General features: G+C 40.9%; 83 protein-coding genes and 3 pseudogenes (1 of these 86 only partly in view). 70 read left to right on the top strand and 16 right to left on the bottom strand.

Annotated features, from left to right (window positions below; all coding sequences use genetic code 11):
* From spxR to radC, 4 genes are all read left to right on the top strand, one after another.
* A protein-coding gene (gene spxR, locus OC529_RS04575) for a CBS-HotDog domain-containing transcription factor SpxR (RefSeq protein ID WP_262081592.1) crosses the window boundary here: on the top strand, positions 1–683 show its 3' portion. The gene continues 595 nt to the left of window position 1, outside the view; the window shows 683 of its 1,278 coding nt (coding positions 596–1,278); its start codon lies off the left edge, out of view; its stop codon occupies positions 681–683.
* Positions 684–698: 15 nt separating this feature from the next.
* Entirely contained in the window at positions 699–1,559 is an 861-nt protein-coding gene (locus tag OC529_RS04570) for a methionyl aminopeptidase (protein ID WP_000631543.1), read from the top strand.
* A gap of 516 nt (positions 1,560–2,075) precedes the next feature.
* On the top strand, positions 2,076–4,367 hold the full coding sequence (gene pcrA, locus OC529_RS04565; protein ID WP_262081591.1) for a DNA helicase PcrA: 2,292 nt from the start codon (positions 2,076–2,078) through the stop codon (positions 4,365–4,367).
* 42 nt (positions 4,368–4,409) lie between these two features.
* On the top strand, positions 4,410–5,090 hold the full coding sequence (gene radC, locus OC529_RS04560; RefSeq protein WP_262081590.1) for a RadC family protein: 681 nt from the start codon (positions 4,410–4,412) through the stop codon (positions 5,088–5,090).
* Here the strand turns inward: radC and OC529_RS04555 are convergent.
* The 10 genes from OC529_RS04555 to OC529_RS04510 all read right to left on the bottom strand — a co-directional run bounded on the left by OC529_RS04555 (position 5,087) and on the right by OC529_RS04510 (position 13,187).
* Positions 5,087–5,776, bottom strand: a complete 690-nt coding sequence (locus OC529_RS04555; protein ID WP_000743337.1) for a gamma-glutamyl-gamma-aminobutyrate hydrolase family protein — start codon at positions 5,774–5,776, stop codon at positions 5,087–5,089. The two genes, radC and OC529_RS04555, sit on opposite strands and share 4 nt — an antisense overlap.
* A gap of 17 nt (positions 5,777–5,793) precedes the next feature.
* Entirely contained in the window at positions 5,794–6,435 is a 642-nt protein-coding gene (locus tag OC529_RS04550) for a redox-sensing transcriptional repressor Rex (protein ID WP_000653414.1), read from the bottom strand.
* Between the two features lie 82 nt (positions 6,436–6,517).
* Positions 6,518–6,733 (bottom strand): DUF4649 family protein, encoded by a 216-nt coding sequence (locus OC529_RS04545; protein WP_261052532.1) that lies wholly within the window; start codon positions 6,731–6,733, stop codon positions 6,518–6,520.
* Positions 6,734–6,740: 7 nt separating this feature from the next.
* Positions 6,741–7,088 (bottom strand): DUF1831 domain-containing protein, encoded by a 348-nt coding sequence (locus tag OC529_RS04540; protein ID WP_084890267.1) that lies wholly within the window; start codon positions 7,086–7,088, stop codon positions 6,741–6,743.
* A 4-nt stretch (positions 7,089–7,092) separates the two neighbouring features.
* Positions 7,093–8,208 (bottom strand): cysteine desulfurase family protein, encoded by a 1,116-nt coding sequence (locus OC529_RS04535; RefSeq protein WP_262081589.1) that lies wholly within the window; start codon positions 8,206–8,208, stop codon positions 7,093–7,095.
* A gap of 9 nt (positions 8,209–8,217) precedes the next feature.
* Positions 8,218–9,177, bottom strand: coding sequence for a ribose-phosphate diphosphokinase (locus tag OC529_RS04530; RefSeq protein ID WP_262081588.1), 960 nt, complete (start codon positions 9,175–9,177; stop codon positions 8,218–8,220).
* A gap of 112 nt (positions 9,178–9,289) precedes the next feature.
* On the bottom strand, positions 9,290–9,859 hold the full coding sequence (locus OC529_RS04525; protein WP_262081587.1) for a CYTH domain-containing protein: 570 nt from the start codon (positions 9,857–9,859) through the stop codon (positions 9,290–9,292).
* Between the two features lie 133 nt (positions 9,860–9,992).
* Complete coding sequence (locus tag OC529_RS04520; RefSeq protein ID WP_262081586.1) at positions 9,993–11,138, bottom strand: tyrosine-type recombinase/integrase; 1,146 nt, start codon at positions 11,136–11,138, stop codon at positions 9,993–9,995.
* Between the two features lie 164 nt (positions 11,139–11,302).
* The gene (locus OC529_RS04515; protein WP_050242927.1) at positions 11,303–12,253 is read right to left on the bottom strand and encodes an Abi family protein; all 951 of its coding nucleotides are present in this window, start codon (positions 12,251–12,253) and stop codon (positions 11,303–11,305) included.
* A 139-nt stretch (positions 12,254–12,392) separates the two neighbouring features.
* Complete coding sequence (locus OC529_RS04510) at positions 12,393–13,187, bottom strand: helix-turn-helix transcriptional regulator (RefSeq protein ID WP_262081585.1); 795 nt, start codon at positions 13,185–13,187, stop codon at positions 12,393–12,395.
* A 454-nt stretch (positions 13,188–13,641) separates the two neighbouring features.
* On the opposite strand from OC529_RS04510, the gene OC529_RS04505 reads away from it, so the two are divergent.
* A complete protein-coding gene (locus OC529_RS04505) occupies positions 13,642–13,872 on the top strand; it encodes a hypothetical protein (RefSeq protein WP_023938094.1) in 231 nt (76 codons plus the stop codon).
* A 137-nt stretch (positions 13,873–14,009) separates the two neighbouring features.
* Positions 14,010–14,195 (top strand): helix-turn-helix domain-containing protein, encoded by a 186-nt coding sequence (locus OC529_RS04500; protein ID WP_000274132.1) that lies wholly within the window; start codon positions 14,010–14,012, stop codon positions 14,193–14,195.
* 98 nt (positions 14,196–14,293) lie between these two features.
* Here OC529_RS04500 and OC529_RS04495 read toward each other — a convergent pair whose 3' ends face one another.
* Positions 14,294–14,638, bottom strand: coding sequence for a hypothetical protein (locus OC529_RS04495; RefSeq protein WP_262081584.1), 345 nt, complete (start codon positions 14,636–14,638; stop codon positions 14,294–14,296).
* A 143-nt stretch (positions 14,639–14,781) separates the two neighbouring features.
* Between OC529_RS04495 and OC529_RS04490 the strand changes: the two genes are divergently transcribed.
* From OC529_RS04490 to OC529_RS04470, 5 genes are all read left to right on the top strand, one after another.
* Positions 14,782–14,970 carry a helix-turn-helix domain-containing protein gene (locus tag OC529_RS04490; protein WP_262081583.1) on the top strand — a complete coding sequence of 63 codons (189 nt, stop codon included), beginning with the start codon at positions 14,782–14,784 and terminating at the stop codon, positions 14,968–14,970.
* Positions 14,967–15,842: a DUF3102 domain-containing protein gene (locus OC529_RS04485; RefSeq protein ID WP_262081582.1), complete on the top strand. Its 876-nt coding sequence runs from the start codon at positions 14,967–14,969 to the stop codon at positions 15,840–15,842. The genes OC529_RS04490 and OC529_RS04485 overlap by 4 nt, the downstream gene beginning before the upstream one ends.
* The gene (locus OC529_RS04480; RefSeq protein ID WP_262081581.1) at positions 15,839–16,249 is read left to right on the top strand and encodes an ORF6C domain-containing protein; all 411 of its coding nucleotides are present in this window, start codon (positions 15,839–15,841) and stop codon (positions 16,247–16,249) included. The genes OC529_RS04485 and OC529_RS04480 overlap by 4 nt, the downstream gene beginning before the upstream one ends.
* 29 nt (positions 16,250–16,278) lie before the next feature.
* The gene (locus tag OC529_RS04475) at positions 16,279–16,407 is read left to right on the top strand and encodes a hypothetical protein (RefSeq protein WP_262081580.1); all 129 of its coding nucleotides are present in this window, start codon (positions 16,279–16,281) and stop codon (positions 16,405–16,407) included.
* A 133-nt stretch (positions 16,408–16,540) separates the two neighbouring features.
* Positions 16,541–16,882, top strand: a complete 342-nt coding sequence (locus OC529_RS04470) for a helix-turn-helix domain-containing protein (RefSeq protein ID WP_262081579.1) — start codon at positions 16,541–16,543, stop codon at positions 16,880–16,882.
* Positions 16,883–17,079: 197 nt separating this feature from the next.
* On the opposite strand, the gene OC529_RS04465 is transcribed toward OC529_RS04470, so the two are convergent.
* Entirely contained in the window at positions 17,080–17,271 is a 192-nt protein-coding gene (locus OC529_RS04465) for a hypothetical protein (RefSeq protein ID WP_125458557.1), read from the bottom strand.
* A gap of 106 nt (positions 17,272–17,377) precedes the next feature.
* On the opposite strand from OC529_RS04465, the gene OC529_RS04460 reads away from it, so the two are divergent.
* The 23 genes and pseudogenes from OC529_RS04460 to OC529_RS04350 all read left to right on the top strand — a co-directional run bounded on the left by OC529_RS04460 (position 17,378) and on the right by OC529_RS04350 (position 25,688).
* Positions 17,378–17,521, top strand: coding sequence for a hypothetical protein (locus OC529_RS04460; RefSeq protein WP_173275407.1), 144 nt, complete (start codon positions 17,378–17,380; stop codon positions 17,519–17,521).
* A gap of 97 nt (positions 17,522–17,618) precedes the next feature.
* Complete coding sequence (locus OC529_RS04455) at positions 17,619–17,909, top strand: hypothetical protein (protein ID WP_261091258.1); 291 nt, start codon at positions 17,619–17,621, stop codon at positions 17,907–17,909.
* A 10-nt stretch (positions 17,910–17,919) separates the two neighbouring features.
* Positions 17,920–18,267 carry a hypothetical protein gene (locus OC529_RS04450; protein WP_262081578.1) on the top strand — a complete coding sequence of 116 codons (348 nt, stop codon included), beginning with the start codon at positions 17,920–17,922 and terminating at the stop codon, positions 18,265–18,267.
* Between the two features lie 163 nt (positions 18,268–18,430).
* Positions 18,431–18,610, top strand: a complete 180-nt coding sequence (locus tag OC529_RS04445) for a hypothetical protein (protein WP_262081577.1) — start codon at positions 18,431–18,433, stop codon at positions 18,608–18,610.
* 107 nt (positions 18,611–18,717) lie between these two features.
* Positions 18,718–19,407 carry an ERF family protein gene (locus OC529_RS04440; RefSeq protein ID WP_262081576.1) on the top strand — a complete coding sequence of 230 codons (690 nt, stop codon included), beginning with the start codon at positions 18,718–18,720 and terminating at the stop codon, positions 19,405–19,407.
* A 3-nt stretch (positions 19,408–19,410) separates the two neighbouring features.
* Entirely contained in the window at positions 19,411–20,400 is a 990-nt protein-coding gene (locus OC529_RS04435; protein ID WP_262081575.1) for a DUF1351 domain-containing protein, read from the top strand.
* Positions 20,401–20,562, top strand: a complete 162-nt coding sequence (locus OC529_RS04430; RefSeq protein WP_262081574.1) for a hypothetical protein — start codon at positions 20,401–20,403, stop codon at positions 20,560–20,562. It begins immediately after the preceding gene.
* A 57-nt stretch (positions 20,563–20,619) separates the two neighbouring features.
* Complete coding sequence (locus OC529_RS04425; protein ID WP_191239476.1) at positions 20,620–20,790, top strand: hypothetical protein; 171 nt, start codon at positions 20,620–20,622, stop codon at positions 20,788–20,790.
* Positions 20,787–20,939, top strand: coding sequence for a hypothetical protein (locus tag OC529_RS04420; protein ID WP_156012121.1), 153 nt, complete (start codon positions 20,787–20,789; stop codon positions 20,937–20,939). The genes OC529_RS04425 and OC529_RS04420 overlap by 4 nt, the downstream gene beginning before the upstream one ends.
* Positions 20,929–21,504: a single-stranded DNA-binding protein gene (gene ssb / locus OC529_RS04415; RefSeq protein ID WP_262081573.1), complete on the top strand. Its 576-nt coding sequence runs from the start codon at positions 20,929–20,931 to the stop codon at positions 21,502–21,504. Before OC529_RS04420 ends, ssb begins: the two co-directional genes overlap by 11 nt.
* Positions 21,505–21,527: 23 nt before the next feature.
* Positions 21,528–21,710, top strand: a pseudogene (locus OC529_RS04410) (helix-turn-helix domain-containing protein); the annotation flags it as partial.
* A 148-nt stretch (positions 21,711–21,858) separates the two neighbouring features.
* The gene (locus tag OC529_RS04405) at positions 21,859–22,284 is read left to right on the top strand and encodes a hypothetical protein (RefSeq protein ID WP_262081572.1); all 426 of its coding nucleotides are present in this window, start codon (positions 21,859–21,861) and stop codon (positions 22,282–22,284) included.
* 15 nt (positions 22,285–22,299) lie between these two features.
* On the top strand, positions 22,300–22,467 hold the full coding sequence (locus OC529_RS04400) for a hypothetical protein (protein ID WP_262081571.1): 168 nt from the start codon (positions 22,300–22,302) through the stop codon (positions 22,465–22,467).
* Positions 22,454–22,642: a hypothetical protein gene (locus OC529_RS04395; protein ID WP_262081570.1), complete on the top strand. Its 189-nt coding sequence runs from the start codon at positions 22,454–22,456 to the stop codon at positions 22,640–22,642. The genes OC529_RS04400 and OC529_RS04395 overlap by 14 nt, the downstream gene beginning before the upstream one ends.
* The gene (locus OC529_RS04390; protein WP_262081534.1) at positions 22,635–23,138 is read left to right on the top strand and encodes a DUF1642 domain-containing protein; all 504 of its coding nucleotides are present in this window, start codon (positions 22,635–22,637) and stop codon (positions 23,136–23,138) included. Before OC529_RS04395 ends, OC529_RS04390 begins: the two co-directional genes overlap by 8 nt.
* On the top strand, positions 23,138–23,395 hold the full coding sequence (locus OC529_RS04385; RefSeq protein ID WP_262081533.1) for a hypothetical protein: 258 nt from the start codon (positions 23,138–23,140) through the stop codon (positions 23,393–23,395). Before OC529_RS04390 ends, OC529_RS04385 begins: the two co-directional genes overlap by 1 nt.
* A 148-nt stretch (positions 23,396–23,543) precedes the next feature.
* Entirely contained in the window at positions 23,544–23,711 is a 168-nt protein-coding gene (locus tag OC529_RS04380) for a hypothetical protein (protein ID WP_262081532.1), read from the top strand.
* Positions 23,708–23,968, top strand: a complete 261-nt coding sequence (locus OC529_RS04375; protein ID WP_262081401.1) for a DUF1372 family protein — start codon at positions 23,708–23,710, stop codon at positions 23,966–23,968. The genes OC529_RS04380 and OC529_RS04375 overlap by 4 nt, the downstream gene beginning before the upstream one ends.
* Complete coding sequence (locus OC529_RS04370) at positions 23,965–24,387, top strand: hypothetical protein (protein WP_262081400.1); 423 nt, start codon at positions 23,965–23,967, stop codon at positions 24,385–24,387. The genes OC529_RS04375 and OC529_RS04370 overlap by 4 nt, the downstream gene beginning before the upstream one ends.
* A gap of 11 nt (positions 24,388–24,398) precedes the next feature.
* A complete protein-coding gene (locus OC529_RS04365) occupies positions 24,399–24,779 on the top strand; it encodes a YopX family protein (RefSeq protein ID WP_262081399.1) in 381 nt (126 codons plus the stop codon).
* Positions 24,772–24,951 (top strand): hypothetical protein, encoded by a 180-nt coding sequence (locus tag OC529_RS04360; protein WP_160109930.1) that lies wholly within the window; start codon positions 24,772–24,774, stop codon positions 24,949–24,951. The genes OC529_RS04365 and OC529_RS04360 overlap by 8 nt, the downstream gene beginning before the upstream one ends.
* Positions 24,902–25,462: an Lrp/AsnC family transcriptional regulator gene (locus tag OC529_RS04355; protein ID WP_175879924.1), complete on the top strand. Its 561-nt coding sequence runs from the start codon at positions 24,902–24,904 to the stop codon at positions 25,460–25,462. Before OC529_RS04360 ends, OC529_RS04355 begins: the two co-directional genes overlap by 50 nt.
* 1 nt (position 25,463) lies before the next feature.
* The gene (locus tag OC529_RS04350; protein WP_112445314.1) at positions 25,464–25,688 is read left to right on the top strand and encodes a DUF3310 domain-containing protein; all 225 of its coding nucleotides are present in this window, start codon (positions 25,464–25,466) and stop codon (positions 25,686–25,688) included.
* Positions 25,689–25,708: 20 nt separating this feature from the next.
* Here the strand turns inward: OC529_RS04350 and OC529_RS04345 are convergent, their stop codons facing one another.
* On the bottom strand, positions 25,709–26,062 hold the full coding sequence (locus tag OC529_RS04345; protein ID WP_112445311.1) for a type II toxin-antitoxin system PemK/MazF family toxin: 354 nt from the start codon (positions 26,060–26,062) through the stop codon (positions 25,709–25,711).
* Complete coding sequence (gene mazE, locus OC529_RS04340) at positions 26,046–26,261, bottom strand: type II toxin-antitoxin system PemI/MazE family antitoxin (RefSeq protein ID WP_049524334.1); 216 nt, start codon at positions 26,259–26,261, stop codon at positions 26,046–26,048. The genes OC529_RS04345 and mazE overlap by 17 nt, the downstream gene beginning before the upstream one ends.
* Positions 26,262–26,390: 129 nt before the next feature.
* Between mazE and OC529_RS04335 the strand changes: the two genes are divergently transcribed.
* The 36 genes and pseudogenes from OC529_RS04335 (at position 26,391) to OC529_RS04160 (ending at position 50,457) form a co-directional block, all read left to right on the top strand.
* The gene (locus OC529_RS04335; RefSeq protein WP_001165368.1) at positions 26,391–26,819 is read left to right on the top strand and encodes an ArpU family phage packaging/lysis transcriptional regulator; all 429 of its coding nucleotides are present in this window, start codon (positions 26,391–26,393) and stop codon (positions 26,817–26,819) included.
* Positions 26,820–27,349: 530 nt separating this feature from the next.
* Positions 27,350–27,844 (top strand): terminase small subunit, encoded by a 495-nt coding sequence (locus OC529_RS04330; protein ID WP_166736849.1) that lies wholly within the window; start codon positions 27,350–27,352, stop codon positions 27,842–27,844.
* Positions 27,831–29,048 carry a PBSX family phage terminase large subunit gene (locus OC529_RS04325; RefSeq protein WP_262081569.1) on the top strand — a complete coding sequence of 406 codons (1,218 nt, stop codon included), beginning with the start codon at positions 27,831–27,833 and terminating at the stop codon, positions 29,046–29,048. Before OC529_RS04330 ends, OC529_RS04325 begins: the two co-directional genes overlap by 14 nt.
* 11 nt (positions 29,049–29,059) lie before the next feature.
* Complete coding sequence (locus OC529_RS04320) at positions 29,060–30,529, top strand: phage portal protein (RefSeq protein ID WP_262081568.1); 1,470 nt, start codon at positions 29,060–29,062, stop codon at positions 30,527–30,529.
* The gene (locus tag OC529_RS04315) at positions 30,438–31,841 is read left to right on the top strand and encodes a minor capsid protein (RefSeq protein ID WP_262081567.1); all 1,404 of its coding nucleotides are present in this window, start codon (positions 30,438–30,440) and stop codon (positions 31,839–31,841) included. The genes OC529_RS04320 and OC529_RS04315 overlap by 92 nt, the downstream gene beginning before the upstream one ends.
* Positions 31,829–32,056: a hypothetical protein gene (locus tag OC529_RS04310; RefSeq protein ID WP_050242952.1), complete on the top strand. Its 228-nt coding sequence runs from the start codon at positions 31,829–31,831 to the stop codon at positions 32,054–32,056. The genes OC529_RS04315 and OC529_RS04310 overlap by 13 nt, the downstream gene beginning before the upstream one ends.
* 51 nt (positions 32,057–32,107) lie before the next feature.
* Positions 32,108–32,371: a hypothetical protein gene (locus OC529_RS04305; protein ID WP_262081566.1), complete on the top strand. Its 264-nt coding sequence runs from the start codon at positions 32,108–32,110 to the stop codon at positions 32,369–32,371.
* Between the two features lie 4 nt (positions 32,372–32,375).
* Positions 32,376–32,540 (top strand): hypothetical protein, encoded by a 165-nt coding sequence (locus OC529_RS04300; RefSeq protein ID WP_262081565.1) that lies wholly within the window; start codon positions 32,376–32,378, stop codon positions 32,538–32,540.
* A gap of 167 nt (positions 32,541–32,707) precedes the next feature.
* Entirely contained in the window at positions 32,708–33,292 is a 585-nt protein-coding gene (locus OC529_RS04295) for a DUF4355 domain-containing protein (RefSeq protein WP_001288021.1), read from the top strand.
* A 5-nt stretch (positions 33,293–33,297) separates the two neighbouring features.
* Complete coding sequence (locus OC529_RS04290) at positions 33,298–34,140, top strand: N4-gp56 family major capsid protein (protein ID WP_262081564.1); 843 nt, start codon at positions 33,298–33,300, stop codon at positions 34,138–34,140.
* 11 nt (positions 34,141–34,151) lie between these two features.
* Entirely contained in the window at positions 34,152–34,334 is a 183-nt protein-coding gene (locus tag OC529_RS04285) for a Rho termination factor N-terminal domain-containing protein (RefSeq protein ID WP_262081563.1), read from the top strand.
* A complete protein-coding gene (locus tag OC529_RS04280; protein WP_262081562.1) occupies positions 34,324–34,512 on the top strand; it encodes a hypothetical protein in 189 nt (62 codons plus the stop codon). The genes OC529_RS04285 and OC529_RS04280 overlap by 11 nt, the downstream gene beginning before the upstream one ends.
* A 1-nt stretch (position 34,513) precedes the next feature.
* Positions 34,514–34,825 (top strand): phage head-tail connector protein, encoded by a 312-nt coding sequence (locus OC529_RS04275; RefSeq protein ID WP_000021220.1) that lies wholly within the window; start codon positions 34,514–34,516, stop codon positions 34,823–34,825.
* Positions 34,806–35,144, top strand: coding sequence for a hypothetical protein (locus OC529_RS04270; protein WP_000478943.1), 339 nt, complete (start codon positions 34,806–34,808; stop codon positions 35,142–35,144). Before OC529_RS04275 ends, OC529_RS04270 begins: the two co-directional genes overlap by 20 nt.
* Positions 35,119–35,634: an HK97-gp10 family putative phage morphogenesis protein gene (locus OC529_RS04265; protein WP_262081561.1), complete on the top strand. Its 516-nt coding sequence runs from the start codon at positions 35,119–35,121 to the stop codon at positions 35,632–35,634. Before OC529_RS04270 ends, OC529_RS04265 begins: the two co-directional genes overlap by 26 nt.
* Positions 35,631–35,999, top strand: coding sequence for a hypothetical protein (locus OC529_RS04260; RefSeq protein WP_050242960.1), 369 nt, complete (start codon positions 35,631–35,633; stop codon positions 35,997–35,999). Before OC529_RS04265 ends, OC529_RS04260 begins: the two co-directional genes overlap by 4 nt.
* 2 nt (positions 36,000–36,001) lie before the next feature.
* Positions 36,002–36,415: a phage tail tube protein gene (locus tag OC529_RS04255; RefSeq protein ID WP_049515339.1), complete on the top strand. Its 414-nt coding sequence runs from the start codon at positions 36,002–36,004 to the stop codon at positions 36,413–36,415.
* A gap of 4 nt (positions 36,416–36,419) precedes the next feature.
* Complete coding sequence (locus tag OC529_RS04250) at positions 36,420–36,800, top strand: DUF6096 family protein (protein ID WP_071208933.1); 381 nt, start codon at positions 36,420–36,422, stop codon at positions 36,798–36,800.
* 38 nt (positions 36,801–36,838) lie between these two features.
* Entirely contained in the window at positions 36,839–37,189 is a 351-nt protein-coding gene (locus OC529_RS04245) for a hypothetical protein (RefSeq protein ID WP_164226349.1), read from the top strand.
* Positions 37,176–40,970: a hypothetical protein gene (locus OC529_RS04240; protein ID WP_262081560.1), complete on the top strand. Its 3,795-nt coding sequence runs from the start codon at positions 37,176–37,178 to the stop codon at positions 40,968–40,970. Before OC529_RS04245 ends, OC529_RS04240 begins: the two co-directional genes overlap by 14 nt.
* 8 nt (positions 40,971–40,978) lie before the next feature.
* A complete protein-coding gene (locus OC529_RS04235) occupies positions 40,979–41,329 on the top strand; it encodes a DUF6711 family protein (RefSeq protein WP_164226351.1) in 351 nt (116 codons plus the stop codon).
* Between the two features lie 4 nt (positions 41,330–41,333).
* Positions 41,334–43,145 (top strand): pblB, encoded by a 1,812-nt coding sequence (locus OC529_RS11740; protein WP_316043899.1) that lies wholly within the window; start codon positions 41,334–41,336, stop codon positions 43,143–43,145.
* A complete protein-coding gene (locus OC529_RS11735) occupies positions 43,142–43,942 on the top strand; it encodes a hypothetical protein (protein WP_316043898.1) in 801 nt (266 codons plus the stop codon). Before OC529_RS11740 ends, OC529_RS11735 begins: the two co-directional genes overlap by 4 nt.
* Positions 43,943–43,950: 8 nt before the next feature.
* A complete protein-coding gene (locus OC529_RS04220) occupies positions 43,951–44,352 on the top strand; it encodes a hypothetical protein (protein ID WP_262081559.1) in 402 nt (133 codons plus the stop codon).
* Positions 44,353–44,355: 3 nt separating this feature from the next.
* Positions 44,356–44,733, top strand: a pseudogene (locus OC529_RS04215) (gp58-like family protein); the annotation flags it as partial.
* Between the two features lie 138 nt (positions 44,734–44,871).
* Positions 44,872–45,807, top strand: a pseudogene (locus tag OC529_RS04210) (tail fiber domain-containing protein); the annotation flags it as partial.
* Positions 45,800–46,006: a hypothetical protein gene (locus tag OC529_RS04205; protein WP_262081558.1), complete on the top strand. Its 207-nt coding sequence runs from the start codon at positions 45,800–45,802 to the stop codon at positions 46,004–46,006. The pseudogene OC529_RS04210 and the gene OC529_RS04205, both read left to right, overlap by 8 nt.
* Positions 46,003–46,593 (top strand): hypothetical protein, encoded by a 591-nt coding sequence (locus OC529_RS04200; protein WP_262081557.1) that lies wholly within the window; start codon positions 46,003–46,005, stop codon positions 46,591–46,593. Before OC529_RS04205 ends, OC529_RS04200 begins: the two co-directional genes overlap by 4 nt.
* Entirely contained in the window at positions 46,586–46,738 is a 153-nt protein-coding gene (locus OC529_RS04195; RefSeq protein WP_173214043.1) for a hypothetical protein, read from the top strand. Before OC529_RS04200 ends, OC529_RS04195 begins: the two co-directional genes overlap by 8 nt.
* A gap of 10 nt (positions 46,739–46,748) precedes the next feature.
* Positions 46,749–47,186, top strand: coding sequence for a hypothetical protein (locus tag OC529_RS04190; RefSeq protein ID WP_262081556.1), 438 nt, complete (start codon positions 46,749–46,751; stop codon positions 47,184–47,186).
* Between the two features lie 13 nt (positions 47,187–47,199).
* Positions 47,200–47,676, top strand: coding sequence for a carboxypeptidase-like regulatory domain-containing protein (locus tag OC529_RS04185; protein ID WP_262081555.1), 477 nt, complete (start codon positions 47,200–47,202; stop codon positions 47,674–47,676).
* A 6-nt stretch (positions 47,677–47,682) separates the two neighbouring features.
* The gene (locus OC529_RS04180) at positions 47,683–48,003 is read left to right on the top strand and encodes a hypothetical protein (RefSeq protein ID WP_262081554.1); all 321 of its coding nucleotides are present in this window, start codon (positions 47,683–47,685) and stop codon (positions 48,001–48,003) included.
* Positions 48,004–48,008: 5 nt separating this feature from the next.
* On the top strand, positions 48,009–48,791 hold the full coding sequence (locus OC529_RS04175; RefSeq protein ID WP_262081553.1) for a hypothetical protein: 783 nt from the start codon (positions 48,009–48,011) through the stop codon (positions 48,789–48,791).
* 8 nt (positions 48,792–48,799) lie between these two features.
* Complete coding sequence (locus OC529_RS04170) at positions 48,800–49,156, top strand: hypothetical protein (protein ID WP_262081552.1); 357 nt, start codon at positions 48,800–48,802, stop codon at positions 49,154–49,156.
* Between the two features lie 15 nt (positions 49,157–49,171).
* Positions 49,172–49,507, top strand: coding sequence for a phage holin (locus tag OC529_RS04165; protein ID WP_262081551.1), 336 nt, complete (start codon positions 49,172–49,174; stop codon positions 49,505–49,507).
* Positions 49,507–50,457 (top strand): N-acetylmuramoyl-L-alanine amidase family protein, encoded by a 951-nt coding sequence (locus tag OC529_RS04160; RefSeq protein WP_262081550.1) that lies wholly within the window; start codon positions 49,507–49,509, stop codon positions 50,455–50,457. Before OC529_RS04165 ends, OC529_RS04160 begins: the two co-directional genes overlap by 1 nt.
* A gap of 311 nt (positions 50,458–50,768) precedes the next feature.
* Here the strand turns inward: OC529_RS04160 and OC529_RS04155 are convergent, their stop codons facing one another.
* On the bottom strand, positions 50,769–50,948 hold the full coding sequence (locus OC529_RS04155; RefSeq protein ID WP_023937752.1) for a hypothetical protein: 180 nt from the start codon (positions 50,946–50,948) through the stop codon (positions 50,769–50,771).
* 141 nt (positions 50,949–51,089) lie between these two features.
* Positions 51,090–51,239, bottom strand: coding sequence for a hypothetical protein (locus OC529_RS04150; protein ID WP_162489709.1), 150 nt, complete (start codon positions 51,237–51,239; stop codon positions 51,090–51,092).
* Positions 51,240–51,678: the final 439 nt, after the last annotated feature.

The following is a 51,678-nucleotide window of genomic DNA, read 5'->3' as shown; positions in this document are numbered from 1 at the left end:
ATGGTTTTCTGAGAGAGACCGACACAGTCAAAGATTATTTGGACTTGGTACGCAAGAATCGTAGCAGTCGTTTCCCTGTTATCAATCAACATCAGGTTGTTGTTGGCGTTGTAACCATGAGAGATGCTGGTGATAAGTCACCAAGTACCACAATCGACAAGGTCATGTCTCGTAATCTATTTTTAGTTGGATTATCGACAAATATTGCCAATGTGAGTCAACGGATGATTGCTGAAGACTTTGAAATGGTACCGGTTGTTCGGAATAATCAAACCTTGCTTGGAGTTGTGACACGACGAGATGTCATGGAAAAGATGAGCCGTTCCCAAGTTTCGGTTCTACCGACTTTTTCTGAGCAGATTGGACAAAAACTTTCTTATCACCATGATGAAGTCGTCATTACAGTGGAACCCTTTATGCTTGAGAAAAACGGTGTTTTAGCTAACGGTGTATTGGCAGAGATACTGACTCATATGACCCAAGATTTAGTTGTGAATAGTGGGCGCAATCTCATCATCGAGCAGATGCTAATCTACTTTTTGCAGGCTGTTCAGATAGATGATATACTGCGCATTCAAGCACGCATTATCCACCATACTAGACGATCAGCTATTATTGATTACGATATTTATCATGGTCATCAGATTGTTTCAAAAGCAAATGTGACTGTTAAAATTAATTAGAAACTAGGAGAAAAAATGATAACATTAAAATCAGCTCGTGAAATCGAAGCTATGGACAAGGCCGGTGATTTTTTAGCAAGTATTCATATCGGCTTACGTGATTTGATTAAGCCTGGCGTAGATATGTGGGAAGTTGAAGAATACGTCCGCCGTCGTTGTAAAGAAGAAAATTTCCTTCCGCTTCAGATTGGGGTTGACGGTGCCATGATGGACTATCCTTATGCTACCTGTTGCTCTCTTAATGATGAAGTGGCTCACGCTTTCCCTCGTCACTATATCTTGAAAGATGGTGATTTGCTCAAAGTTGATATGGTTTTGGGAGGTCCTATTGCCAAATCTGATTTGAATGTTTCGAAATTAAACTTCAACAATGTAGAGCAAATGAAAAAATACACCCAGAGCTATTCTGGTGGCCTGGCAGACTCTTGTTGGGCTTATGCTGTTGGTACACCGTCCGAAGAAGTGAAAAATCTGATGGATGTAACTAAAGAAGCCATGTATAAGGGGATTGAGCAAGCTGTTGTTGGGAACCGTATTGGTGATATTGGTGCGGCTATTCAAGAATACGCTGAAAGTCGTGGTTACGGTGTAGTGCGTGATTTGGTTGGTCATGGTGTTGGCCCAACCATGCACGAAGAACCAATGGTTCCGAACTATGGTATTGCAGGTCGAGGACTCCGTCTTCGTGAAGGAATGGTCTTGACTATTGAACCAATGATCAATACAGGTGACTGGGAAATTGATACAGATATGAAGACTGGTTGGGCCCATAAGACCATTGACGGTGGCCTATCTTGTCAATATGAACACCAATTTGTCATTACGAAAGATGGACCTGTTATCTTGACTAGCCAAGGTGAAGAAGGAACTTATTAATAAAAAGTGAAAAGACTACTGGAAGTTTATTTTGATAAAAATCCAGTAGATTTTTTCATAATAAAATGCATTGTATCAAGTTTTAAGCAGCTGATATGATGTGTTTTTCTGATTTTAAGATTTTTTCCAACTCTGTTTGTAACCACATCATAACAGAGGGTCTAGGATTCAGGGCTCTCCTCCTATATACTATTAGTAAAGCAAAACTAGGGGAGAATATTTTAGTGTCGCAATCTATTGTTTCTGTAGAGGTTCCACAATATTGTCGTTTTGATTCTAAAAAGAGAAATGGAATTCTGTTTAACGTTCGTATTGCCAATCTTAAATTTACCTTTTTTATATTGAAGTATTGAGCTAGTTTATGAAAAAATTGAGTGAAAGAGTCGAGTGTTTTAGAAATCTACAGTGTAGTATTCTAGTTTCAATCCACTATATTTTGCTACTCCCCATAAAGTTTCTATTTTCCCTGATTTCTGATATAATAGAAATATTGACTTCAAGAGTAAGGAAGAGAAGATGAACGCATTATTGAATGGAATGAATGACCGTCAGGCTGAGGCGGTGCAAACGACAGAAGGGCCCTTGTTAATCATGGCGGGGGCTGGTTCTGGGAAGACTCGAGTTTTGACCCACCGTATCGCTTATTTGATTGATGAAAAGCTGGTCAATCCTTGGAATATCTTGGCCATTACCTTTACCAACAAGGCTGCGCGTGAGATGAAAGAGCGTGCTTATAGCCTCAATCCAGCTACTCAGGACTGTCTGATTGCGACCTTCCACTCCATGTGTGTGCGTATTCTGCGTCGCGATGCGGACCATATTGGCTACAATCGTAATTTTACAATTGTCGATCCTGGTGAACAGCGAACTCTTATGAAACGCATTCTTAAGCAGTTAAACTGGGATCCGAAAAAATGGAATGAACGGAGTATCTTAGGAACCATTTCCAATGCTAAGAATGATCTGATTGATGATGTTGCCTATGCTGCCCAAGCTGGAGATATGTATACGCAAATCGTGGCCCAGTGTTATACAGCCTATCAGAAAGAACTGCGTCAGTCTGAGTCGGTTGACTTTGATGATTTGATTATGCTGACCTTGCGTCTCTTTGATCAAAATCCTGATGTCTTGACCTACTACCAGCAGAAATTTCAGTACATCCATGTTGATGAGTACCAAGATACCAACCATGCTCAGTACCAACTGGTCAAACTCTTGGCTTCCCGTTTTAAAAATATCTGTGTGGTTGGGGATGCGGACCAGTCTATTTACGGTTGGCGTGGTGCTGATATGCAGAATATCTTGGACTTCGAAAAGGATTATCCCCAAGCCAAGGTTGTTTTGTTGGAGGAGAATTATCGCTCAACTAAAACTATTCTCCAAGCGGCCAACGAGGTCATTAAAAACAATAAAAACCGCCGTCCTAAGAATCTCTGGACTCAAAATGCTGATGGGGAACAAATCGTTTACTATCGTGCTAATGATGAGCTAGATGAGGCTGTATTTGTGGCTAAAACTATTGATGAACTTAGTCGCAGTCAAAACTTCCTTCACAAGGATTTTGCAGTTCTCTATCGGACTAATGCGCAGTCCCGTACTATTGAGGAAGCTCTGCTCAAGTCAAATATCCCTTATACCATGGTTGGTGGAACCAAGTTCTACAGCCGTAAGGAAATCCGCGATATTATCGCTTACCTCAACCTCATTGCTAATTTGAGTGACAATATCAGTTTTGAGCGTATTATCAACGAACCGAAACGTGGAATTGGCCCTGGTACGGTCGAGAAAATTCGTGACTTTGCAAATTTGCAAAATATGTCTATGCTGGATGCTTCTGCTAATGTTATGTTGTCTGGTATCAAGGGTAAGGCAGCTCAGTCTATCTGGGATTTTGCAAATATGATGTTAGATTTACGAGAGCAGCTAGACCACTTAACTATTACAGAGTTGGTTGAGGCGGTTCTAGAAAGAACAGGTTACGTCGATATTCTAAATGCTCAAGCGACTTTAGAAAGCAAGGCTCGGGTTGAAAATATCGAAGAGTTTCTTTCTGTTACGAAGAACTTTGATGACACCTCTGATGGGACAGAAGAGGAAACTGGTCTGGATAAACTGAGTCGTTTCTTAAATGACTTGGCCTTGATTGCGGACACAGATTCAGGTAGTCAGGAGACATCAGAAGTGACCTTGATGACCCTGCATGCTGCCAAAGGTCTCGAGTTTCCAGTTGTCTTTTTGATTGGGATGGAAGAAAATGTCTTTCCACTTAGTCGTGCGGCTGAAGATCCGGATGAATTGGAAGAAGAGCGCCGTCTAGCCTATGTAGGTATCACGCGTGCAGAGAAAATTCTCTATCTGACCAATGCCAACTCGCGCCTGCTTTTCGGTCGTACCAACTACAACCGTCCGACTCGTTTTATTAATGAAATTAGTTCAGACTTGCTTGAGTATCAAGGATTGGCTCGTCCAGCAAATACAAGCTTTAAAGCATCATATAGTAGTGGTGGCCTTTCCTTCGGTCAAAGAATGAGTTTGGCTCAGGCTCTTCAAGACCGTAAACGCAGTGCAGCCCCAAAATCTATCCAGTCAAGCGGTCTTCCATTTGGTCAATTTACAGCTGGGGCAAAATCAGCGTCTAGTGAGTCAAATTGGTCCATTGGTGATATTGCCCTCCACAAGAAATGGGGAGAGGGAACTGTTCTGGAAGTTTCAGGTAGCGGTGCTACTCAGGAATTAAAAATCAATTTCCCAGAAGTAGGTTTGAAAAAACTTTTAGCTAGTGTGGCTCCAATTGAGAAAAAAATCTAATTTTTCATCCTTCTCACGAATAATAAAGTGAGGAGGATTTTTATGTACAGTATTTCATTCCAAGAAGATTCATTATTACCAAGAGAGAGACTGACCCAAGAAGGAGTAGAAGCGCTCAGTAATCAAGAGTTGCTAGCTATTTTACTTAGGACAGGAACACGTCAAGCCAGCGTTTTTGAAATTGCCCAGAAAGTCTTGAACAACCTTTCAAGCCTAACAGATTTGAAAAGAATGACCCTGCAGGAATTGCAGAGTCTGTCTGGTATCGGTCGTGTTAAGGCTATAGAGTTGCAAGCTATGATTGAACTGGGACATCGTATCCACAGGCATGAGACTATTGAGATGGAAAGTATTCTCAGTAGCCAAAAGTTGGCCAAGAAGATGCAGCAGGAGTTGGGACATAAAAAACAAGAGCACCTGGTGGCGCTCTATCTCAATACTCAAAATCAAATCATCCATCAACAGACCATTTTTATCGGCTCAGCTACTCGTAGTATTGCTGAACCACGTGAGATTCTTCACTATGCTATCAAGCATATGGCGACTTCTCTCATCTTGGTCCACAATCATCCTTCGGGAGCGGTAGCCCCTAGCCGAAATGATGATCATGTCACTAAACTTGTTAAAGAAGCCTGCGACCTGATGGGAATTGTCCTCTTGGACCATTTGATTGTCTCATATTCTAGTTACTTTAGTTACCGTGAAAAAACAGATTTAATCTAAAGTTCATTAACGACATAGTCAAAGAGGTTTTTATCTTTGGGACGATTTTCAAAAAGAAACTCTGGATGCCATTGGACACCGAGAAAGGCGACATCATCCGTACTCATAACAGCTTCTATAATACCATCCTTAGGATCATGAGCCGCAATCTTTAAATTTGGTGCTAAATCCTTGATGCTCTGGTGGTGGAAGGAGTTGATATGGGAGATTTCTCCATAGATTTCTCGAAGAACTGTATCAGGTTCTGTCACCAAGCGTTGGGTTGTGTACTCGGCGGAACAATCCTGCCAGTGATCTTCGATATCTTGGTACAAAGTTCCACCCATGGCAACGTTAAAGAGTTGAGTTCCACGGCAAACAGAAAAAATTGGCTTTTTCTGTTTAATCGCTTCCTTGATGAGGGCCAGTTCGAAGATATCTCTTTGAAGGTGGTAGTCATCGCTATCAATGGTTTTTGGTTCACCATAGAACTTAGGATCAACATTTTGCCCACCTGTCAAGATGAGCTTGTCAATCATACTGATATAGTGGCAGGCCATTTCTTGATCACCAATCGGTAGGATGATGGGAATCCCTCCAGCGTCTTTAACGCCTTCAACAAAGCCTTTTGCTGCGTAGCTCATCATGATGTCATCATCTGGATGAGTTTTTTCGTTTCCTGTAATCCCTATAACTGGTTTTTTCATAAAATGATTTTCGCTTTCTAATCCTCTTTTCGCATGAAATAGAGGAGGGTTTGGAGTTCACTTGTCAAATCGACATACTGAACGACCACATCTTTTGGTAAATGCAGATGGACTGGTGAAAAACTGAGAATTCCTTTCACGCCAGCATCCACCAAGAGATTAGCAACCTCTTGCGACTTGACGCTGGGAACGGTCAGGATAGCAGTTTTGACATCAGCATCCTTGATTTTATCCTTGATTTGAGAAATTCCGTAAATGGGAATCCCATCAGGAGTTTGGCTACCGACTTCAGGATGGTCATCCAGGTCAAAGGCCATGATAATCTTCATCTTGTTACGCTCATGAAAGCGGTAGTGGAGAAGGGCATGGCCCATATTTCCAATACCAACCAGCATGACATTGGTGATGGAGTTATCATTAAGCAAATCGGCAAAAAATGTCATTAGTTTTTTGACATCATAGCCAAAACCACGACGACCAAGTTCACCAAAATAGGAAAAATCACGACGTACGGTCGCTGAATCAATTCCAATGGCCTCTGCAATTTGCTTAGAGTTGGCACGTTCAATCTTTTCTGCATGAAATCTCTTAAAAATTCGATAGTATAGGGAGAGTCTTTTCGCTGTAGCTTTTGGAATAGCAGACTGTTTATCTTTCACAAAATCACAACCTTTCTATTCTTCTATTTTATAGAAACATTGTGAAAAAATCAACAAAAACAAGAAAAAACTAAGAAAAATCTTAGTTTTGATGTAAAAAATCTGCATGTGATAGAAAACGGTAGAGGTCTCCGATCAGACCCTGGTAAACTTCCTGGCCCTTAAAGGTCAAAGAAGTCACATAAAGTGTATCTGGTAGGGTCACACATCCTGACAGAGCCAGCATGAGTGCCTCATAATCTTCATACTTGAGAGTCCGCTCTACATGATAGCTGTCTTTATAGGTCAGTTCAAACATTTTGGCTCTATCTTTCCGATTTTGTAAAGACACCACGTTCTACTAAACTATCCATGAGGAAGTAGAATTTTTCCTGATGAATGTGGTGGTCTTCTGATTTGAAAATATCAACTAGACGAAGGCCAAACTTGTCAGTGATATTGATTTTAGCACCTGTAAGTTCCTTGTTAATGATGATTTTGAGTTGGAATCCCTCACCGCTGTTCGGCACTTTTTCAAGTAGGCGAGTTAGTTCATAGTTACCAACCTTAGTCTCAAAAAAGGTATTGTCCTTAAGGGTGAATTTTTTAACAGAAGGGTTAAGAGTGTAGTCGTAACGACAATTTTTTAACTGAATGGTTTTTTCAAATGCCATATGGCTAACCTCCGATAATTTCTTTTAAGGTCTTTGCAAGGGTATGTAGGTCTTCAACAGTATTTTGTGGCGACAAACTGATGCGAACGGATTCCTTCAAGCGGTCTGAATTTGCGCCATACATGGCTTCAAGAACATGGCTGGATTGGACAATACCTGCCGTACAGGCTGAGCCAGTAGAGATTGAAATTCCAGCTAAATCTAGACGAAGGAGTAAGAGGTCATTTTTCTGACCAGGAAATCCAATATTGAGAACATAAGGGAGATGGTGTTCGCCTCTATTCAGGTAATACTGAATTCCCTCTAGCTCTGCCAGAAAGGCAGTTTCTAGATTTTGTACATGTTGAAAATGTTCTTCTTGCTTTTCTAAATTTTCTTTTAGGGCTGCAACCATGCCTACGATGGCAGCTAAATTTTCAGTTCCTGCACGTTTTTTCTGTTCTTGGTCTCCGCCATGTAGATAGGAATCAAAGTCCATGCTAGATGCGTAGAGAAAACCGATTCCCTTAGGACCATGGAATTTATGGGCAGAAGCAGTGAGAAAATCAATGCCCAATTCTTCTGGGTGAATAGGGAGTTTGCCAATAGCCTGAACTGCATCAACATGATAGGCGGCTGGGTGTTGCTTGAGTATTTGGCTAATTTCAGCAATGGGCAGTAGGTTTCCAGTCTCATTATTGGCAAACATGGTAGAAACCAAAATCGTATCATCACGTAAAGCCTTTTGAATTTGCTGGGCTGTGATTTCTTGATTTTCTGGTTGAATAATGGTTGCTTCAAAACCAAAGTGTTGAACCAAGTAATCAATTGTTTCAAGGACAGCATGGTGCTCGATGGCAGTTGTGATGATATGTTTTCCTTGTTCTTGGTGACGAAGGCAGTAACCAATGATAGCAGTATTGTTGCCTTCTGTCCCACCAGAAGTGAAAAAGATATGTTGAGGTTTTGTCCCCAGTAACTGAGCTAGCTCCTGACGGGCTTCTCGCAATAGTTTGCCAGCTTGACGACCATGAGCATGAATACTAGAAGGATTTCCATGGGTTTCTTGCATAACCTTGGTCATAGCTGAAATAGCAACTGCTGACATGGGAGTCGTTGCAGCATTGTCCAAATAAATCAAAGAATCACCTTATTTCTTTTTGTTGTAGGCAAAGAGTGGGCTGACTGGTTTTCTTTCGTGGATACGGACGATAGCATCACCAATTAACTCACTAGCAGTGATGTAGCATACGTTTTTAGGAGTTTTTTCTTTTGTTGCTACTGAATCAGTCACAAGAATTTCTTTAATCTTAGTATTGTCAAGAAGTTCAGCAGCTCCTTCAACGAAGAGACCGTGGCTAGAAACAGCATAAATTTCTGTAGCTCCTTCACGTTCAACGATTTTAGAAGCTTCAGAGAAGGTACGTCCTGTATTCAGAATATCGTCAATTAAGATGGCTTTCTTACCTTCAACATCACCAATAATGTAACCTTCGTTACGAGTTGCATCGTCTTGAGGGTAATCGATAATGGCGATAGGAGCATCAAGATACTCAGCCAAGCTACGAGCACGTTTTACACCTGAATTTTTAGGGCTGACGACAACAACATCTGAGCCAAGGAGGCCCTTATCGCAATAATGTTTTGCAAATAGGGGAACTGTGAAAAGATTATCGACAGGAATATCAAAGAAACCTTGCACCTGAACAGCATGCAAATCAAGCGTAAGAACACGGTCAACCCCAGCCTTAACCAGCATATTGGCAACTAGTTTTGCTGTAAGTGGCTCACGAGGACAAGCAATGCGGTCTTGACGTGCATAGCCAAAATATGGAAGGACAACGTTGATGCTGTGGGCACTTGCGCGCACACAAGCGTCGACCATGATAAGCAATTCCATTAGGTGGTTGTTGACAGGGAAACTTGTTGATTGGATGATGTAAACATCATAACCACGGACACTTTCTTCAATATTCACTTGGATTTCTCCGTCTGAAAATTGACGTGATGATAGTTTTCCAAGTGGGACACCAACAGCTTGAGCAATTTTCTGTGCAATCTCTTGGTTAGAGTTGAGTGCGAAAAGTTTCATGTTTTTTCTATCTGACATTATAGACCGTCCTCTGTAAACTTTTTAAATCCTAGTTATATTTGCCTTACATATATGAACTGGGGTTTGTGTATTTTTATCTTTTCTATTTTACCAAAAAATGGAGATTATTTCAGCTATTTTTCATGTTTTTGACAAATCGGACCAATTTTGAGGAAGCTTTTTGATAAGAAATCTGATTTTCCTCTAAAAATTGCTGGAAATCCTGTTTTCCTTGCTCGTGATTTTCCACTTCAAGCTCTAATTCGTAATCTGTCATATCGAAGTATTGACTCTCATCCAGCGCCATGAGACCAATAGCTGTCTTCATTTCATAGCGAAGCGTTGTGAGACAACCGAGTACCTGCCATTCACTAGTTTGGATACCATGTTTAGCTAATTCATCAAGAACCAGCCCTTGAGGAAGTTCTTCCTTAGCCAGATAGTTCTCAGCATCTTTTAGTTGCAATTTTTGATTGTATTCCATGTTTCCGACATTTTGCGGAACTTTGAGTGTCAATTCTGCCCAGTCTTCAAAGGTTCGAATGCGCATAGCAACTTTCTTTTCTCGCAGTTCAAAACGAGGAGTGTCGATGTAGTAATTTTTTTGAAGAACAGAAGTGACACCTGTGAACTGGTCTTTTAGACGATCATACTCATCTTTTTTCAAGAGTGTTTTCAATTCAATTTCTAAATGTTTCATTTTTCTTACCTTTTCTTTATCGTTGAAAGCGGATTTATGGTATAAACAGCTCACGTCTTCCTAGTCCCTTGAAATCAGTGGGTTTTCAGTAGGTCAACCAAAAGTGAATACGAGATTGAATACGGCATGACTTTTAGCTTGAACGGATGAAATCCATAAGCTGATCAACGACTTCAACACGTTGATTGTCATTGATGTGGGTATACATATCAAGAGTGGTTTGGACATTGTTGTGACCTAATCTGTCCGAAATGATTTTGGCTGTAACACCTGCTTCAAAGAGGAGAGAAGCGTGTGTGTGCCTGAAACCGTGAGGAGTGATTTTTTTGACATCCTTATGTTCACAAAAGAATCTTCTAAGTCTCTCTTTCACAGCTGAAGGTGAAATCCATCCTCCGAAACTATTCGTAAAGATATAATTCGAATCATGTTTGTAAGGCACACTAGCCCGAAAATACTCTTTTATTTGCTGACGTTTCCAGAGTTTTAATACATTCAGAGTCTCATCATCTAAGGTGATAACCCTCTTACTCCTTTTGGTTTTAGGATCCTGAACAGTTTGCTTGTCACCAATTACGACAGCTGTACGAGAAATACTTAACAACTTATTTTCAAAGTCAACATCTGACCACATGAGTCCGATAGCTTCTCCAGTTCTCAATCCTGAAAAAGCGAGTAAGTGGAAAAAAGTGTAGTCTACTGGCTTACAATTTGCTTTGTAAACTTTAAGAAACTCCGTTAGTTCCTGTTTTGTATAGTGGTTCTCTTTGCCCTTTAAGGGTCTATTTTTAGGCTTGATAATCTTGTCCAAGGGATTTAACTTAATGATGTCAAGAGAAACGGCATACTTGAAAATACGGCTAATGACAGAGTAGTAATTAGCATATAGGATATAGCGATTACTTAACTGGATAGCAACCTTTTGACAATAAGCTACACTAATCTGCTGGATTTTCATATCTGTAAAATACAAGTCAATCATAACATCAAGTTTTTTCTTAACGTTCTGATATGTTGTTGGTTTTACAGTGCTTTTATAGCTATCAAGCCATAACTCAGCGACTTCAGCGAAAGTAGGGTTCTGGAAATCTTCATTGTTTGAAAAACCATTTTCTTCAACGTCTAAGAGAAGGTCACGTTCGGCAGCCTTTGCCTCCTTTATGGTTTTAAAACCACGCCGTGTTGTGCGTTTTTCTTTTCCAGTAGCAGGGTCTATGCCCAGATATGTTTGAAAGAGATATCTAGTCTCTCCTTTTTTTGTAATGTATTTTTTTATCATAAAAAGTCCTTTCTTTTCGATTGCTTGCCCGCATAGTTGAAAAGGTGTAGAACTTATGATAAACTATAGGTGTATTTTTTTATCATCCTTTCCATTGCTTGCTTGATGGAAAGTTGAATCCTCACACTCAAAATTTGGCGATGGCGAGTGTGGGGATTTTTTATTTAGACGATAGGAATAAGTTCACCGCCTATTTGTTGGTTTATATAATCTCTATCTTCTGGATATTTCAACAGATAGGAGTTGATAGCTTCCATAATCTGGAAGTTCAATAATCCAACTGGTGATACCGGACCCCAAGTTTTGAATAAGGTTAGGGAAAATATGAGTGTTCTCAAACCGTTTTGTCCTTGCCCATTCTTGTAATCTTCTTCTGTGATGTGCAATCGATTGTGAAAGAATTTATTGTAATTGATTTTGTTCTTTTCTGTTGTGAAGTTATAAACTCTTCCAAGATGGGCACATCTGTTTCGATAGGAGAGTAAGAAGTAAAATACATTGATAAACAATTGTTTAATATCATTATCTATATTTTCTTTGTCTAGTCCTGTCATGCGCTGAATAACTTCTGTCTTTATATGCGACTTTTGTAGTTTATAAAAAGTGATTAGGTGACCAAAAGTCATCCCTTTAACAAGAATCCAAGGCGGTACGTTGCCATGCTTTTCTCGATAATGTTTATATGGTTGAGTCTTATCTTGGGTGATTTTATAGCATTTACGTAGAAACTTAGAACGTTCAGACTCTTTGAATTTTTTAGCACCTCGTTCATAGTTCTCTCTTTGAAGGTATTTATTTTGGTCTGCAGTGTAATGTTCTGCGACTACGTAGGAAAGAACGGTTCTAAGATGAGCCTCGATTTCTTGTAATGCTAGATTGATATTTGTTCGTATGCTTTTGTCCATGAGGAAAAAGTCTACGAGTTTTTCAAATGTTGCGCCCTCTTTAAATTTCTCTCCTTGTTCAATACCAATTTCTTTATAGCCGTTTATGATTTCGTAATAGCTGTATGTCGATAAAATGCTGATTGCCCTGTTTTCATCTCGGATGGTAAGCCCTCGAGATTTTAGGAGTTCTATCTGCTCTCGAAATGTTTTAAAAGGTTTTGTTTCCATATCTCTCCTCCGTAAATCAAAAAGAGCCTCTGTATAGATACAAAGACTCTTCTAGGCTCCCAGGGGGGAGCATTCACTTAGATTAATTTAATTATAGAGTCTTTTGTTGTTTTTGTCAAGCTTTTTGTTAAATTTGGTTTTACTCCCCTCTATACACCCCGACAACTGCATAAATCTTGATGTGTGTGTCTTCGGCTGGTGGGAAGTCTAGGATGATGTCTTCGTACTTGTCATTGAGCGATACTAGGCGTAAGCGTCCGTTTTCGGTGTATATCTTCTTAAAGTAAGAACGGTCTCCGTATGCGATAACTGCTAAATCTCCGTTGTAGGTGGTCAGTCCTTTGTCTACTAAATAGAGAATGTCTCCGTCTTGGTAGTCAGGTTGCATGGAGTCTCCGCTGACCTTAGTCGCAATATCGTGACGTGGTGGTTGCTCGTCAACCTCTATAGTCTCTCTGTCTGTATCATCGTAGCCAAATCCATAGTTAAATCCAGAAGCTGCTGCCGTCTCAGATACAACCTCAACTTGGTACAAGCTGATAACTTCCGATACTTCGTTTTTCTTCGTTTCTTCTTCGTTTTGCCCTGTGTACATCTCGCCGTTTGCTTTTTGTCTCTCCAGAAGCTCCTCAGAAGTCCGTAGCACGATTTTTTTATTATCTGGGGTTAATTGTACCACCTTGTCCGTTATCTGCTGTGTGAGCAAATCTGGGGACGCTGTGGGGGTGATAACTTTAGAAAGACTAAATAGTTGTTGTGGCTCAACTTCGAGAGCAGCAGCATAAATTCTAATATCTGTTTCGTCTAATTGTCGTTTGCCGTTCTCATGATTGGATATAGTATTTTGTTTGAAACCAGTCAACTGTGACAATTCGTTTTGTGTCATTTTCTTAGATTTTCTAATTTCTTTAATAGAATTACCTAGTATATTCATAAACATTTCCTTCCTCTACCTATAATATATCACAATGAGATAAAAAAATAAATAAAAAAATCTCAAAAAGTGATAAAAAATCGTTGACTTATATCTCAAAATGAGATATAATAGTCTTGTAAGGTTGAGAAAGGCAATCTTAAGACAAGGAAAACAACAGAAAGGAAAGACTAAATGAAAAAGCACAAAAAGAAAAGACTTACCAATGAAGTCAAGATCGGTTTGATAATAGCCCTCATCAATCTAATCTCTGCACTGGTAAATCTTATATCAAAACTCTTCTAGGAAGAGAGTGGAAGGGGCGAAAGCCCCAACCACTATTGTGTAATTTCATTATAGCACAAGGTAGAAAAAATGCAAAACAAAACCGCTAAATTTATCACTTGGTCTTTGATTGCCTTAACTATTCTGGTTATCATTATTACTTGGCTTATATAAGAGAGGAGAATTATTGTTGACAAATAAAGAGAAAATACGTTCTCAATTTCTTCTTCCTAAAATTCGATTAAGGGAAGAACGTAGAAAAAGAGAGCTTACTACGTTATACATGGCGGACTTGATTGGGTTAAAAAATCGTCGTCAGTATGAACTTAAAGAAAAAGGTCAGTTTCCTTTTCAGGATTATGAAATGGCAATTATTGCTAATAAATTCGGAATGAGTGAAACTGACTTATTCTTCAGTTAAAAATATCTCAAAAAGAGATAAAATAAATAAAAGTCAAAAAGGTCAAACTTTTTCAAAATCGATAGAATAATTCTATCAAAACTGTTGACAAGTACCAACAGTTTTGAAAAGACCTATCAGTAGAAAGGAGAAAGTCAATGTATGGAGCAAAAATGAGGGAGCTGAGAACTGCTCAAAAGCTGGGCTTGCGTGAACTTGCCAAGCGAACCTTGATAGACTACACAACCTTGTCACGAATCGAGAACGATCTGAAGGCAGTGACACTGTCGCAGGCGGTGGTCATCGCCAAGGCGCTAGGGTGTAGGGTAGAAGATATGTTGTAGGAGGAAGGAGAATAGAATGAGACCAAGAAAATATCCGTATAGTGGGAAAATAAAAAAGCCTATCGGACAATCGATAGACTTTATCATAAACGAAGATGCTATTCTTCAGTTGGCTTTTCGAATTTCCCAATCGAAACACCCAATATCTGATCTAAAAATAGACAAATATATGGCACTTTGAATGGTCCACCGATTGAATTGGTGCGAACTTCAACATCTACTAAAAAGATTGCTGTTGGATTTTTTTCGTCGTATTCAGAAACTCGAAGATTTTCTATTGCTTGAGCAATTGCGGATACGTTAGGATAATCAGAGCTATTATGATTATAAGGTTCGCCAATGTATTGTCCTGCAGCTGTTTGGACTATCAACTTGTGACCTGTATTTTTAGCGATAATAGCATGTGTTAGTAGAATGTCATATTTTGCTAAGTTATTACTCATATCTTTCCCTCCTTTCTGTTGGAATTTTGACTAAAACGGTGAGAGGTCTCAGTCAAGATTGGTTATAACATAATCTAAATTAAATAACAATATGTAGTGTTTTTGTATATTTGAAACACAATATATGGGGAAAGGAACAATGTGTGTGGAAGAAGTTTAAGCATTTGTTGATTGAAAAAGGGATGACACAGAAAGCGTTAGCTGAAAAAGCTGGTATCAGTCCAAATACAATCAGAAATATCAAAACCGAGCGTATTTCTTTTAAGAATATGTGCAAAATTGCTGATGCACTAGAAATCAGCATAGATGAACTAAGAGAGGAGAAAGAATGAATGAAATATCTTTATCAAACAATCTCAATCAGATTGAACTAGAAATCAATCATCACAAACAAATTGCAGGTCAGTCAATTTGGGAAATCGGAAGACGACTAAATCATGTTAAGGAACATAATTTGACTCATGGGCAGTTTATGGCGTGGCTGAAAAAAGTTGATTTAAATTGGTCGGAAGCAAATCGCATGATGAAGGTTGCCAAAGAATTACCAAATTACTCAACGTTGAATAATTTAGGTAGCACAGCCCTTTATCTCATCGCAACCCTGCCAGAGGAAGAGAAACAGGCTCAAATTAACAGGATTGAGCAAGGGGATAATCCGACGGTCAGAGAATTGCAAGATTTGAAGTTAAAATTTTCTGCAGCTAAAAGAAAAATAATGGAACTGCAAAAGGGGCAAGAACCGCCTAAGGAAATCGTGAAAGAAGTTCCTGTTATGCCAGCAGACTACCAAGAAGCGCTCCAGAATCATCAAAAACTAGAAGCCCGTGCCAAGTCGGCAGAGGAAAGGAATGCTTTTCTTGAAGCTCAATTAAAAGACCTCTACGACCAACGCGCAGAAGTGGATGAAAAATCGAACAAGTACGACGAATTGACAAAGGCCATCCAGCAATCCCAAGGACAGTTGGACGACTACCAGAAAAAAATCGCTTCCTACAAGAATATCCTTAGCCTTATCCAGAAAGGGAATGATTTTCTTGCTAATATGGGCGGTCTCATCTACGCCGATGAAGAAAAAGTCTTACATACGGACGGTGTTGCTGGTCAGGAGTTCGACAGTTTCGTAAATCGGGGCATCCGATTCTTTACGGATTTACAAAAAATCAGAAATAAAGGCAATCAAATCTTGGAAGGAGAAATTTTATGACGCATGAAGTGGTTAAAAGTCAACCAAGCGAACTAACCCAAGAAGATATTTTGATTCAAGTTCTACAAACTCAAAAAGAATTGAAGCAAAATCAGGAAGTTTTAGCAGGGGATGTTGATTATTTAAAAAACGAGCAACCCGTCAACCCATCAATTTGTTTAGAGCTTGAAAATTTACGAAGAGTGAAAGTTATCAGGGCTCTTGGCGGTAAGGATAGTCAAGCTTATAAAGACCGCTCTTTTGCCAGCAAGGTCTTTCGTCAGGCTGCTAAAGACTTTAAAGAATTCTTTAGGATTCCACGGTATGACCTACTGAAGAAAAAAGACGAAGAGAGGGCTTTTGATTACTGGAAGTCATGGGAACCATCACATAATACCAAGATGGAAATCAAGACAATGAATGGGTAAATGATAAGCAATTTAGAGAAGGAGTACCTATGAACAAAGAAGAAATAACTGAGCTTTTAGAATTCTTAATGACAGACTATGGGCGAGGGTATCTAGCTGGGTTAGTTGGCGGGGTTTCAACGATTTTGAAAAGTTTAAAAAATAAAGAGGAAAACTAGAAAGGAGAGCGTATGACAGACTTTAAAAATTTAGATTGTCAATTTATCTTTCAACAATGCGACTGAAAATTATACTGCTGTTAGTAATAGTTTTATCAACGATCCTGCGCTAGATTTTACAGCTGTTGGTATCATGATGGTGGTGCTGGCTAATCACCCAAACTGGCAAGTTTATCCAGATGAGATAGCTAAAAGAAAAGGTGTTAACCGGAAGACAATTGATAAGTATTTCAAAATCTTTGAAGAGGCTGGATATTTGCGAAAAATCAGAAAAAAACCTCCCGGAAATGGAGGGAGTCATATATTCAGATTCTTCTCAGATACAAAAATAACTGATTCCCAATTCGATATTATGAAACAGAGATTAAACCAGTCTATCAAAAAGGCATCTATGAATTATCATTCTGACATTCCAAAAAGTGAGATGTCAGAAAGTGAGATGTCAGAAAGTGAGATGTCAGATTTTGGGCACTAATAAATACTAACTAACAACAAGTATTAACTAACAATAAATATTAAAAGACAACAAGTCCTACTCCTCTAAATAAATAAAAGAGAGGGTAGAAAAAATAAATTCAAAGGAGAACGAAATGAGACCAAGACGATATCCGTATAGTGGGAAAAGAAAAAAGCCTATCAATTTTCAGATAGACTTAGAAAAATTCAAGCGTCTTAGCTATGAAGCCATTCATGATACTTCTCAAGTAACTCAATAGTAGTTATTGCAGAAGTTAAACTACTGACCATCCCAAGTTGCAATCCGTCGGTATGGTCAATCTGTTTAGTAGCTTCATTAGCTTTAGCAGCAATATCTTGCATATCTTCAGCTGTTAAAGATTCTCGAAAATCTTTAAAGGATTTCATAAAATCACCTCCTTTCTGCTTATATTATAGCAGAAATGGAGATTAGAGACAGAAAGGAGCAGTAGGAGGATATTTCATCGGTCTTGAGACTGATATAGGAGGTTGAATGGAAGATAAAATTATTGAACTTGCTGATTACTTCATCAGCGAAAACACAACGTACAGAGAAGCTAAAATAGCGTGTGAGAAGCTATTGAGACAAGTCAGCCATGAGATTGAACTCAGGGCAATGGAAAGCAAGACTTTTTAAACAAAAAAGCACCTGACGGTAATCAGGCGCATACTAAAATAATCAAAATCATTATATCACAAAAATGCTTGCCCGCATAGTTGAGAGGATGTAAAAAATGGAAGGTATAACGTTACAATTACGATTGGACGGTGAAAGTGCTGAATTGTTCACCAATCAATTGTTGGCTTTTGCTGAAAAGCAGGTCAAGGAGCAGTTAGAGAATGACCGCATGCCAATTAATCAACAGGCTTTGATGAAGAAGTTTGGCTTTAATCATGCCTATGTTAAGAAGTTAGAACGCAAAGGATTAAGATTTCGTAAGCAAGGAAAAGATATTATGTATGATATCAATGATGTTTATGAAATTTTGGAATTAGAGAAAGAAGTACGAAAATTAAGAGCGTAAGGAGATAAAAATGTTTGAACCACCATTAGTTAGCCAATTATTAGGAACTGGCACAGTGATTTTAGGATTTATCGGTGCAGGGCTTCTAGCTCGTCAGATGGATAAGCAGGAAGAGGAGAAAATCCGCCAGAAGGAAGAAGAGAGACGAGAAGAGCAAGAATTTGCGTCTATGATTATCCAAGGTTACAACCAAGCATACGAACGTGGTAGAGAGGTACAGCGTCAAGAAATCCGCAAGAACATCCGTAGAGAGTTCAAGGGCTTCACCTACGACAACGAACCGCCTCAAGGATTGCGTCCAGAGCCTCTAGCCTTACCAGAACCACGAAGATCACGCTATGCAAAGTATTTGGGATAGATCAAAGGAGACGCTGATGACGAGAATTGAACTTGGAAAGGTGTATGCTCATGTTTGATTACGACAGAGATATAATGCAACCACCTGAAGAACGTGAGGAACTTGACCCAAGCGAGTACATCTATGTTGGATGTGGGCAGTATCGATACGTGGGTGATGAAGTATGATTGAGGAATTACTTGCAGAAATCGACAACTGGCGAGCTGAGTATATTCATCTTGGCCGAGAGCTGGGGCAAATCATCAACGACCAACAGGACATTATTTTGAAATTGCAAAACGAAAATCGACGCTTAAAGCGTGAAAATTGGAATTTGAAGAAGACGAAAGGAAGAAAGAAATGACTAAAACCGTTAAGATGACGCGATAGCAGAATAATAACTACTAATGAACAACAAAATCATCCTTATAAAAAATAAGGGAATTACAGAGTTTTTAAAGGAGGAGGAAAATGGCAAGTTTAACTTTCCCAGAATTGCAACAAAAAATGCAATTAGAAAAAAAGAAATCAAAAGATGTAAAGTACGCATTTAGAAATGCCGAGGACATCTATACAACTTTCAAAGAGCTAAAAAGCGATTGGTCTGTAATCGTAACTGATGAACTCGTTGAGCTTGTTGGAAAAATCTTTGTAAAAGCAACAGCCGTAGCTTTTAATGACGAGAGAGACGAGAGGTACCAATCAACAGCATACGCTGAAATGAGTCCAGTTCAAGTATTTAATACTCAAAAAGGCCAGATTAAACAAATGCAAGAACCACAATGGACAGGTGCAGTCAGCTCATACGCTAGAAAATATGCCTTGCAGGGGTTGTTTGCGATTGGTGAAAAAGATATTGATGAGTATCCAGTAGAAGTCAGCCAAGAACAAGGGCAGAATAATCAGCAACAGAAACCAAACAACCAGCAAGCCCAAGAACAACAAGTGAGGTACATTGATAACATTCAGTATCAAGAAATCATCAAGAACGTTGAAGAAATTGCGACGATTAAGGGAGCACCATTTGATACAGTTGCAAATTTTGTATTGAACAAGTATCAAATAGACGATTTCCACAAAGTACCAGTTGATGGCTATAACATAGTAATGGACTATCTCACTAAACAAATTCAAAAAGCATACGAAAAACAAGGAGTATAAGACATGGTAAAAGATGTAACTAATAGCTTGACAGAAATTAAGGTAGATTTCCAACCAGCAGTAATCAATGTTGATTATGATAGCGTTGAGAAACAACTTGCAGCAATCGTTGCACAGTACACGGATTATGAGGTGACGGCATCCACTTATAAGATTGATTATGATGAGCGTACACGCCTTAATAAATTAAAAGAGGCGTTGGAAACTCGGCGTAAGGAAATCAAAAATAACATCAATAATCCATACAAGGAATTTGAGAAGTGGTATAAGAAAACAGTTGAGCCATTGGATAATGTTATCTCAAACATCACAGCAGGACTTAATGCGATTGATGAACATGAACGATTGATGCGCGTGGATGTTATCCGGACTACCTTTGAGGATAGGTGTATGTTCGCAGGGATTGAAAAATCAACATTCGCTGACAAATACGATGAGTACAGCCTCAAGAAATATTTTAAAACAGGCAAGTATGAGCTGAAAAATACAACACTTGATGAAATGGATGCCTTGGTGCTTTCAGAATTTGATGCCCTGGAAGAATATAAGGCCAACAAGCAAGCTATCCAAGAGCAAGCTCAAGAGTACGATTTGCCAGCTGATAGCTATATCAGACATCTTGAAGATGGTAAGAGCCTTGTTGATGTTTTCAAGATGATGAAAACTGATCGTGATGCTGAGATTGCACACAAAGAGCAGAAAGAGGCTCAAGAAAAAGCAGAAGCTGAACGACTTGCAGAGATTGAACAATTGGCCAAAGAAAATGCAAATGCGCATATCAAGGCTTACGATGCTGAAACAGGCGAGATTTTGGAGCAGGGTACAATTACACCAGAACCTCAAAACAATGCGCGAGAGGTGGCAAAATTTGAACCTAGCGAGCCTTTAACAATTGACTTGCGTTTGACATTGCATGGTGGGAAATCTCAGTTTGATCAGTTGAAAGAATGGCTTGAGGATAACTTTATCAGCTTTGAAACTTTGGAGGGTTAGGTGGAATTTAGAAAGTATCAACTTATTTTAGAGTTTGAGGAGGCTAATAGGCCTCTCACACAAATTGAAAAGAAAAGCCTTGCTATTTACTCTATCGAGTATTTAAAAGCGGGGCTAGATAGCTTAGAACGTGAATATTGCAACAGGAGGTATGCACAATGAAGTTTAATGAACTGATTGAAAATGTAAAAGGTTGGTCAACAGAAAGGAGTCAGAACTATGAGATGTTTTTATGTCAGTGGTAAAATTGCAGATCTTGATTTGGGGTCAGAAATCAATGCAGAAAATTCATTTATGGCCGCTATTGAGTTTGTGAAACGATACACCGACTTATTAAAGTTTGGTGCGCATGAAATAAAGGTATCAGAAGTAGAGGAGGTTTCAGCATGACAGTTTTAGCATGGCTAATCTATAATCTATCGGTACTTGCTACCTCCTTATACCTTACTATTCATTTTAATTCTGGATGGTGGATGCTTCTTGTTTTGATTGCATCAACCGACTTAAAAACTAAGAGAGGTACAATCAATGATAAATAACGTTGTTTTAGTAGGGCGACTTACAAGAGATGCCGAACTGAGATACACGCAATCTAATATTGCGGTTGCTACATTTACTCTTGCTGTAAATCGTCCGTTTAAGAACGAGGCTGGAGAGCGTGATGCTGATTTTATCAATTGCGTTATCTGGAGACAGTCAGCTGAAAATCTTGCTAATTGGGCTAAAAAAGGCTCATTGATTGGTATCACAGGAATAATTCAAACACGTAGCTATGATAATCAACAAGGCCAACGTGTTTATGTCACAGAGGTTGTTGTTAGTAATTTTCAACTGTTGGAAAGCCGTAACGGTCAGCAAAATAATCAAGGCCATCAAGATCATCATGGCGGTTATCAGCAACAGGGTTACAGTAACCAGGGTAGTTCTTTCCAAAACGGAAATAACACAGGGAACAATTTCCAAAATGGAAATAGTTACGGGCAACAAGGTAGTTTCTTTGAGGGGAATACAACAAATCCAGTTCCTGATTTCACCCGAGACAATAATCCATTTGGCAGACCCACAAAGCCATTGGATATCAGTGATGATGATTTGCCATTCTAGGTGATTGAAAGTGATTATTAAGTTTGAAAAAGCTACGTAAAGAAAAAAAGCTATCTCAAAAGGAAATAGCAAAAGAAATGAGCATATCAGAAAAGACTCTATCACGCTGGGAAAACGGAGAAAGCCAAATTAAACCAGAAAAAGCCCAGCAACTAGCTGACTACTTCGAGGTAAGCGTTGGATATCTGTTGGGGTATGAAAGTAACCCATTGGAACGATTGGAAAGCTTAGTTGATGAACTAAAGGAGCACAAGGACTTGTTAGGAATTCTGGATTGGTACACAGCTTTTGATTTAGCTAATGACATTCTTGCAATAGCAAGCGTGGAAAAAGCTAGATGGCTAGGGAGGTTGAATGCAGGAAAGATTGATTCTTAAATTTGAGTTAAACAGAAAGCAGATGATTAACTCAAATGATAGACCGCACTTTCATCAAAAGTCTAAAATCACTAAGTTTTTACGGCAGTTGGCCGAATACGAGGGCAAGAATGTACTGAGAGATTACTTTGGGTTGCCTTACAGCGAGGACAAGCCTTGCAAGGTTAAGGTTCGGATATATCCTCCGACAAATCGGAAGTATGACCCACCGAACTGGTCGCCTACAAGCAAGGCTTTGTTTGACGGTTTGACGGACGCTAATATTTGGACAGATGATAACTACAATGTGATAGTATCGACTGAGTTTATGCACGGTGGCAAGTCCGGAAATAAGAATTACAGGATTGAGCTGGAGATTTACGAATATCACGAGATATTGCAAAGGATAGTAGATGTGATTTGACAGGAGGTAAGAAATATGATTGGAGTAACCTATCAGGAAATTCATCTCTTTGTTGAGTTTTTGAAAAAGCAGTATGGGCAAGGTCGTCCAGACTATATTGAAGCACTGAACTACTTAGACGGCTTGGCGAAAGTCTCCCACAGAGAAGCTATTGAAAGATTTTTAGAAGATGAAGTACGATAAACAGGCTGAGCTTGACGGACTGAAACGCACAATCAAGCAAAACGAAGAGAAGATAATCGAGTATTCGAAGCCGTGCGATGCACGGAAAAGACGCATTAGAGAGCTGGAGCGCGATTTGTTGAAGAAAAAGAATAAAGAATTAAGGCAGAAAGTAGAGGAGTTGAAAGATGAATAAGCAGGAATTGATTGAGAAATACGAAGCGGTTGAATGTCTTGTAGGTATTGTTAGCGGAAAAACTATTCTAAAAAGCGTTCTAAGAGACTTGCAACAACTAGACGAACCAGAAAAAGTCAAGGTTCCGCAGTTTGTGGCTGAATGGATTGAGGAAGCTAGAAAAGCTTGTAAAGACGTGGCAGAATTATTCGAATTTGATTTCACGAACGATGAAGTTAGGAAATGGTTTATGCAAGAAAGACCATTTGATTTAGTAGCTAGAGCTTGGCTTAACGGCTACGAGGTCGAGGAAGAGAAGCGGTATAAGGTTGTAATGCCTAATGTTTCTTCGAGCGGAGGTGTTTTGACCTGTATCAAACATGACGATAGCTGGATTTGGATTGATACACTCGGGACCATCGTCGAAGGGCGAACTCACACTCGCAAAGAACTAGAAGAAGCTGGATTCGGCTGGGTTTTCAATTGTGAAGGTATTGAGATTGAGGAGGTGGAGTGATGATTATCAAGAATTATAAATATGATTTTTCGAGTGGCAGAATACGCTACACAATTGATGTTGATGGCTATGAACAAGCCATGGAACACACAAAGACAGAATACGGAAGTGTACAAAGAAATGATATTGATGATTTCTTAAGTATGGTTGAGGAATACGACTTTCAAGAAGCTGAAATGGTTGAAGAATTTGTGGATTTTCAAAGCCATTTGCTTATGTATGGAATTGATTTTGAATTGGAAAATGAGGTGCAGTGATGAAACGACCAAACAGATATCCTTACACACGAAGTCAATGGGTTGAAGAAACCGTTGATCACTATACATATAAAAGCGATATTTGCTATACAAGTCACATTTTAGAAAATAGACTTACTGGAGAAATTAAGGACAAGGAGGTGAAGTGATGGCAGATGAGCAAAATATTTTAGAGACGCAATTGATTTTAGGTAAGCAAGTTTTAGAAATTGTATTGGATTTGCTAAAAGACGATTCAAAAACAGGGGGAGTTCTACCTTTAAACATAAATGACCATGAATTTACGATTACTATAGAAAAGGAGGTCACAGATTGAAACGTTTTATCGCAATCTGGATATTATTATCTGCTGGACTAAACATCTGGCAGATGGACAGGATTCGAGATTTGGAAGAGAAGAAGCCGTTGGTTATCTACAAGGCGGATAACGTAGGCGCTGAGATATTTGGTAAAGTCGTCGAGAAAGGACGACACGGCAAGCTGTACACGATAACCATTCGTGACTACGGTGTGTTCGTGGTTACGAAGGACGTGTATGAGAAAGTGAAAGTTGGGGATGAGGTGTTACTATGACAGAAACTATTAAACTACCAGACTATTATGAGCCTGATTGGAAAAATGCAAGGTACGGGTCGTTGGAAGAACTTAAAGAATTGTTGCTCTTTAAGCGTATTGTGAAATGGGATAAGGACTTTTTGCTGCTTGAAGACGGCACAAAGGTCACTATTGAAATGTCTGAAAGTGATTGCTGTGCCTCAGCAGGTGGGGAGTTCCAAGATGTATTACTTGACGCTGTGATTACTAATGTTGAAATTGGAGAACCGGAAGAAATCCCCGACCATTGGGGAACTGGTTATAAAAACAAAGTAACTATCTTCCATAATCAGAACCCTGTAGCTATTGCCAATTGTGAAGCAGAGCATAACGGCTATTATTACAGCGTAGGCTCTTTAGTGATTGGTGATATTCATTTTCCAGTTGTTAATGCTTAGGAGGATTTAACATGATTCCAAAATTTAGAGCGTGGGATACCACAAATAAAGAGATGTTTAAAGACACTTTCTCAATAACAGAAAGTGGGCAAGTTGTAGTGGTTGAACAGGAGGATGTCATGTGCCCTCCAGATTATGTTTTTGTTGATAATCTAGTCATCATGCAATCAACAGATATGGTTGATAGGGATGGCAATATTATCTTTGATGGCGATATAGTCAAAATGTCTAAGGATGTCTATTCTGAACCGACTTATTACGAGGTTGTAAGGCATTATGGAGGAGCCTATCGTCTTGAATCTAAACAATACGGATGTGAATTGTGGCTACGACATGCTGATTGTGAGGTCGTTGGGAATGTGTACGAAAACAAGGAGTTACTAGATGCCTGACGTAGAATGGATTATGGAGAATTGCCATATGATGCGTGACAATGGTATCTGGGCAGGAGAGAAACAGATTTCCTACGCTAGTCCAGATGGGCAATATACGTATTACATCAACAAGAGAAAAGATGGCACTTATTATTTACATGGAGCGTATAAACATTATGGCAGGACGTAGATGGACGGAAGACGAGGTTGATTATCTGGAGTGGTACGTCTTGTCCAGAGAAGAGCATGATTTAACACAGGCTTGCAAGTTTTTGGATAGAAGTTACCAAGCAGTTCGGTCAAAATTAGCCAAACTCCAGAAATACAATCCTAACTTGCAATTTCAGCCCAAATGGTCAGACGCAGATGATAGCTATATCCTGAAATACTACCAACGCTTTTCGTACAAGACCTTGGCTCGTATCTTAGGACGTAGTGAGAAAGCCATTCGAGACCGTATCCGAAAATTAGGGAAACGAAAAATTTTAGACTTGACTATATTTCACAAAGATGTAGTTTCGCTAGCCAATCAAGGTATAGCTGTAAAAGATATCGCACAAAAATTAGGACTACATTACAATCAGGTATATTACTACTTGAATAAACATCATATTCCTTACAAAAAGCGAGAGTTTAGAAATCAAAGTAACAATTTCGCTTGGAGGAATTTGAATGATATGATTTTTATGAGGAGGACTTAACATGACAGACAACATAAACAAACCAAGCCACTACCAAGGTGCAAACGGTCTTGAGGCTATCGATGTTGTGCATAACTTCGTTGGGAGCCTTTCCGGAACGTCTGCTTTCTTTTGGGGCAACGCAATCAAGTATATGTTACGGTTTCAAAAGAAAAACGGTCTGGAAGACCTGAAGAAAGCCAGAAAGAACCTTGATTGGCTGATTGAGGAATTAGAGAAAAACTAAAAAAGCCCAATCCATAAGGACTAGGCTTCAAAGATGAAGTTGTAGAGTTGGACAACCTTCTGAAAACTGGTTGTATCCATGGTTGTGATTTTTTGAGCCCTGCGCTCTCTAAAGTCAAAGGTATAGAGTTGGAGTGGATTGACAGAGCCGTCTACCTTATTGGAACGCACAGGAACGAGCAGGCCTTGTTCTTCTAGTCTGCTTTGACCGTGTGTAATAGGGCATACAGCCACAAATCCCGTCCGCTCCGAATATTCTCTACGCGAGACGACAATAGCAGGACGGCGTTTCTGAATCTCACGTCCAACAGACGGGTCAAAGTCAATCCAGATGATGTCCTGTTTTTCTGGAATGTAATCATATTTCGCTGTCAAGGAATCTTACCCCCTCAAAGTCATCTTCCATGCGTAGGTCTGCATCTCCACTAAATGGGTCTGGAATTTTTGGAGCTAGGACAATGACATTATCTACACCCTTGTAGACAAACATTTCCTGACCTTCTGGAACATTGAGTGTTTTCGGAATGGTCACAGTGACAGAGTTCCCAACCTTACGAGTTTTAACAGTATTCATTTGTTTCTCCTTTGCTTTGTATACATACAGTATACACCTAAAAAGGGAGTAAGGCAAGAAAAAAGCCAGCACAGCTGACTTCTCGTGTTATAGTTTCGCATAACTATTATATCATGAGGAGGAGTTCGTGTGCAAATAGAGTTATTGGATATCATCGATGAAAAGAAAACTAGAAAGGAAGCTATCAAAGTACTCAAAAAATACAGTCGTCTGAGACGGATAGCTGGAGAAGAATACGCTCCAAAAATCACAATATCCTACTCGCTGGAGCCAAGGTCATCAAGTGGTCAGACAAGTAAGCAGGTAGAAAGCATGGTCTTGCGTAGAGTATCAGCTCAGCAGGATTTAGAACTAATCGCTAAAGCAATCAACAATCTTTCCGATATGGAATATACACGTATCCTAATCGAACGATATTGCAGGAAGAAAAGGAGGGAAGACTACAGCATCTACTCAGAACTAGGCTACTCATCCAGTGAGTATTATCGGATATTAAACAAAGCTCTATTAGAGTTTGCGGAGTCCTATCAAGCAAGCAACCTTTTGGTTTACAAGTGATTTCTGGGAAAATCTTGGGAAAAATCTGGGAAAATCTTGGGAGAATTGGAACGAAAAAAGGTGTTAAAATAGTATTATCCAATGATTGGCAACGAACAGTCATGAGGACTCCTAAAAATATAGAGGTTCCGGCCTCTTAGACAGTAAGGACAGGTTAGCAGGTTGTTTGGGTCTCCTTGAAACTTTTACCAAACGTGCGTTTTACTGCTAGACCAGTTGGTTCGATTCCAGCTACTGTCATTTGAGTGTTTGTGTCCCAGAATGGGGTAGGCAGTTGGCTTAGCATTCATATATCACTCATTAACTTAAAAATGGTTGCAGAAGTGACCGAACCTCGCATGGTTGCGTAGCTACTTATATCCTAGGTAAGTTATAAGCTAGAGGGTTTGATTCCCTCAGAGGTTTTAAAGACTACAAAAAAATAAAAAAAGGAAAACTTTCAAATTGATTACTAATTAACACGCAAGGTAGTAGTCGCCTTGCAGAAAGGTCGCACATTGTGTGGCTTTTTTATTTTGTGAATGGAGGTGATGGACATTGGGTTAAATCAAAGACAAAAGATGTTTGCGAGCGAGTATTTGAGGACTGGAAATGTCTATCAATCCGCAATATTCGCAGGTTATAGTGAAGCGTATGCTAAGACAACCGCTAGTAAATTGCTAGAAAATGCAAGCGTTAAAACGTTTATACAAACCGAAACTGAAAAGATGCATGATGAAAATATTTTGAGTGCTAAAGAGGCTCTTTCAATTCTCTCAGACATCGCAAGAGGCCAGCGACTTGAGGAAGTTTTGATGATGAACCCTGTCACTGGTGAGGTGGATAGAGTTACGAAAAAGGCAGATAATAACACAGTTATTAAAGCGATAGCTGAAATATTGAAGCGTTATCCGACTGCTAAACAAGCTGAGAAACTAGAACTTGAAATCGAAAAACTTAAATCACAAATCGGTGTGGATAATGAACAAGACGATAAATTGATAGAGTTTGCTAAGGCTTTGAGAGGTGCTTTTGACGACAAATAAATTTACGAAACGACAAGAAGAAGTACTTACACGAGTATTGAATGATGATTTTTTTATCTGTGGTCTCCATGGTGCAAAACGTTCAGGTAAAACTGTTCTAAACAACATGGTCTTCATGAATGAGATTGCACGAGTAAGAGAAACAGCGGATAGATTAAACATAGATGAGCCGATGTATATCTTAGCTGGAACATCTTCAACATCGATACAAAACAATATCATTCAGGAACTGTATAATATGTTTGATATTGAACCTAAATACGATAAGCACGGAGCTTTTACTCTTTGTGGCGTTAAGGTAGTTCAAGTCTACACTGGTTCCATTTCTGGTTTAAAGCGCGCCCGTGGCTTTACTGCATTTGGAGCTTATGTAAATGAGGCGTCACTTGCTAATGAGCAGGTGTTCAAAGAAATAATCTCACGTTGCTCAGGAGAGGGCGCACGGATTGTTTGGGATAGTAACCCAGACATCCCTACACACTGGCTTAGACGGGATTATATCAACTCAGGCGACGATATGATTATAGACTTTCATTTTAAGCTAGATGATAACACATTCATGTCTGATAGATACCGTGAGAATATAAAATCAGCCACACCGGCAGGCGTCTTCTATGACCGAGACATCCTTGGTCTGTGGGTAACTGGCGAGGGTGTCGTCTATCGTGATTTTAGCGAGAATATGTTTGTAGATAACGTACCAGAGGATATTACCAAAGTATACGCTGGCGTGGACTGGGGATATGAACACTTTGGCTCTATTGTTGTTATTGGAGAAACATCTGACGGTTCGGTTTATCTGTTAGAGGAACACGCTCATCAGTACAAAGAGATAGACTTTTGGGTAGACCTCGCTAAGAATATCAAGAAACGATACGGGAATATTACGTTCTGGGCAGATAGCGCACGACCTGAACACGTTGCAAGATTCCAAAGAGAGCAATTAAGAACATTCAACGCTAATAAAGCAGTCTTGTCTGGTATTGAAGAAGTCGCCAAGTTAATGAAAACCGGGCGCTTTTTTGTTGTATCAAACAAGGTCAGCAAGTTCAAAGATGAGGTCTATCAATACATCTGGAATGAAAAGACGGGCGAGCCAGTAAAAGAAAATGACGACGTGCTGGATGCGGTGCGTTATGCGATTTACTCGCAACATTCTCAACCTAAAGCAACCGTCCGCAGGCGTTCTGATTATGGTCTATAGAGAGGAAAGACATGTACCAATATTTAACCTATCCACGGGATGGATATGATGAGGGTTCTTTGAAGAAAGACCTGATTTATAAATTGATAACGAAGCATAGCACTGAAGGCTCACGTTTGAAGAAGCTTAAAAGCTACTACTTGGGTGAGCATGCTATCTTAAATCACAAGAGACGCAACGTGAACGCACCCAATTACAAGACGGTAGCTAATCATGCCAAGGATATTGCAGACACGGCTACGGGCTATTTTATGGGCAATCCTATTAAGTATAACAATACTGCTGACGGTGATATTGATGAACTGCTCACATCCTTTGACGGTGCTGAGATTGACCAAGTGGATGCGCAGAATGCTTTAAACATGGCTATCTACGGTCGTGCTTACGAGTACATCTATGCCAAAGAGGGATTGACTGAGTTGGACTCAACTAGTATCGATCCAGAAAATACCTTTATGGTTTACGATGATAGTATTGAGCGGAAGCCTTTGTTTGCGGTCTACTACTATCAAGTCAAAGATGATACAAAAGACACGACTAAGTATCAAGCTGAGGTCTTTACTGAGAATCTGCATTATCACATGGTACTGAGAAGTACAGATTCAGGAACAACTCAGAATGAGCAAGTAGAACCCCACAACCTAGGGCAAATCCCAATCATTGAGTATCGCAACAATCACTTTGCGATTGGCGACTACGAGCAACAGATGAGCTTGATTGACGCTTATAATTCCTTGATGGGTAACCGTGTCAACGATAAGGAGCAGGCAGTAGAGTCTATCCTTGTATTGTATGGTACGCAATTAGCAGACACTCCAGAAGATGCTAAGGTAGCGATGAAGATTCTTTCTGAAGAAGGCCTTTTGGAATTGCCGGGCGATAGTGCAAGGGCTGAGTTCTTGAAGAACACGCTGGACGAAAGTGCTACTGAAATCTTGCGTACAGCTCTGAAAGAGGATATCTACACATTTAGCCATGTGCCTAACTTGACTGATGAGAATTTCGCAGGCAATACGTCAGGTGTAGCCATGGAATTCAAGCTAATGGGCCTTGAGATGATTACTAAGACCAAGGAGGCGAACTACAAGCGAGGTTTAAGACAGCGTATTGCGATTTTTGCTCATTACTTGGGTATGAAACAGATTGCTTTAGAGTCTCATTCAATCGTTCCGCAGTTTAGCCGTGGTTTACCTAAGAACTTACTGGAAATCTCTCAGATTGTGAACAACTTGGAAGGCAAAGTGACCAATAGGCAGCTTATTTCTCTCTTGCCATTTGTAGAAGACCCTGACGCTGAGCTGGAAGCCTTGGAAGAAGAGAAAAAGAAGAACATGGAAGACATGCCGATGTTCAACCAAGACAACACGAAACCCGAAGACGAGGTAGAGGATGAAGAATCAGGAGTATTGGGCGAAGAGGAAAGCCAATCTGATTTACCAGCAGATGGACAAGGCCGAAAAGCAGGCAGACAAGTTCGATAAGGTCTATCAGGAAGCTAAGACCTACTTGGATAAGGAAATCAATAAGATTTTCGATAAGTTCCAACGTGATTATGGTTTAAGCCAGGTAGACGCTAAACAAGTTTTGAAGAACATGAAGGACAAGAAAGACTTGAATGAACTTCGTAAGGTGCTTGAGGCTAGGCCGAATGACCCGAACATTCAAAGACTACTGGCTGACTTAGATAGTCCAGCTTATTCTTTCCGTATGAAGCGCTTAGAGCGTTTGAGCAACGATTTAGACCGTATGCGTGAATCTATCTATCATTCGGAGAAGACGGGCTCAGATGCCTTTTATAGCGACCTGATGAAGGATAGTTACTACAAGGCTACCTTTGACCTACAACAGCAGACAGGGCTCGCATATGGCTTTTCTGGGCTTCCTGAGAGCGAGATTAAACATCTACAGTCTTTTAGCTGGGTAGGAGACGGAAGTACCTACTCAACAGACATCTGGAAGAATACGGGTAAGCTTACTTCTAGCATAAAAGATGAATTACTCATAAGCCTCATGACAGGCAGAGATACACGAGAAACTGCACAAGCAATTGCTGAGCGATTCAATGTAGGTCAGAACGATGCAAGGCGTTTGGTTCGGACGGAATCAGCCTTTTTTCATAATCAAATGGAACTACTCAGCTATGAAGAAGCAGACATAGAAAAGTATATCTTTGTAGCCGTCTTAGACAAGCGTACATCACGCATTTGTCAGGAACATGATAATCAGGTCTATGATAGGGATAAGGCTGTCCCTGGCGTTAATTGTCCGCCTATGCACCCGTGGTGCAGGTCTACTACTGTCGGATACGATGAGGACGCAGACTACAGCAAGTTGAAGCGCAGAGCAAGGAATCCAGTGACAGGGAAGACCGAGCTAGTACCTGCTGATATGACGTATAAAGAGTGGTATAGCAAGTATGTCGATGAAAAAGGTAAGTCTGTAAAACGTAAAGCGTTTGATAAAACTATTAAAAATGGTACAATAGTAAGTGTATCAGGGACTACAATTGGACACACTCCGCCTGGCAAAAGAGGTTTGCCTAATAGTGTAGTTCAGCATAATGCTACAAACGGAGATGTTCTTGGTAGAACTTACTATGATGCTAGAGGTTTTAAAACGAAAGATGTTCATTTTACAAACCATAAGCAACCGGCACGTCATCCTTATGGAAAAATCGGAGAACATGCTCATGATTTTGTATTTGATGATGAAGGTAAGTTCGTTAGTAGGAGTACTAGAGAATTAACAGACGATGAAAGAAAGGAGAATCAAGATATATTATGGCGATATTAGATAATTTACAAGCGTTATATGATAATGGATGGGACGCTTCTTTTAATTATAATGGTCAAGTATGTGGAATTTTCCCTAATTCTATTTATGATATTGTTGTTATTATCGGGGACAATGAATATAGAGCATCTTCTTTTGACGATTTGATTTCTTTACAGATTGAAGGGAAAACTTTGCCGGAAATCATGAACGAAGTTGAAGTACAATATGGCTAAAGCACCTAGAGAAATCTAAGTGCTTTTTTTATGCTTAGAAAGGAGCGAGAAATGAAATATCGTAAAAAGCCAGTGGTAGTTGAAGCCGTGCAGTTTTTAGATACAGAAGAAGCTATAAATGAGCTATGTGATTTTGGATTAGATCCAGTACGGATTGATTACGCAGACTTAAAAAATCCTCTTTTAAAAATCGAAACGCTTGAAGGATTGATGATTGCGACAGAAGGGGATTACATTATTAAAGGAGTTCAGGGCGAGTACTATCCATGCAAACCTGACATTTTTAAAGAAACATACGAAAAAGTAGAGGAGTGAAAACATGTTTATCTGGGATTGGGTATCAATTTTATTTGGTTGGATTATATTTTTTGCATTAATTTTATTCGTAATAATTAAATTATTCGAAGTAATCTCAGCAGTAATTTCAACTCTAAAAGTCGGAATTGAATACAGAAAGAAACTGAAACAATTGAAAAATAAATAACCTAACCGCATCGAAATCAAGGCGGTTTTCTTATGCTCTAACCGTATGGAATCCCGTACGGTTTTAATATTGTCCAAACTGTACCGATGACATTAAAAGCTGTACTGTTCCGTCGCCGGACGTAAAACGAGATTATCGAGTGGCGACGTAATCGCTGGAGGACAATTATGTCAGAAGAAATCAATGCAACTGTATCTACTGAATCAACTGAGACTGTCGACACTCAAGAAAATGTTGATACAGTGCAGGAAGAAAAGCACGAACGAACTTTCACTCGTGCTGAAATCGGTAAGATGCTATCTGCCGAACGCTCTAAATGGGAAGCTGAGCAAGAAGCCAAGGAAAACGAAGCTAAGAAGCTTGCCAAGATGAACGCTGATGAGAAACAGAAATATCAGTTGGATCAGCGTGAGCAAGAACTAGCTGACCGTGAAAAGGCTATTGCTCGCAAGGAATTGACCGCAGAAGCTAAAGCAATGCTAAGTGAACGTGACTTACCTGTTGAGTTAGTGAACGTGGTTGATTTGACAAGCGCAGAGACGGTATCGCAGTCTGTCGCTGTATTGCAGAAATCATGGGAGCAAGCCGTGCAAAAAGGCGTACAAGAAAAGCTAAAAGGCGGAGCTCCAATGAAGCAAGCACCAGTTGACAGCGACGGTATCACAAAAGAAGAATTTGCTCGTATGGGTTATCAGAGTCGAAATGAACTCTATCAAAAGAACCCAGAACTCTATAAGAAATTGAAAGGTTGAAATAAATGACAGCAGGACAAACTAAATTAGCCACTATGGTTAACCCAGAAGTAATGGCGGACATGGTTTCCGCTAAACTACCTAAATTGATTAAATTCACCCCACTTGCTTATGTGGAGACAGCGCTCCAAGGCCAACCGGGTAACACTCTAACAGTTCCAGCATGGGAGTATGCAGGAGATGCGACAGAGGTTGGAGAAGGTCAAGCTATTTCTCCAGACCAATTGACTACTAAAAAGACTACTATGACCATCAAAAAGGCTGCTAAAGGTTATGAAATTACCGATGAAGCTCTTTTGTCAGGTCTTGGTGACCCACTAGGTCAAGCTACTTACCAGCTTGGTTTGGCTATTGCCAATAAGATTGATAACGATCTTGTAGAAGTTGCTAAAACCGCAACTCAGCATGTATCAGAAGCTCCTACTACTATTGAGGCAATTGATAAGGCTCTTGATATTTTTGAGGATGAAGAAGATGCACAGTATGTTGCTATCGTCAACCCTAAAGATGCTACTAAGCTAAAAACTGCAGTAGCGAAAGAATGGATTAAAGGTTCAGAGCTTGGAGCAAATATGGTTGTTTCCGGAACCTTTGGTGAAGTTGCTGGTGTGCAAATTGTACGCTCTAAAAAAGTTGATGAAGGCAAAGGATTTATCGTCAAAGTCTCTCCTAGCCAAACTCAGACAGATGATGCCAATAAATACGGTGCATTTGTGATCATGCTAAAACGTGATGTGGCTATCGAAACAGACCGTGACATCCTTAAAAAGACAACGGTTATCACAGGTGATGAACATTATGGTGTTTACCTATACGACCCTACACGAGTTGTAAAATTCGGTGAGTAAGAGGTGACGATATGAGCTTATTGCTACGACGTCATTATATCCAAGAGGAGCAGGATAGCCAGTATTCTGATTTAGAGAATAAGACTTTAGAAGAGTTGAAGAATCTAGCTAAGGAAGCTGGCATAACTGGTGCATATAAGTTATCAAAAGCTGAAATTGTAGAGGTGTTGGAGGATTTAAAAAGTGAAATTTAAAGTCAAACGAGATTTCTATGATTGGGAATCAAATGTGAAACGACTGGCAGGAGAGGAACTTGAGATTACTGAGGAGCGCTATGCTGAGCTGGCTGACAATTTTGCCAGCAACGGTGTCGCTATCTCAGACGTTCTTGAGGAAATCCTCCCTGAACCCGAGTTCTTAGAAGAGGATTGATATGTCTATAGAGTTGCTGAAGAAATTAACAGGCGAAGAAGATACTCAGCTTCTCATGTTGCTCCAAACAAGGGCTACAAATCTTATCTTGTCAGAGACTAATCGCACATCTTTGACACCTGCTTTAAGTCTCTTAATACCTGAGGTTGCTATCGAGCTCCACAATCGATCAGGAGCGGAAGGAGAGCACTCTAGGACTGAGGGTGGTATAGCAGTAGTCTACGGAGAAAACGGCCTGTCTACGGGTCTTCTACAGCGTATACGCATGCATAGACTAGCAAGGGTGGCAGGCCATGTTTTTGAAGCAGAGTAGACTGAAACCTTATCCGATGCGACGGTTTGAAAAGACTGTCACTGAGGAGGGTGTCGCAAAAGAAGGATATGCCAAGGAAGCTGAGACAGTCCGTCTTGAATTGTGGCCAGCTAGTAGTAAGCTACAATCTGAATTGTATGGCGAGCGTGTCAACGACATTTTGAACGCAAATGCCAACAAGTCAGCTACTATCAAAGTGAAAGATGGTGTGTGTATCGATAGCCAGACAGAAGTGACTCACAGGGTTATTTCTAAAAAGGTCTACACACATCATCAAGTTTTGGAGTTAGAGCGTGTCAGAGCTACTAGGGGCAGATAGACTTATAGCTAAATGTAGACGATTGGCTAGTAAAAAAACTGGCGAGGATATCGTCTTACGTGCGGTACACAATGCTGCTATAAAGGTTGTCCAAGCTGATGCAAGAAGACTCGCACCAGCGAGAGATGGAGAACTTATAATTAGTATCAAAACTAGAGCAAAAATGGACGGAGATAAGGCTATAGGCGAAGTTTACACCAACCTTAAATACGCTCCTTACGTTGAGTTTGGAACGGGACCTAAGGGTCAGGCTAGCCATTCTGGTATCTCTCCAGAAGTCAGCGTGACTTACAAGTCTAATCCTTGGTATGTGCATGAAGACCAAATCAATGTAGGGCCTTACCACTTTCAAAAGATTGGGGAGTTCTACAAGATGTATGGTCAACCTGCACAGCCTTATCTTTATCCAGCTTTGAGAGACAATCAAGAGCGTGTGTCTAAGAATATTTCGAATTATGTGCGTAGAAAGATAAGAGAACAAATAAAATGATCAATATCAAGCCTGTTATTTATAAAGAATTGCAAAAGGTCGCAGATAATGTGACTGATACTTATCCTAGCGATTGGGAGACTTTTCCAGTCGTTATTTTTTTGGAAGAACAAAACAAGCCCGGAGAGTGGTTTGACGACCAGGAACAAAAATCATCTATCCGCTACAAGGTGGATATCTTTGATGATACCAGCACTAGTGAGTTAGCTGTTAAAATCAATCAGATTTTTGAGTCTTTAGGTTTGCGAAGAACCGACTGCCAAGACGTACCAGACCCGTCACATTTGAGACATAAGGTCATGCGTTTTGAAGGTGTTGTTGACTTACACTCAGAGCTTGTTTTTCAATTTAGAATGGAGAATTAAACATGTTAGCAAATGGAATTACGTTAGCTTATGGTACAGCTAAAGGAACTTATACTAAACTTGCTGGGTTGAAAGAAGTACCAGAGTTTGGTATTGAGCCTGAAAAAGTAGAGAACACTACTCTTGAAGACAAAGTTAAAAAGTATGAATTCGGTATTGGCGACGCAGGGGAATTGGAGTACAAATTCGCTTATAAGAACGACGGAGAAACCGCACCTTATCGCGTATTGCGTAAAGCGGCAGACAACAAGACGAAACTCTTCTTTGAACAAACTTACCCAGACAACACTAAAGTTCATTTTGAAGGTCAAGTATCTGTTAAGCTTGGTGGTGGCGGTGTCAATGCCGTTATCGAGTTCACCCTTAAAATTGCTTTGCAGTCAGAGTTGGAATTTGTAGACGGTCTTGGAGGTTAATTAAATGGCGTTAAAATACACAACTTGGAAAGTTACTGATGAAAAAGAGTTGAAGCTACGTTTGACATCTCATCAAGCTGCAACTGTGGAAGAAAAAATCGGCATGAACTTGTTAAAGATTTTTATGCCTGAAGCTGGTGAAGAATTCACTTTACCGCCTTTGAAAGTTATGTTGTTGTTAGTTCATGGAGCCTTGCAGCAGTATGAACATGGGTATTCCTTTGAGGATGTCTACGATCTATACGATGAATACGTGGATAATGGTGGAGACCAAACAACCTTCATGACAGAGGTTTTAATGCCACTCTTTGAAGTGTCGGGTTTTACTCCACGAGGAAGCAAGGGCAAGAAAACTTCCAAGAAGAAAATGACAGTAGTCGAGTAATCTTAACGGTAACGCAGATTATTGAGAGGCTTTATCCTATGTTTTTGGACATCGGGGGTAAGCCTCTTGATTTTTGGGATTTAACGGTGCTTGAAATCAGGGAAATGATTGAAAGCTACAACCGTGTCAAAATCCAAGAGCGTAAAGAAAAGATTATTGACTCGTACATACTTTCGCAGATGATATCCAACCACATTTCCTTATTGTTATCCAAAGATGCCAAGGTCTTTGAGTTCTGGGAATATGCGCCTGAGTTGTTTGTAGAAGAGCAACAAGCGGTAGAACAGGAACGGCAGAGACAAGCGTTTTTGTTGCATAAGGAACGGATGCGTGATTTTGCAGAGAGACACAATCGAAAAAGGAAGGAGGAAGTAAATGGCAACTCTTGATGAATTGAAGGTCATGATTGACGCTGAGATAGCGCCTTTCAGGAAGAAGATGAAAGAAGTCGAGAATCAGGTCAAGGGGACATCTGACCAAGTGAAGAATGCCACTGCTAAAGTTCGTGAACAGTCGAGCTCAATCGGTAGTGCGTTTGGCAAGCTAGCTAAGTTCGCTGGTTTTGCAATCCTTGGTAAGAAATTGCTTGATGTTGGGATGTATTCAACGCAGACGGCTCTTGAAGTAGCAGCGTCTATGAACCAAATCAAGCGACAGATGGGCGAGAGTTCGCAATCTTTCTTAAAATGGGTTAACGATAACGCCAACGCTATGAACATGGGTGTGGGTGAGGCGACCAACTACGGTGCAGTCTACTCAAACTTATTTTCTGGATTTATAAAAGATACCAACAAGCTAAGCGCCTATACTGCTAAGATGTTGCAGACATCGGCAGTTGTTGCTGAAGGTTCAGGGCGCACGATTACAGACGTTATGGAGCGGATTCGCTCAGGTTTACTAGGGAACACGGAAGCGATAGAAGACCTAGGAATCAACGTCAATGTAGCTATGATTGAGTCCACTGAAGCCTTCAAGAAGTTCGCAAACGGACAAAGCTGGCAACAGTTGGATTACCAAACCCAGCAACAAATCCGCCTTATGGCTATTCTGGAACAGGCTACAGCCAAGTATGGAGATACCTTATCCAACTCAGTCAACGGTAGTATCAGCCTGTTTAAGTCGCTGATGAAGGACGCAGCATTGAACCTTGGTAACTCTATGTTACCGATTATCAATGCCATTATGCCTGTCTTGAACTCTTTTGCTATGGTTTTGAAGAACGTTACGGCAAAACTAGCTGAGTTTATCGCTTTGATGTTCAACAAGAAAGCAACAGTGAAAGATGGTGTCGGTGGAGCAGTTGGAGACATGGGTAACGCCATGAAAGACGCTGCAGGCGGAGCAGGAGACCTTGCTGACGCAGTAGATGACGCTGGAGATTCAGCAGGAGGGCTTGCTGATAACCTTGGAGACTCGGCCAAAAATGCTAAGAAGGCCGCTAAAGAATTGCTAGGTCTAATGGGATTTGATGAGATTAACATCTTGCAAAAACCAAAAGACGACGCTGCAGGCGGTTCTGGAGGCGGTGGTGGAGGCAAAGGTGGTAAAGGAAAGGGAGGCGGTGGCGGACCTTTCAAAGACATCTTGCCAGAAGTCGAGTTGACCGACATGGATAACCAGTTCAAGAGCATTTTCGATGGTCTTGGAGATAAGCTGAAAGGGTTGTTTGACCTCTTCAAGAAAGGTTTTGATGCAGCATTTAGACCAGAAGGTATAGAACGCATTAAGACCGCCTTAGACCAAATAGCTAAGACAATGGGAGAAATCGCCACTGATCCAAGAGTTGTGAATGCCTTTAACCGAATGGCTGAGAAAATCGCTTATGCTTTAGGGCAAGTGACAGGCTCAATAGCTACTATCGGTCTAGGTATCGGTGTTTTCCTTGCCGAAAGTATTGCAAATGGTCTTGGAAGGCAAAAAGAACGCATTACCAGAGCGCTAGTCGCTTTGTTTGATAATATTGGTAACATTGCAGAGGCAGTAGGAAACATCGCTCAGGCCTTTTCTAGTGCTTTCTACGACGTCATTACTTCAACTGGTGCGGTTCGTATAGGTAGTGCTATTGTGTCAACATTTTTGAGTTTGAGTTCAAAAGCTGTTGAGATTGGAAGCAAACTTGGTGGTGATTTATTCAAGGGCTTAGAACGCATTGTGACAGATAACGCTCCGAAATTATCAAGTTCCTTACAGGGAGCTTTAGATGCGATTGCTCCAGTATTCGAAACAATAGAGAAAGCAGTGAACCGTTTTGGAGATGCGTTTAGCCGTGTGTATGATGAGCATGTTAGCCCATTTATAACAACTCTTTCTAGCGGTATTTCTCAAATTGTATCAGTCTTTTTAGACAGTTTTGACAACAATGTTACTCCAGCACTTCAAAGATTCTCTGATGGATTTGAAGATGTCTATAACAATCATATCGGTCCAGCTATTGATTCTTTAAGTCAAGCTTTTGGAGGACTGGTTGATGTTCTCAAACAAGTCTGGGAAGATAATATGCAACCTTTTGCTGAGTTCTTAGCCGATACATTCGGTATCAGCATTGGTGAAGTTGCCGATGTGCTAGGCGGAGCTATTTTAGAGGCTTTAAAAATTCTAGCTGATACAGTAAAAGTCGTTAGCGATGCTTTCGTTGCTTTTTCCGATTGGTGCAAGGATAACCGAGAGATAGTTTCAGCCATGGCCACTGCAATCGGTCTGGTATCGACAGCTTGGGAAGGTATTAAATTCATGTCTTGGGCTGAGCAGGCTGGTGGTCTTGCAGCAGGAATTGGTAAATTAAGTGGAGCTTTCACTGATTTAGTTAGTGCGGTAAAAGGATTAACAGTTGATAAGATAAAAGATTTTGCAGAAAGCGTGTATTTGAATACCTTATATGCAAAAGATTTTGTGGTCAATTCAGGTAAAACAATTGCACAGCTAGGAAAAACTGCTTTAGAACTTGGTAAATCAGCACTAGCGTGGGGTGTTCATGCAGCACAAATGGGACTTGCAGCAGCCGCAGAAATCGCTCAATCGGTTGCAGCAGGAGTTGCAGCAGCCGCAACATGGGCGCTCAATGGAGCTATTGCGGTATTGACCAGCCCGATAACCTTAGTTATTGCTGCTATTGCAGCTTTGATTGCTATCGGTGTCTTGCTCTACCAAAACTGGGATACTGTTGTCGAGTTCGCTAAAACTGCATGGCAAGGACTGTGTGATTTTATCAGTGGTATTTGTCAAGCGATTGGCGAATTTTTCAGCGGTCTATGGACGAAACTACAAGAAATCTTTGAGCCGATAGGTCAATGGTTTGGCGAGAAATTCCAGCAAGCATGGGACGCCATTGTAAACATATTCTCTGGTATCGGAGAGTGGTTTTCTGGTGTATTCCAAGGTGCATGGGATGCTATCGTTAATATCTTCACACCAATCGGCTCATGGTTCGGACAACGTTGGGCAGATGTGACTAATGCTTTGGCTAATATTGGAGCATGGTTTACGGATATGTTCCAAAAAGCATGGACTGGTCTAACAAACATCTTTAGCAAACTAGGTTCATGGTTTGGCGAGAGATGGGCAGATGTGACTAATGCGTTATCCAGTGTTTCAAACTGGTTTGGTGAGATGTTCACTAATGCTTACAACGCTGTAAAAGATGCTTTCAGTTCTATCGGTGACTTCTTTAAAGGTGTTTGGGATACTGTTAAAAGTATCTTCGTAAACGCTGGTCAGATGGTCGGTGAGGCAGTAGGTGGAGCGTTTAAGAGTGCTGTCAATGCGGTTCTTGGAACGATTGAAAATGTAGTCAATGGCTTCATCGGAATGATTAATGGTGTTTTAGATGTTGTCAGAAACTTGCCTGGTTTGGGATGGATTGGAAGTGTAAGCTCAGTTAGCCTCCCTCGTCTTGCCCGTGGTGGTATCGTTGATAGTCCAACTATTGCCATGATTGGTGAAGCAGGTAAAGAGGCGGTCGTACCACTTGAAAATACAGGATTTATCCAAACACTTGGGCGAGTTGTCAGCAGTGCGGTAGTAAATGCCATGGCTGGTGTAAGTCCACAAGGTGGATTTTCTGGTGACGGCGACATCGTTATCCAAATCGCAGGACATGAGTTCGGACGGGTAGCCATCCAAGAAATCAACAAGGAACATGAACGAGCAGGTCAAACCTTGCTCAAGATTTAGGAGGTTAAATGGCACAATTGACAATCAATGGGGTGGCTGTGAAGCCTCCCAAATCTTTTCAGGTCGGTATTCAAGATATCGATGGAGAAACAGGGCGTAATGCCAATGGCGATATGGTGCGTGACCGTATTACGACTAAGCGTAAGTTAGACTGTGAATGGGGTATGATGACTCAAGAAGAAATGAGTCAGCTTTTAAATGCCGTGTCAGCAGTCTTTTTTGAGGTTTCCTACCCTGACCCCGTTAAAGGTCAGACAACTGGGACTTTCTACGTCGGTGATAGGACAGCTCCAAGCTATACCTTTACTGAGAAGTTCAAACCTTGGTCTGGCGCTAAATTTAATCTGGTAGAGAGGTAAGAAAATGGACGCTTTAACTAGACGACAATTTGACAGAGCCATGTTTGCCAAGGAAAGGACGCTGGCTATCCGTGTTGGAGACTATGCTTCACGAGATATCAAAGAGGCTAGCTTTGAGTATGGCTACATCAAAGGTGATACATACAAGCCCGGTGGAACGTGTGCTGGTAGCGGTAAGATTACCTTTACCAGTATCATTACCACGTTCAATAAGCTGGATATTCTACACCCTGAGATTGGTCTACTTGTTGGGGATACCTACCAGTGGGTCAAGATGGGGGAATACTTCATCAACGATATTGAGATTGACCGAAACCGAAACACTACCACGCTGGAGCTCATGGACGGTATGTTTAAGCTCAATCGTGAGTATGTGACGGACTTGCATTTTCCGGCTGAGGTACGAGAGGTTATTCAGGAAATCTGCCTAAAAACGGGCATTGAGTTAGCGAATGACTATTTCGGAATCAGTGCTATGCGTTACCATGTCGAGCAAGTTCCTGAAGGTAAGAAACTTTCCTTTAGGGATATGCTGAGTGCTATGACTCAGATGATTGGGATGTCTTGCTTCTTCAACCGAGAAGGTAAGATGGAAATCCGTGATTTAACTGAGTCAAATATCACGATCAACGCTGACAGTTACTTCTTACATGGCTTGACCAAGAGTGAGATTGAGTATCAGATAGCTGGTATCACTTGTAAGACAGATAAGAAGTCTCTGACAGTCGGTATGAAGACAGGTCGGTCTTTGGAAATGGACAATGTCTTCATGACCCAGAGCGCTTTAAATGACCTGTATTACAAGTTGAAAAACCTGACTTACTACCCTTATAATCTCAACTACCAAGGACATTTGTTACTTGAGGTTGGGCAGTGGGTAACCATTCAGACCAACAAGAAAGAAACCTTTAAAGTTCCTGTGTTAAGTCAGAGCTTTACTTTTAAAGGCGGTCTGAGAGGTCGTATCAGTGCAGATAGTAAGGCTGGAAACGATACTCAGTATTCTTACGAGGGTACGATTACCAAGCAGATTAAGCAACAAGATGGCATTGAAGCGAAAATCCAAGCACAGATAGAAGCAGCAGACGCAGCCTTTGAAGCAGAGTTTGAGAAACGTAAAAAAGTGATTGATGATGCAATCGAAAAATACAAAGAAAATGCCGAAGAATTTGGCGCCAAAATCCACGAGGAAATGGAGAAAGAGCGTCCTGAGTTCGTGAAGCGAATCCGTGAGGAGCTGATGAGTGGTGCTGACTCAATTGCTGAATTAAGCAAGAAACTGGAGCAGGTCAGTGAGACTGCAAGGGTTAACGCTAGTCTGATTGGTGGTGACGGAAATACTCAGTACAATAAGAACCGCCTCAATGGTGGCACGGCCAAGAAAATTAGTTATGGAACGGATTTCGTGGAAGTCGGTCACAATGGAGAGGGTTTTGAAATTGGCAAAAAATACGTCATCAGCTGGTCAGCAACCTGTACGCCTTACGGTAAGACAGATGTGACTGTGGTAGTCAATAAGACACCGTTTTACGGTGGCCACGTTCATTTAGCGCCTGCTAATTCGGTCATGCCAGCGATTGATAAAGACCTGACCCAGAAAGAGGAACAGGTCTTAGCGGTCTACTACGGTGCCTATCGTCTGACATTCTCAGGCGACTGGTATCAGAACGTAGAGCAGTCTGTGACGATTGACAATCAGACAAGACGGATTGAACTAGCGCCAGTCTACAAGACGGTTGCTGATGGGCAACATGCTAGATATGACGGAAGTTGGAACCAAAATCCAACTTTTATTTTTGACGGAGGTAGAACATGACAGAGACAATCCCAGTAAGGGTACAACACAAGCGTATGTCAGCGAGTGACTGGGCAAGTAGCACTCTGGTCTTACTAGATGGCGAGTTAGGTATTGAGAGTGATACTGGTAAGGTTAAGGTTGGAAATGGCTCTGACCATTTCTCAGCTCTTCAATATCTGACTGGTCCCAAAGGAGACCGTGGAGAACGTGGGGAAACAGGACCACGAGGCGCAGACGGTGTCATGCGGTTCGAGAATCTGACGAGTCAGCAGAGAGAGGGCTTGCGTGGCGAAAATGGCCACAGCTTAAATGCGAATGTACGTATTGAGGGAAGCTATCGAAACGGTGCGACTAGTCGGTTAAATTTGATCGCGGACGTCTACTATGACGGAACACGGTTAACCAGTGGCTATACTGTTGATTATTACTACAGAGGTTTTGGGAATAACAACTGGCAAAGCTTGCTGAGCCAAACGCCTGATGCCAATGGAAAGTTTGGCCAGTGGAATGCTTCTCAGCGTTCAGGAGACTGGTTTGAGGTCTACATCGTTGTAACGCACAACGGCATTAAAGCAGCTGCTAGCACACGGCTTGACAATGTTAGTGACGGTGCAAGGGGGGCGAATGGTGCAACGGGTCCAGCAGGACCGGCAGGACCGACAGGAGCTAGAGGTGCAGATGGAGCGCCTGGTCAGAACATCGTCAACCAAAACGGTGGGCAACCGATGAAGTATTGGTCTGGTACAAGGGCTCAATATGACGCGATTCCTAACAAGGATAGCAATACTATCTATGACATCTATAGTAGTTCGTAGGAGGTAGTATGACTAGAGAAGGAATTTACGTGGGTGGCAAGGAAGTTGTTGAAAGATATATAGGAGATAAGCTAATCTGGAAAAAATACAGATTTCGAATTGTAAATACTTTGCCATTGACTATATCAAATATTAACTATCAGTCAGCTACTTTAGTTTGCCGTACTCAATTCTGGCACCGATATGAAGAATTAAAATCAGGGTACTACTATTTGAGAATAGAAGAAAAGTTTGTTAAGGTATATGCTTATAATTTATCAACAACTAGTCCATCTTTTATGTTTTTACTAGGTCAAAACGAAGATGCAGGAGTAGATGAAGCAAGCAAGCGTCAAGCTTTATCTGATTTGACACGAAACTGGTTTAGAGATGATTATAAAGATATTGTTTTATATGACAGAATGAGGTAACACATGGACATAACCATTCAAAACGTTCGGTCGCCTGCTCTTGAGCACAACGGGCGGTATTACAAAGTCTTTCAGCCACGGTCACGAGATGAACTGCTGAAACTGCACCACATGGGTTGTGTGGGAGATACGGTGCTGACGGATATCCAGCTTGAGCAGGGTGATTTTCCTACTAGTTTTGTGGAGCCTACTGTAACGCAACGTACTCTATCTGGTCTCTTCAAGGATATGCGTTCTATTGAACTGGAATTAAGAGACCCAAACAGTACTCTATGGGGCAAAATCCAGCAGAATAACCAAGGGGCGCTGACTCAGTTCTTTGATACAAATGTCAAGAGCGCTATCGCTCAGACGGCTAGAGAAATCAGGCAGGAAGTGCGAGACGCTGCTAACAGTGCGAGGGTACAAGTGACGCCTGAAGGTGTGACCATCGGCTCTACTACCTTAACGGGTGAGCAGTTAGCCTCTACCATTTCGACCAGTTCGAAAGGTGTGGACATCATCGCTCCAAAAGTCAGGGTGAAATCTGACATGATTGTGGATGGTGCGGTGACTGCTGGTAAGTTAGCAGCTGGGTCTGTGACTGCTGAAAACATCCAAGCTGGGGCTATCACAGGCGATAAAATCAGCGTAGACGATGCCCTGATTCGGAATTTGACCGCTAGAGATGCCTTGATTGACAAGCTGACATCTAAACGTATTTTTGCGACTAAGATTGAATCTGTTGTATCTAGCTCAACCTTCCTACAAGCCTATCAAGGTGAAATTGGAGGTTTCACCTTGGGTCAGTTTGACAATGGAGGTGGACGCTGGATTTCTGGTGTTAATCAATTCTCGGTCGGTATGGGGAATGGTGCTGGTTATGGCACTAAGACAGCTTTCTGGGCTAATTGGGGCGATAACTGGAACCAAGCAGGACCGAATTCTTGGCATGTGGACACAGATGGGCAGATGTATTGTAAGAATACAGTTAGTTTTTATGGGAAAGTTGACTTTTCTGGCTCTACAAACGTTAATTTCTATAGCAAGATTAATGCTAATAAAGGTATCTGGACAGGAAATGCAGATATTTATGGTGCTGGGTCAAATCCGGCTGGAGGAGAGAATGCCGTCGTCTGGTGGAATCAAATCACTACAGCAAAATGGAGAGGCTATGCAGGTATTACTTCGAGTTCAGATAGACGCTTGAAAGAAAATATTAAAGAGAGTCCAGTTAATGCTCTGGATAAAATCCAAGCATTGAACATGGTCTCTTTTGATTTCATCGAGAACCAGAAACACGAAGAGGTTGGTTTGATTGCGCAGGAAGTGCAGGAGGTAGTCCCTCATGCAGTTGAAACAGATGAAGTAACATCTTATCTGTCTATCAACTATTCAAAGTTCGTCCCCTACTTGCTGAAGGCTGTCCAAGAACTAGACCAGAAAATCAAAGAAATGGAGAACACACATGGATAATCACACAATCGACAAGCTAGTCGCTGAGTCGCTCGCTAACCGCTTGGCTGAAGGCGAATTGGATCGTGCGCATTTAGAAGCGCACTATACGCTGGCTTTAGCTGAATTACGGGGCTTTAAAGCCGTGCTGGAATATGAACCAGCCCTCAAAGAACTATTTGACGAAATGCAAGCAAAAATGAAAGGAAGTAACAAATGAGCTATGAACTTGCAATCAAGCCCTACTTGAAAGGTGGGGAAAATGTAACAGTTGTCGCCATCAAGATGGAAAACAAGGGGCGCTATTCTTATGAGCAGTGCGAATTGCTAGGTGACTATACACAGGATAGTGAGGACGCCCTTATCCAAGCGGTTTTAGAATTGGTTCGTACCGAACTTGACCCTACAAGCGCAATCGTCAAAAACCAAGAACAACTGGCTAAGACGACGGAAGCGCTGGAGAGAGCCAACCAGCTCATGGATGGCATGCAGAAGGTCAATCTCCAGAATGCTCAGGATATTGAGGATATCTTAGCGCGATTGGAAGAGCTGGAAGTTCAAGGAGAGCCTGACCGGGAGGAGAAAGAAGAGGCAGACGAGGAAGCCCCTCAGGTTACGGACACAGAAAACCAAGCTGATGAACCAGCACCAGCGCAACCAACTACTGAACAACCAGTAGCAGAAGCGCCTACACAACCAACCCCAGCGGTAGAAGATAAGAAAGAAAGCGAGAAAGAAGATGACATTTCTGAAACGACAAACCAAGAGAGCCCTAGTGAAGACAATGGAGGTAGCAGCAATGAGTAAGATTACACTAGATCAAGCAAAAATCGATATGTACATCAACCTACTGGAACGTGGAGCAGTTGACTTTTCGTGGGTACATAAACGCTGGAAAGACCGTGTGCGCAAGGAATTGAAGCGACGTGGTTTGAGCCATCTGGCAGACTAGCGAGGTGTTTATGGACGTCTTTGAAAAAATAGAACACTTTTTCACTAGCGTAATGCCAGTGCTAACTCCAACAATCATTGCTTGGATAAGCTATCGGTTGCCGAAAAAAACAAAAGAAGAAACAGATAAAATCGTCTCGGAACTAACCGATGTCAAGAAACAGATTGAAGATGTCCAGACTACCGCTAAAGATAGCAATTCCAAAATCGATGAAGTACAGGAAAAGCTAAAAGTGCACGACGAGGCGCATCTAAATACTATGAAGTTGCGCCTTGACCGTGATATGCGACGGGCTATTCGTAGAGGGTTCACTTCAAAAGACGAATTTTCCCTAGTGGAAAGTCTGCACAAAAGCTACAAGGCTTTAGGAGGTAATGGCTACATAGACCGCTTATTCAACGATTTTGGAAAATTGGAGATTAAGGAAGACATCTTAGTAGATGATTAGAAAGAGGTGCAGAATGGTCTGTAATCTCAATATGACCAATCTCGCACAGATTGACGGCGGTCACCTGATTAAGCAAGGGGACTTGGCTTCCACCTTTGGTTTTGCCCTCTTAGACGAAGACTACCAAGTGATTTCCTCTCTGGAAGGGGAGGAGGCGCTGATTAGTCTGACCAAGGAGGGCTACCAGTGGAAGAAGCAGGTAACCGTTACCAGTCAAGGTGTGAGTTTTCATCTGGACGCTATCTTGCCGATTGGGAGTTATCGCTTGGAAATCACGGCTGGAGGCTATGTTTTTCCCAGTGATAAATCTGTCCATATCCAGATAGTCGCCTCAGATAAGGAATTGGTCACAGAAGAAGTCCATGCTTTAAAGGAGCTGGATATTGCAAAAGAAGTTGAGAAACAACTTGCAGAAAGGCCTGCAAGCGAAGGTGGAGTATGTCCGGAATTTCCAGACCTACTCTTTTATTACAATTTAGGAAAGGTGTAACACAAAATGGATACTACAAAATTAACAGCATTCGCACAGGCAGTGGGGGAAGATGTCAAAGGAATCAAGCAGGATATGGATACCAAGGCGACAACTGTTGCCATGAACCAAGCTATCTCTCAAGCTAAATCAGAGGTCAAGGCTGAAATCTTGGGAGAAGGTACCCCTGAAAATCTTGACACACTGAAAGAAATTGCGGAAAAAATCACAAGTATGGGACAAGACGAAAACGGCGCACTTCTTGGCAAAGTAACTGAAGTCAGCGGACGTGTAGACCAGATTGCCAATGTTGACTTGGTCGCAACCTATAACGCAGCGAAAGCGTGAGTGCTATGAGTAACCTTGAAAATCTAGCAAGAGCAATCGGTGAGGATGTCAAGGCAATCAAAGAAGATTCAGAGTTAAAGGATAGGGAAGTCCAGGAAAGACTGGGCTCCCTTGAGAGTAGACCGAGAGTCAATCCAGAAACCCTCGTTACAAAAGCGGAGCTGGAAGAGAAAGGCTACTTGACCTCCCACCAAGACTTGTCTACTTATGCCCAAAAATGGGAGTTGTACAATGATATCCCAATCAAGGCTAGGATTTCCGCCTTGGAAAATCGCCCGTCATTTGACAATCTGACATCCAGCCAGAGAGAAAGCTTAAAAGGGGAAAATGGACATAGTTTGAATGCCAGCGTTCGTATTGAGGGTTCTTATAAGAATGGCTCTACTAGCCAATTGAATCTGTTTGCGGATGTATTCTACGATGGCGAAGCAGTCACGAGTGGCTATACTCTTGATTACTACTACAGAGGTTTTGGGAATAATAGCTGGGGTGTTTTGAGAAATCAAACGCCTGATGCAAATGGTAAATTTGGTCAGTGGAACGCTTCTCAGCGCTCTGGTGGTTGGTTCGAAGTCCGTATTGAAGTGAATTACAGAGGATTGAGAGCCTCTGCTTTTACTCATTTGGATAACATCAACGATGGCGAACGAGGAGCAACGGGAGCTCCTGGTCAGAACATTGTCAATCAGAACGGTTCGCAGGCACTCAACTATTGGGCAGGTACGCAAGAGCAGTACGATGCTATTACTACCAAAGACCCTCACACGATTTACGATATTTTTAAGTAGGTGAAGCTATGAGAGATAGAGTAAGAATCATGTTAGGCAATCAGGAGATTGTCAAGCGCTATATTGGTGATAGGTTGGTGTGGGAGGGTTTGAAAAGTGTTACCATAAAAGATGTGACTCTCTCTTTTTTTAAAAATTATAGTCTTTTTGTATATAAAAAAGATATAAAAACAACTCTTGGAGATAAGAAAATAACAAAAGTAAGAATAGGCGCTAGCGAATTCCCGTTGATCACGACAAAATCGGTGGGTATCTCTGATAATTCATACACTTTTCATTTGAGTAGCGAAACAATTGAAAACTTCAAACGCGTAGGAGTCACAACGGGGTATATTAGCCTTGATATCACATTCTATTATGAATAAGAAAGGAAACAACACATGACACAATTTAACGAATTTATCATCGCTTTTGCGACAGGATTTTTAGCAGTAGCAGTAGGCGGTATCGTGAAAGCAGTGAAAGACTATCTTTTGCGAAAAGGTGGAGAAAAAGCGGTTATTATCGCTGAAATCCTAGCCAAGAACGCAGTAAATGCCGTTGAGCAGGTAGCTGCTGAAACTGGCTACAAGGGAGATGAAAAGCTGGCACAGGCTCGCGCTAAAATTAGTGCAGAGCTGACCAAATATAACATCAGCATGACGAACAAAGACTTGGATACCTTTGTAGAGTCAGCAGTGAAGCAGATGAATGACGCTTGGAAAGGACAAGAGTAATGGATATCGATACAAGCAGACTACGTACAGGCTTGCCCCAGGTTGGGGTGCAGCCTTACCGACAAGTACATGCTCACTCAACAGGCAACCGCAACTCAAGCGCTCAGAATGAGGCGGACTACCACTATAGAAAGGACCCTGAACTTGGTTTCTTCTCTCACATTGTTGGGAATGGCCGTGTCATGCAAGTAGGCCCTGTAAATAACGGATCTTGGGACGTTGGGGGCGGTTGGAATGCGGAAAGCTATGCAGCAGTTGAATTGATTGAAAGCCATTCAACTAAAGAAGAGTTCATGGCTGACTACCGCCTCTATATCGAACTCTTACGCAATCTAGCAGATGAAGCAGGTTTGCCGAAAACGCTTGATACAAGCAGTTTGGAAGGTATCAAAACGCATGAATACTGTACCAATAACCAACCAGACAACCATTCAGACCACATTGACCCGTATCCATATCTAGCCAAATGGGGCGTTAGCTGTGAACAGTTCAAGCAGGATATTGAAAACGGCTTGACGATTGAGGCAGGCTGGCAGAAGGACGATACAGGCTATTGGTATGTACACTCAGACGGCTCTTATCCAAAAGACAAGTTTGAGAAAATCAACGGAACCTGGTATTACTTCGACGGCTCAGGCTACATGCTTGCAGACTGCTGGAAGAAGCACTCAGACGGCAACTGGTACTACTTTGACCAATCAGGCGCAATGGCGACAGGCTGGAAGAAAATTGCTGAGAAGTGGTACTATTTCGACGTAGAAGGTGCCATGAAGACAGGTTGGGTCAAGTATAAGGATACATGGTACTACCTCGACAGCAAAGACGGTAACATGGTATCAAATGAATTCGTCAGAGCAGGTCAAGGCTGGTACTACATCAAACCAGACGGAACAATGGCAGACAAGCCAGAGTTCACAGTAGAGCCAGATGGCTTGATTACAGTTAAATAAATAGAAAGGAAACTTTCTAAATTGTTCTTTCACCGCAGGCTCAGGCTTGCGGTTTTTTTGTTTGCTCTGAAATTGACTTGTTGACATCAACAAATAGCTTTACAAAGCGCTTGGTTGTCAATTTTGTTGACGTTAACAAAATTAGAGTTTGTATTTCTATTTTGCAAAAACACGCATTTTGAACGATTAGAAATCAAAATCTAAATCCTATTGTTCAAAAAAGCGTTTTCTTGAAGAATAGGGAGGAGTAATGGCAGGGTATTATTGTCAAAAACGGTGTTTTGTTAAAAATAAAAAAACAGTGACCGAAATCACTGCTTATCAGTTGTAGCAAATTCATAAAGTTTTTCCGCTGTGAGAAGTGCCATTTTGTCCATACTTGTTTTTCCTTTTCTGAGGTCAGAAACGGTAGTCCATGGAACTCCAGCGCCTTGCGAAATAGCAGATGTAGACATCGAACTGTCTAACAATTCTTGAATAACTTTTCTCATCTTATTTGTCCTTTTTGTTTTTTAGATAAATGTATACATTAATTGCAATTATAAAAATAGCTATTGCACTAACCATTGCATTTCCTCGTTCCATTTGATAAAATAGAGGTGTGAGGGGCTTTCGCCCCAACCTCTTAGCGTTTACCTTTTTCTTTTGCGGGATTTCGGTTTACGCTTTTTGTTTTGCCTTGCGACCGTTATTGCGGTCACTAGACTTGCGATAGCAGTTACTGTTTCAGGAATATTGTCTATTGCCTTTTCAAGTAACCTAAGCCAATCTTCTTTGTTCAACTTCATCACCCCCTTTCCTTATCTTGATTATATTATATCACGGTATACCGAGAAAGTCAAGAGTTTTGATGGAGTTTTTTTATTTTATTTTTTTAAAAAAAGACCGTGAGTAATCACAGTTTTCTATTTGTAAACTATTAGAAGTAAATTGAAACCTTCTCAACTATACGGGCAAAGATGATTGTAAAAATGAATACGAAGATGAATACGATTTTAAAAAACGATGGAAATTAGTGTAAATGATTTTAAGGAAAAATAAGTAAAAACTCAACTATTTACAAGTGATGATAACTATTTGTAAACGTTTTTCACTTATGGTATAAACAGCTCACGTCTTCCTAGTCCCTTGAAATCAGTGGGTTTTCAGTAGGTCAACCAAAAGTGAATACGAGATTGAATACGGCATGACTTTTAGCTTGAACGGATGAAATCCATAAGC

Source organism: Streptococcus sp. Marseille-Q5855, assembly GCF_946901985.1.
In the GTDB taxonomy this organism is placed as follows: domain Bacteria; phylum Bacillota; class Bacilli; order Lactobacillales; family Streptococcaceae; genus Streptococcus.
Note: the sequence above shows the minus strand (reverse complement) of the source record. Positions and strands in the feature narration are given on the sequence as shown.

What these genes read in the sequence shown, in the direction of transcription:
- OC529_RS04570 (WP_000631543.1), top strand. Translation starts at nt 699, where the DNA reads ATGATAACATTAAAATCAGCTCGTGAAATCGAAGCTATGGACAAGGCC.
- pcrA (WP_262081591.1), top strand. Translation starts at nt 2,076, where the DNA reads ATGAACGCATTATTGAATGGAATGAATGACCGTCAGGCTGAGGCGGTG.
- radC (WP_262081590.1), top strand. Translation starts at nt 4,410, where the DNA reads ATGTACAGTATTTCATTCCAAGAAGATTCATTATTACCAAGAGAGAGA.
- OC529_RS04555 (WP_000743337.1), bottom strand. Translation starts at nt 5,776, where the DNA reads ATGAAAAAACCAGTTATAGGGATTACAGGAAACGAAAAAACTCATCCA.
- OC529_RS04545 (WP_261052532.1), bottom strand. Translation starts at nt 6,733, where the DNA reads ATGTTTGAACTGACCTATAAAGACAGCTATCATGTAGAGCGGACTCTC.
- OC529_RS04540 (WP_084890267.1), bottom strand. Translation starts at nt 7,088, where the DNA reads ATGGCATTTGAAAAAACCATTCAGTTAAAAAATTGTCGTTACGACTAC.
- OC529_RS04530 (WP_262081588.1), bottom strand. Translation starts at nt 9,177, where the DNA reads ATGTCAGATAGAAAAAACATGAAACTTTTCGCACTCAACTCTAACCAA.
- OC529_RS04525 (WP_262081587.1), bottom strand. Translation starts at nt 9,859, where the DNA reads ATGAAACATTTAGAAATTGAATTGAAAACACTCTTGAAAAAAGATGAG.
- OC529_RS04520 (WP_262081586.1), bottom strand. Translation starts at nt 11,138, where the DNA reads ATGATAAAAAAATACATTACAAAAAAAGGAGAGACTAGATATCTCTTT.
- OC529_RS04515 (WP_050242927.1), bottom strand. Translation starts at nt 12,253, where the DNA reads ATGGAAACAAAACCTTTTAAAACATTTCGAGAGCAGATAGAACTCCTA.
- OC529_RS04510 (WP_262081585.1), bottom strand. Translation starts at nt 13,187, where the DNA reads ATGAATATACTAGGTAATTCTATTAAAGAAATTAGAAAATCTAAGAAA.
- OC529_RS04500 (WP_000274132.1), top strand. Translation starts at nt 14,010, where the DNA reads ATGTATGGAGCAAAAATGAGGGAGCTGAGAACTGCTCAAAAGCTGGGC.
- OC529_RS04495 (WP_262081584.1), bottom strand. Translation starts at nt 14,638, where the DNA reads ATGAGTAATAACTTAGCAAAATATGACATTCTACTAACACATGCTATT.
- OC529_RS04485 (WP_262081582.1), top strand. Translation starts at nt 14,967, where the DNA reads ATGAATGAAATATCTTTATCAAACAATCTCAATCAGATTGAACTAGAA.
- OC529_RS04480 (WP_262081581.1), top strand. Translation starts at nt 15,839, where the DNA reads ATGACGCATGAAGTGGTTAAAAGTCAACCAAGCGAACTAACCCAAGAA.
- OC529_RS04475 (WP_262081580.1), top strand. Translation starts at nt 16,279, where the DNA reads ATGAACAAAGAAGAAATAACTGAGCTTTTAGAATTCTTAATGACAGAC.
- OC529_RS04470 (WP_262081579.1), top strand. Translation starts at nt 16,541, where the DNA reads ATGATGGTGGTGCTGGCTAATCACCCAAACTGGCAAGTTTATCCAGAT.
- OC529_RS04465 (WP_125458557.1), bottom strand. Translation starts at nt 17,271, where the DNA reads ATGAAATCCTTTAAAGATTTTCGAGAATCTTTAACAGCTGAAGATATG.
- OC529_RS04460 (WP_173275407.1), top strand. Translation starts at nt 17,378, where the DNA reads ATGGAAGATAAAATTATTGAACTTGCTGATTACTTCATCAGCGAAAAC.
- OC529_RS04455 (WP_261091258.1), top strand. Translation starts at nt 17,619, where the DNA reads ATGGAAGGTATAACGTTACAATTACGATTGGACGGTGAAAGTGCTGAA.
- OC529_RS04450 (WP_262081578.1), top strand. Translation starts at nt 17,920, where the DNA reads ATGTTTGAACCACCATTAGTTAGCCAATTATTAGGAACTGGCACAGTG.
- OC529_RS04445 (WP_262081577.1), top strand. Translation starts at nt 18,431, where the DNA reads ATGATTGAGGAATTACTTGCAGAAATCGACAACTGGCGAGCTGAGTAT.
- OC529_RS04440 (WP_262081576.1), top strand. Translation starts at nt 18,718, where the DNA reads ATGGCAAGTTTAACTTTCCCAGAATTGCAACAAAAAATGCAATTAGAA.
- OC529_RS04435 (WP_262081575.1), top strand. Translation starts at nt 19,411, where the DNA reads ATGGTAAAAGATGTAACTAATAGCTTGACAGAAATTAAGGTAGATTTC.
- OC529_RS04425 (WP_191239476.1), top strand. Translation starts at nt 20,620, where the DNA reads ATGAGATGTTTTTATGTCAGTGGTAAAATTGCAGATCTTGATTTGGGG.
- OC529_RS04420 (WP_156012121.1), top strand. Translation starts at nt 20,787, where the DNA reads ATGACAGTTTTAGCATGGCTAATCTATAATCTATCGGTACTTGCTACC.
- ssb (WP_262081573.1), top strand. Translation starts at nt 20,929, where the DNA reads ATGATAAATAACGTTGTTTTAGTAGGGCGACTTACAAGAGATGCCGAA.
- OC529_RS04405 (WP_262081572.1), top strand. Translation starts at nt 21,859, where the DNA reads ATGCAGGAAAGATTGATTCTTAAATTTGAGTTAAACAGAAAGCAGATG.
- OC529_RS04400 (WP_262081571.1), top strand. Translation starts at nt 22,300, where the DNA reads ATGATTGGAGTAACCTATCAGGAAATTCATCTCTTTGTTGAGTTTTTG.
- OC529_RS04395 (WP_262081570.1), top strand. Translation starts at nt 22,454, where the DNA reads ATGAAGTACGATAAACAGGCTGAGCTTGACGGACTGAAACGCACAATC.
- OC529_RS04390 (WP_262081534.1), top strand. Translation starts at nt 22,635, where the DNA reads ATGAATAAGCAGGAATTGATTGAGAAATACGAAGCGGTTGAATGTCTT.
- OC529_RS04385 (WP_262081533.1), top strand. Translation starts at nt 23,138, where the DNA reads ATGATTATCAAGAATTATAAATATGATTTTTCGAGTGGCAGAATACGC.
- OC529_RS04380 (WP_262081532.1), top strand. Translation starts at nt 23,544, where the DNA reads ATGGCAGATGAGCAAAATATTTTAGAGACGCAATTGATTTTAGGTAAG.
- OC529_RS04370 (WP_262081400.1), top strand. Translation starts at nt 23,965, where the DNA reads ATGACAGAAACTATTAAACTACCAGACTATTATGAGCCTGATTGGAAA.
- OC529_RS04365 (WP_262081399.1), top strand. Translation starts at nt 24,399, where the DNA reads ATGATTCCAAAATTTAGAGCGTGGGATACCACAAATAAAGAGATGTTT.
- OC529_RS04360 (WP_160109930.1), top strand. Translation starts at nt 24,772, where the DNA reads ATGCCTGACGTAGAATGGATTATGGAGAATTGCCATATGATGCGTGAC.
- OC529_RS04355 (WP_175879924.1), top strand. Translation starts at nt 24,902, where the DNA reads ATGGCACTTATTATTTACATGGAGCGTATAAACATTATGGCAGGACGT.
- OC529_RS04350 (WP_112445314.1), top strand. Translation starts at nt 25,464, where the DNA reads ATGACAGACAACATAAACAAACCAAGCCACTACCAAGGTGCAAACGGT.
- mazE (WP_049524334.1), bottom strand. Translation starts at nt 26,261, where the DNA reads ATGAATACTGTTAAAACTCGTAAGGTTGGGAACTCTGTCACTGTGACC.
- OC529_RS04330 (WP_166736849.1), top strand. Translation starts at nt 27,350, where the DNA reads ATGGACATTGGGTTAAATCAAAGACAAAAGATGTTTGCGAGCGAGTAT.
- OC529_RS04320 (WP_262081568.1), top strand. Translation starts at nt 29,060, where the DNA reads ATGTACCAATATTTAACCTATCCACGGGATGGATATGATGAGGGTTCT.
- OC529_RS04315 (WP_262081567.1), top strand. Translation starts at nt 30,438, where the DNA reads ATGAAGAATCAGGAGTATTGGGCGAAGAGGAAAGCCAATCTGATTTAC.
- OC529_RS04310 (WP_050242952.1), top strand. Translation starts at nt 31,829, where the DNA reads ATGGCGATATTAGATAATTTACAAGCGTTATATGATAATGGATGGGAC.
- OC529_RS04305 (WP_262081566.1), top strand. Translation starts at nt 32,108, where the DNA reads ATGAAATATCGTAAAAAGCCAGTGGTAGTTGAAGCCGTGCAGTTTTTA.
- OC529_RS04300 (WP_262081565.1), top strand. Translation starts at nt 32,376, where the DNA reads ATGTTTATCTGGGATTGGGTATCAATTTTATTTGGTTGGATTATATTT.
- OC529_RS04295 (WP_001288021.1), top strand. Translation starts at nt 32,708, where the DNA reads ATGTCAGAAGAAATCAATGCAACTGTATCTACTGAATCAACTGAGACT.
- OC529_RS04290 (WP_262081564.1), top strand. Translation starts at nt 33,298, where the DNA reads ATGACAGCAGGACAAACTAAATTAGCCACTATGGTTAACCCAGAAGTA.
- OC529_RS04285 (WP_262081563.1), top strand. Translation starts at nt 34,152, where the DNA reads ATGAGCTTATTGCTACGACGTCATTATATCCAAGAGGAGCAGGATAGC.
- OC529_RS04275 (WP_000021220.1), top strand. Translation starts at nt 34,514, where the DNA reads ATGTCTATAGAGTTGCTGAAGAAATTAACAGGCGAAGAAGATACTCAG.
- OC529_RS04270 (WP_000478943.1), top strand. Translation starts at nt 34,806, where the DNA reads ATGTTTTTGAAGCAGAGTAGACTGAAACCTTATCCGATGCGACGGTTT.
- OC529_RS04260 (WP_050242960.1), top strand. Translation starts at nt 35,631, where the DNA reads ATGATCAATATCAAGCCTGTTATTTATAAAGAATTGCAAAAGGTCGCA.
- OC529_RS04255 (WP_049515339.1), top strand. Translation starts at nt 36,002, where the DNA reads ATGTTAGCAAATGGAATTACGTTAGCTTATGGTACAGCTAAAGGAACT.
- OC529_RS04250 (WP_071208933.1), top strand. Translation starts at nt 36,420, where the DNA reads ATGGCGTTAAAATACACAACTTGGAAAGTTACTGATGAAAAAGAGTTG.
- OC529_RS04245 (WP_164226349.1), top strand. Translation starts at nt 36,839, where the DNA reads ATGTTTTTGGACATCGGGGGTAAGCCTCTTGATTTTTGGGATTTAACG.
- OC529_RS04240 (WP_262081560.1), top strand. Translation starts at nt 37,176, where the DNA reads ATGGCAACTCTTGATGAATTGAAGGTCATGATTGACGCTGAGATAGCG.
- OC529_RS04235 (WP_164226351.1), top strand. Translation starts at nt 40,979, where the DNA reads ATGGCACAATTGACAATCAATGGGGTGGCTGTGAAGCCTCCCAAATCT.
- OC529_RS11740 (WP_316043899.1), top strand. Translation starts at nt 41,334, where the DNA reads ATGGACGCTTTAACTAGACGACAATTTGACAGAGCCATGTTTGCCAAG.
- OC529_RS11735 (WP_316043898.1), top strand. Translation starts at nt 43,142, where the DNA reads ATGACAGAGACAATCCCAGTAAGGGTACAACACAAGCGTATGTCAGCG.
- OC529_RS04220 (WP_262081559.1), top strand. Translation starts at nt 43,951, where the DNA reads ATGACTAGAGAAGGAATTTACGTGGGTGGCAAGGAAGTTGTTGAAAGA.
- OC529_RS04205 (WP_262081558.1), top strand. Translation starts at nt 45,800, where the DNA reads ATGGATAATCACACAATCGACAAGCTAGTCGCTGAGTCGCTCGCTAAC.
- OC529_RS04200 (WP_262081557.1), top strand. Translation starts at nt 46,003, where the DNA reads ATGAGCTATGAACTTGCAATCAAGCCCTACTTGAAAGGTGGGGAAAAT.
- OC529_RS04195 (WP_173214043.1), top strand. Translation starts at nt 46,586, where the DNA reads ATGAGTAAGATTACACTAGATCAAGCAAAAATCGATATGTACATCAAC.
- OC529_RS04190 (WP_262081556.1), top strand. Translation starts at nt 46,749, where the DNA reads ATGGACGTCTTTGAAAAAATAGAACACTTTTTCACTAGCGTAATGCCA.
- OC529_RS04185 (WP_262081555.1), top strand. Translation starts at nt 47,200, where the DNA reads ATGGTCTGTAATCTCAATATGACCAATCTCGCACAGATTGACGGCGGT.
- OC529_RS04180 (WP_262081554.1), top strand. Translation starts at nt 47,683, where the DNA reads ATGGATACTACAAAATTAACAGCATTCGCACAGGCAGTGGGGGAAGAT.
- OC529_RS04175 (WP_262081553.1), top strand. Translation starts at nt 48,009, where the DNA reads ATGAGTAACCTTGAAAATCTAGCAAGAGCAATCGGTGAGGATGTCAAG.
- OC529_RS04170 (WP_262081552.1), top strand. Translation starts at nt 48,800, where the DNA reads ATGAGAGATAGAGTAAGAATCATGTTAGGCAATCAGGAGATTGTCAAG.
- OC529_RS04165 (WP_262081551.1), top strand. Translation starts at nt 49,172, where the DNA reads ATGACACAATTTAACGAATTTATCATCGCTTTTGCGACAGGATTTTTA.
- OC529_RS04160 (WP_262081550.1), top strand. Translation starts at nt 49,507, where the DNA reads ATGGATATCGATACAAGCAGACTACGTACAGGCTTGCCCCAGGTTGGG.
- OC529_RS04155 (WP_023937752.1), bottom strand. Translation starts at nt 50,948, where the DNA reads ATGAGAAAAGTTATTCAAGAATTGTTAGACAGTTCGATGTCTACATCT.